We start from the raw sequence: 57,671 nt of genomic DNA on the forward strand, positions 1-57,671 counted from the left end.
ACAACCATTGATCGTGAAACGCCTGTGTTTATTAAAGACAACGTTGCCATGGTATCGGCGGGCAATGCATCCAACGCCTCGCATACATTGGCACTTACACTTGACGGACAACTTTGGGCGTGGGGTGGTAACGAAGCCGGGCAGTTGGGTGTCGGCATTTTATTGCAATCGGTACACGCGCCGGTTCGTGTGTCTGCGCCGTTGGTGCGTGATGACAATGACGGGGTTGAAGTAACGCGGGCTGCTGCACTGACAGCTTACCGCGATTTCCTACTCGAAGTCATTGAACATTTCGGCCACATACATAATGATTTGGCACAACACGGCGTTCGTCATGCGGAATTGCTTGATTTTGGCGACGATGGCATTCCGTCATTGGCGTTGATTTTCAATGCGCATGACCGCTCGCGCACGCCTGTGATTGTGGTGCATTATAATGGTGGGCAGGTTGACGTGGTGTATCGCCATTATATCGTTCATGTTTGCGAGCTTGGCAGAAACCCCAAAGGTGATAGACCAATCTCTGTTTTTGAAATCGCCGAAAGCGCAAAGCGGGCTTATCTTGTGTATGTTGAGGGCGAGAGCCGAGCACGACGACGTTATTCTGCGCGAGATGGCGACAGATTTATGACAGTATTAAGCAGAAGCGCATTTCGTCCACATAATCAAGGCGTGGTGTGCTACAAATCTGAGTTAAATTTCTCTGTGGACTTTGAAAGCGTAACGCGAACCGAACACGACAGCGCGCCGCGAGAATTGCTGGGCATTACACGCACTCGTCCGTTTGATTTGACGTTGTACACGTATCTGCCGAATCTGATTGCGGAGATTGAGCGGATGCTGTAACCTCAATTTCAGTTACTTGCCGTTTACATTTGTAATAAATCTTTACAGCCACCACAATAATCACAATTAGCGCAATAACAAGCAGCCTGTGCAGCACATCCAGCGCTGCTGCATAGCCGATTTCAAGGCGCACGTTTACGTAGTCGAGAGCAAGTGGTCTAATTGTGAGCGTGTTGCGGCTGGTGGAAAAGAAACCGGGTAAAAGCATTCCGCGGATGTTGTGTTCAAAAAGAAAAGACATAATTATCGGGATTAAGAATGCTAAAATCGGGCGCAATGATTTGCTCATGCGTTCAAGCGGGATTGTCAGTAATGCGGCGGTAATTCCGAGTGTGGCAATGACGAAGTAGAGCAGCAGTAATCCAAGTGTGCGATGAGTATCTATCCATCCGAGGTAAGCAAATAAAAGAAAGTTTGAATTTACCCAAAAATAGACAAGCGACAAAAACAACAGCGCAGAAACGCACCAGTAATACGCAACCTTACTGCGTTTGCGCACTATTTCGTAGAGAAATAACAAAATAGTTCCAACAATCGCGGAGGTTAGTGCGTATAAGAACAAGGTGTTGCCTAGTGCTGTGGTGAATAAAGTATCGCTGAAAGCTCTGATGTAATTATCCAACCAAATAAAATTTGGGTAGACAAACAAATGAAAATCAGTAAAGCTGCGGATAACCAACCCGATAAATTGCAGCATAAATACAAGAATAAACGGCATGATAAAAAATAATGCGTATTTCTTTTTCACTGGATGCCTCCATTGTATATTATGTTGTTATATTAACACGAAATCGGCGCGATGTCCAATTCTTGCGTCATCGCAATTTAATTTCACGTCAAACAGCTGTCTTTTTTACAAGGCGGCTGTTGTTTTTGTGCGTTTGTCCTTGCAAAATCTGTCGAAAACAGCGATTGCGCGTGCAAAAATCGAATTTTTTTGAACAATGCCCTCACAGCAACATACAATGATGCGAAGGCAAAAAATATAGGAGGACTGCTATCTATGGAAAAAGTCAATCCCGGCCCCTTGGCCGAAGAAATCAAGCTCGATACCGCCAAATCATTCAAAGAAGCCGTTTGCGTCCACACACAGAAAATCTATGACGCTTGCAGAGATAAAGACTGTTTGGAGGACATGCGCGTATTCCTCACGCGGAGCAGTCAGCAAATCGTTGATCGTGCCATCAGCGTCAAGGCACGCCGCGCCGAACTGCTTTGGGTTTTTATCGACGTCGAGCCGGTACCATTCAACCGTGGATTTTATACTTGTGATATTCGTTACTTTTATCGCATTACCGCCGATGCCTTTTGCGGCGTTGGACGTCCCCAAGAGGTCAGTGGATTGACCACATTTGATAAGCGCGTGATTCTATTCGGCAGTGAGGGAAACGCTAAAATCTTCAAAAGCAACACCAGCATCAACGGGCTGGATGCGCAATCAGTACGCAGCACGAGTATGCCCAATTGCGTAGTCGAAGTTGTCGATCCGATTATTCTCAACATCAAGATGGTCGATACTTGTGAATGCCGCCCCACTGACGATATGTGCGAAGTTCCGCCATTTATCATGCATAGCTTTGACGATGAGTTAGTGTTACACGGCGATGAAAAACGCTTATACTGTACACTCGGGCAATTCTCCATCGTGCGCCTCGAACGTGACACGCAGTTGATTATTCCTGCCTACGACTTCTGCTTGCCGGACAAAGAATGCGTTGGTAGCTCGGAAGACAATCCGCGCAATTTGTTCCAAAAGATTAAATTCCCCGTCGATGAGTTTTTTCCGCCCAATATGCTCGACAGCGATTGTGATCAGTTGAAAGAACTTCGCCACCAATGCGAAGGCACTTTGTAAAGCATAACAGCCAAAGATTACAAAGCGGCGCCGCCATGCAATGCGGTGCTGCTTTTGTGCGTAGGTTAATTGAATTCGTCAACCCTAAGTCAAGATAGAACTGTACAGCCTATATCCTCCGCCAATATTATACGCATCAAATCCATTCTGTATGAGAATACGAGCAGCAATATAGCTGCGCATACCGCTATGACAGTGCACGTAGATTGGCTTTACTTTATCAAGACTACCCAACTGTCCGCGCAAGTCATCCAGTGGTATATTGTTAAAACCTGCGATTCCTCCTTGTGCGGCTTCCCATTTTGAGCGGACATCCAGCAATGTCGCGCTACCATCACGAGGCAGATTGTCTACATCATGCCAATGGATTTGCTTTACTTTACCTGTCAACAGATTTTCAATGGCAAAGCCTGCCATATTTATCGGGTCTTTGGCTGAAGAGTAAGGCGGCGCATAGCAAAGCTCCAATTGCGTGAGGTCAAACGCTGTCATGTTGGCGCGAAGGGCGGTTGCCAATACATCGCAACGTTTATCCACGCCGTAAAAGCCTACCATTTGTGCACCCAATATTTTACCTGTCTCTTTTTCGAAAATTACTTTTGTAGAAGTCGATTTTGCGCCGGGGTAATATCCCGCATGGCCGGGCAGCCATACAAATGCCTTGTCATAATTCAAGTTAAGACGTTTGGCAGTTTTTTCATTGATGCCGGTGGCAGCCACTGTCATATCAAACACTTTCAGTATCGACGAACCTTGTGTACCAACGTATACTGAGGGAATGCCACAAATGTTGTCAGCGGCTATGCGCCCTTGCTTATTAGCCGGGCCGGCCAACGGTATCATGGCCTTTTTGCCGGTGATAAAGTCGGTTACTTCAACTGCGTCGCCCACAGCGTAGATGTGCTTATCTGAGGTGCGCATGTGCTTGTCCACAATAATGCCGCCTCGCTCGCCGGTGGCAAGACTGGCATCTTTCGCCAAATTGCTTTCGGGATGCACGCCAATTGCCAAAATGACTAAGTCAGTATGAATGGCGCGGTCAGTCAGTTGGACAGTTAAACCACCTGCGTCTTCTGTGATGGCCTGAACTTTATTGCTTAGATATAGTGAAACGCCCGATTGTCGTAAATAGTGATGAACATCGCAGGCCATATCAATATCTAGCGGTGCGATGACTTGGTCGGACATTTCGACGATGTTGACATCCAATCCCGCTTCTTTTAAGTTTTCAGCCATTTCCACGCCGATGTAACCGCCGCCAACTACAACCGCGCGCTGTGGCTTGTTTTGCTGAATATATGTCTTGATGTGGTCGGTATCGGGAATAGTACGCAGGGTGAATACGCATGGTAGATCAGTGCCGGGAAAAGGCGGCTTGATGGGCTCTGCGCCGGGTGCGAGAATGAGCTTGTCATAGGACTCACGGTACGTTTCGCTCGTAGTTATATCTTTAACTGTGACGGTTTGAGTCGCCGGGTCAATTGCGGCAACCTCGCTCAACGTCCGTACATCAATATTGAAACGGCGGCGGAAACTTTCCGGCGTTTGCAGCAAAAGCGCGCCTCTATCAACAATTGTGCCGCCGATATAATATGGCAGACCACAATTGGCAAATGAAATATGCTCGCCTCGTTCAAACATTACAATTTCCGCATGCTCGTCTAATCGACGCAGCCGTGCCGCCGCTGAAGCACCGCCGGCCACGCCGCCGACAATCAAGATTTTACGCATCGTAACATCCTCCTCGCCGTAATTTTCATTTTTTAGCAAGCATAGTTTAGATATTTCTAATATGGCATACAAAAAACAATCTGTCAATATGACAGTAGAAGATTTATCGCTGTGCGAAGGGTGCGGGAGAATGATAGCTGTTATTCTTCGCCGTAAAAAGAAACTTTGTTTATAAGCCTGTAGCAGCGAGCTTTTTGCCCATCCGCCAAGCCTCGACAAATCACACCACTCGCCTCGAAATCATACAATGATATAGAACAGGAGAGTGATGATATGGCCGAATGCTTAATTGCGTGTCGATCAATGACTTACGCGCAACGCGCTGACCGAGTGTTGAGCCGTGCAGGGCTGCATGGAGTGAATGTGACGAAAATAAAGAATGGGTTCGATAAAGAAGGTTGCGTTTATGGTGTTAAGCTGCAACAAAAAATGCTGTCCGAAGCGTTGGAGGTGTTGGCAGAACAAGGGCTTACGCCGCGCGGCGTGTATGCCATTACGACTGAGGGCGAGTATAAGGAGTTGCCGATATGATTTATTTTGACAATGCCGCCACAACATTGCAAAAACCGCCGCGTGTTGCCGATGCCATGCGGCGCACTGTTGGTATAGCAGCCGGGCCGGGCCGCGGTGCGCATAAAAACGCCATGGCTGCTGCCGACATTTTATTCAACACGCGTGAGACGTTGGCGGAATTCTTTTGCACCGACAGCCCCGAGTCAGTGATTTTTACATCTAACGCTACCCATTCGCTGAATATTGCCCTTCAGTCACTGCTGCCCAAACGCGGCGTTGTGCTGCACTCATCGCATGAGCATAATGCTGTCATGCGTCAATTATACGTCGCCGAACAAGTAACGTTGCGGCAAGTTGATTGCCCGCTGTTCAATGCCAACGCCACGCTGGAAAATTGGCGCAAGGCCTTGGATGGCGACGTAAAATTGGCAGTGCTTTGTCACGCATCTAACGTCTTCGGTTCGCTCACGCCTGTGGAAGGAATTGCGGCATTATGTGCCGCACGTGGCGTACCGCTTGTGCTGGACGCGGCGCAATCGTGCGGGCATGTGCCGATTATTGCCGAAAATTTACCCAATACCGTTATCTGTGTGCCGGGACATAAAGGACTATATGGCCCACAAGGCACAGGCATATTGATTGTGCCGCAACGTATGAAGTTGGAACCATTCATGCGCGGCGGCACGGGAAGTTTGTCCTTGCGGCGTGAAATGCCTGACGACTACCCCGACAGGCTCGAAGCCGGTACACAAAACATGCCCGGCATCGCGGGGCTACATGAAGGCGTCAAATTCGTCATGCAGAAGGGTTTTGATGCTGTCTTGACACATGAGCACAAGTTGATGGCGCTGCTGATTGTCGAGTTATCTAAGCTATCAAGCGTAACGCTTTATCATGGCGACTCGCGACAACAACTCGGCGTGCTGTCATTCAGCGTTGCCGACAAGGATTCCGAAGACATTGCCAATGAGTTATCGCGCTACGGTATTGCCGTACGGGCAGGCTTGCACTGCGCACCGCTAGCGCACCGCAATGTTGGTACATTGGCACACGGCACGGTACGCGTGAGTTTTTCAATATTCAACACCGAGCGGGAGGTAAGGGAGTTTGCGAGGCGGTTGAAGGCGATTTTGTAGTGTGTATGTAATAATAAGGAACCCCTTGATTCGGTTGACATCAAGGGGTTGCCTGTTTCCGATAATGTTTATAATGTGACTTCCATATGTATGTCCTCAGGTTCTTTATCGAACAATTCCTTGATAGGCTCATCAGTCGCTTTGAACCCAATGCCTGTGTAGAAATGGACAGTATTTTTTGAAGGCGTAGCTGAAACATACATCTTTTTTCCACCCAACCGTTTGGCTCTTTCTTTTGACATATTAACCAGTTTAGTGGCGATACCTTGTTTTCTATAATTTTTACTTACAAAGCAACTGGTTAATTGAATGATGTCGTTGTTTTTTCCAACAAGCTGCCCTCCCACACCAACTAAACCGACAAGCATTTCCCGGTGGAATGCCCCATACATTGTTCCACCCTCATCATAGATGTTTATGAGTTCTGCGATTCGTTTTTCAATGTTATCCAATCCTTGAATCTCATAATACTCCTTCTCTAAAGCCAAATTGCCATCTCTAAAATAATAAATATCTTCCACAATTTCATATCTATCTATTTCTCTAAATTTTTGGCACTCATCTCTTAATAAAAGCCGATACATAATATCCATGATAATACTCTCCTTGCAAAATTAATAAGCACCTTCAAAACGGAAAGTGCTTACATTTATCACACACATGGAAATATCGGTGCTATATTCCATAGGTGAGCAACACACTTTGCATTATGACATAAACTTTATTCATAATTGCTCACCTCCTTTTTATTACATTAATTGTAGCACACAGCTATGCAATTGTCAAATAATTTACAAGGGTTCCAATTTTGTCAGCCGCCTACTCGGCTGCTCTTGGCTCAATACGCCGCAAACGGCTTAAATCCTTTGCCCAGCACTTCTTGTACGTTGGCTAAAATCAAGAACGCCTCGGCATCCGCCGCTGTGACAGCCTTCTTGACGGCTGTAATCTCATAGCGGCGCACGGCGCAGAGAAAGACAGTTTTATTATCGCCCGAGAACATGCCTTTGGCATCAATGGCTGTTGCCCCGCGCTTGACTTGCGCCAGCAACACATCACGCACTTGCTCGGGCTGACTGGTGACAATCAGTATTGATGTCGCACTGTCTAGGCCATTGAGGTATGAGTCCAGCACCATGCCGCTGATGAATTGCACCACCAATGCGTATAAGATTGCTTCGGGGCTGTGGAAGAGGAATGCTGCCGCGATAAAAATAACTACGTTGATATACAGCGCGATGCGGCCTAATGATAAATCGCCCCGCTTGCGCTGGACGAGTTTGCCGATGATGTCGATGCCGCCGCCGGTGGCGCCGCGCGATAGAACCAAGCCAAAGCCCAGTCCTGCTAAAATTCCGCCGCATAGGGCGGCCATCAATATTTCTTCGATGTGGAAGTAGGGCAAGATATGCGGCAGAAAATCAAGCAAAAATGAACCGGCCGCGACCGAAAAGATAGTGCGCACCAAAAACTTTACACCCATGGAGCGGAAGCCGATGAAAAAAAGCGGCAGGTTCATCAACAGCACCATCGAGCCGATGGGCCACCCGAGCTGCACATATAGAATCAGCGCGATGCCGGACAGTCCGCCGAGCGGGATTTGGTGCGGAAGAATAAAGTAAATGACGGCAACGGCGAACAGCAAGTTGCCGAATAAGATGACAGTATAATCAAACGTTTGAGCTGCGACTCTCTTAATCATCTAGTTTTCCAAACCTCCGATAATATCCATCAAGGCGTTGAGGCGCGCCGTGTTGCCTGTGAGGTACAGATGGCCGAAGACAGCTTCGAGCGCTGTGGCGAGCTTGTAGTCTTCGGGGGCGATGTTTTTAGGCATGGTGGGTGATTTGGCATTGCGGCCGCGGCGGAAAACGTCGATTTCCTCTTGCGTGAAATGTTGCTGCAATGCGCGGGCGGCAACGGCTTGACGGGTGGCGTTGACCTGTTTGACGGTGGCGGTGTGGAGCAGCTTGGCCGTCGGTGTGCCGTTGAGGCAGAGCCGTGTACGTACCATGAGCTCATATACGCCGTCGCCGATGTGCGCGAGGGCCAGAATGCTGATGCCATGCAGTTTGTTGATGGGAATTCCGGGTTGGAGTAGATTCGTCATAGGCTTGACGGCGGGTCGGTTTCGACCGACAGGGCAGTTTTTGGGGTGTTTTGCAGGGGTGGAGGTGTTGCTTCGGACGGCGAGACAATCGTTTTGGGGGGCATCGTTGCTGTTTCGTGAGGTAGACCCGCATTTTGATCGGACAGTGTCGCTTTTTCTTGCGACAGGCCTGCATTTTGAGCGGGTGATGCTGCATTTTGGTCGGGGGCGGGGGTAGACTCTGCGGGTTGAGTTGTTATTTTGGCAGGCGTGTCAGTGAGGGATGGTGTATGGGGTTCATCGTATATGCCTACGACTTCGTGCCCGTCGGCGGACAGGATTTTTTTGCGCGTCGGGCGTGTTAGCAGCGTCAGCAAGCCTGTGCCGATTAAGATGAGTAGAGCGTTGGCGGGGTAAGGGTAGCGTGCATTTGTTTCCATCAGAAGCAAGAAAAAGAACAAGCCCCAGAAAGCGATGGACAACGGCAATATCGGTGACAGCCGCCGCCGCGCTTTTTTGACGAACAGCAATAGCGACATTGACAGCAGTGCCGCCGCCAGCACAATATAATAATACCCATTTGCCGCAAAACTTAACAGTCGCTGCCAAGCTGCGACGCTGATGTGCCCGACAGGTTGGCCGTATTCGTTGACTGTTTCGTTGTTGGCCTGCCAGTTGACGACCCAGTCGTCGCGTCCCCACAGGTTGATGGTTTTGCGCGCCAACAACGGCAGCATGGTGCCGTCACGCAAGTTTTGGTGCGCCGAATACACAGCCTGCTCCATAAAGTCGCGCTGCACTTCGATGGCAGAGCGCGATGTGTCGTGGAGCGCGGGCAGGAAGTAGTTGATTTGCAGATATTCATTGAGTATGCCGTTGCTCGGCGCGTGCATGCCGACGAGCAAGTTCCAGCCGCCGCTCATGGCCGGCCGTGAATTGGGGAAATCAGAGAATGGAATAGGAGGTACGTCGCGGTCAAGGAAAAACTCGCTGAGATCGGTGTCGTAAGAGCGTTGCAATGTTGGTGCGAGGTAGGCGTGTTCGTACAGAGACAGCGCGCCGAAGTAGAACAGCGGCAACAGCAGGCACAGAATTAGGCCGCGTTTGAGGAAGTTTTTGCCGAAGACGACCAAATAACCTTGTACACGCACGAAAGCGTGCGACAGTATCAAGTGAAAGACAAGGGCAATTAAGATAACCAAACTGATGGGGCGGATGATCGATGAAAACCCCAGCACAATGCCGCATGCACAGACGAAAAACAGCCGCGATCTCCATATCTCGGCGCGGTGTATGCGCAGATAAAGGCTGATGGCGGCGAGCATGAGCGTGAGGTGCAGCATTTCGGCGCAGATGAGCGACACAAACATGACTTGACCGGGCATAAACGCCCAAATGAGTGCCGCAATGCCGCCGATCCAGGGCGCAAATAACTTGGCGCCGATGTCGTACATGAGCGCGGCGATGGCGAGGCAGAGCGCGAGATTGAAGCCGAATGCCACGCTGTATGATACACCGAACAGACTGTACATCCACGACAGCACCAGCGTATAGCCCCAGGTGTGTGGAAAAATGGCGGTGTACCGTCCCCACAGAATGGTGCCGTGGTTGGCGTAGTGCGCCGCCAGCTCGTGGTAGCGCGCGAAGTCGCTCACCGGCTCATTGGCGGTCAACAGTATCCACGCGAGGCGGGCGGCCAGCGTTATCAACAGCGCAAGCAGCAGCCATACCCATGGCTTTACGCGGGAGAGCCTGTCGGTGATGGTGTAGATTTTTTGCATGACAATTCCTCCGTTGTTTTTGGCGGTTTTATAAGATGCGTTAAAAGGCTTGCGCCGACTAAAATGAGAAGTGTATTGGCCGGGAAAGTGTATCGCGGATGGGTTTCGACAAGCAAGCTGAGGAAAAACAGGCCTGTGAGGATAATCATCAGCGGCAATGCGGGTGACAGCAATTTGCGTGACTTTTTTCGCAACAGCCAGAGGGCAGCGGCAGCTAAGGCAAGTGTTAGGATGATGCGGTAGTAGGCGTTTGCGGCAAACCGCAGGGGTCGTTCAAAACTTGTCACACTGACGAGGCCGGACGTGTCATGTCGTGCGGCCCAACCGACGGCCCAATCGTCACTGCCCCACATATGCCGCGCTTTTTCACGCAAGAGTTGCGGGAGCGCGCCGTTTTGAATGGCACGTCCGGTCAGTCTGGCAGCTTGCCGCATAAATATTCGCTGTGCTTGCTGCGCTGTGATGGAATGGTCATCGGCAACAGGGTAGAAGAAAGTATCGCCAATGTGATGTGTCAAAAAGCCGTTGGTGGGTGCGTGCATACCAACCAGCAAATTCCAACCGGGACCGTTCATAGCGGGATGCCTGTTTGGGATTTCTTCGTGCAAATGGTGCGGCGGATCGAGCATGCCAATGATGAATTGCCATTCAGGCGTATCCATTGCGGGCCGCCAATCGCGTGTTTCGTCGGCAAGGCGTTCCGAGCGTTGCAGGGCGGGTGCCAGATAGGCGTGTTCATACACTGCCATAACGCCAAAGTATGTCATGGGAATCAGCAGACAGAGCAGTAAGCCTTGACGGCAAAATCGCCTGATGTTGATGAGTAAAATAAATCGATTTGTACGCGTGGCATGGACTATGACAAGGTGGAGCATAAAGGCGAGTAACAGGACCAATCCAATCGGGCGGACGATGGCGGAGAAAGCCGTTGCCAAGCCGCAAACGCAAGCTAAAATCAGTCGCATTTTCAGTGTTTCGGCCCTATTCATGCGTACATATAAATTGATAGCCGCCAGCATAATCGCAAGATGGAGCAATTCAGCGGCGATAAAATTTGAAAATAAAATTTGACCGGGCATAAGCGCCCAAATCAATGCCGCAACGCCGCCAATCCAAGGTGTAAATAATTTTGCGCCGATGTCATAAATCAAGGATACAATAGCAAGGCAAAGCACAATGTTAAATCCGTACGCCGTGGCATGTGATGCTCCAAAAATGTTGTACACCCACGACAGTACCATAGTGTAGCCCCAAGTGTGCGGGAAAATCGAGGTAAATCGCCGCATTAAAATGATATTGTGTTCGGCGTAATGCGCGGCGAGTTCGTGGTAGCGCAGAAAATCGTTGGCCGGTATATTGCGCGTCAGCAGCACCCACGCCAGGCGCGTGAACAGCGTTACCAACAGCGCAAGCAGCAGCCATACCCATGGCTTTACGCGGGAGAGCCTGTCGGTGATGGTGTAGATTTTTTGCATGAGTTGGCCTCCCTGCGTAAATTTGGAATGCGAAATTATCGCGCGGCGGCGCGGGCGAACACTGTTCGTCCCTTATGCTAATAATTCTTTCAGTTCGTCGGCTCTGTGTGTTTTTTCCCAGGGCAAGTCCAAGTCGTGGCGGCCGAAGTGGCCGTAAGCGGCGGTTTGGGCGTAGATGGGGCGGCGCAGATCAAGGTATTCGATGATTTTGGCCGGGCGGAGATCGAAAAGTTGGTTGATGGCGGCGGTGATTTTGTCGTCGCTGACGATGCCTGTGCCAAATGTGTCGACCAGCACGCTGACGGGGGTGCTGACGCCGATGGCGTAGGCGACTTCCAACTCGCAACGGCGCGCCAGCCCCGCAGCAACGATGTTTTTGGCAATGTGGCGCATCATATACGCTGCGCTGCGGTCGACTTTGGTGGGATCTTTGCCCGAGAATGCGCCGCCGCCGTGCCGCGCCGCGCCGCCGTAGGTGTCGACGATGAGCTTGCGGCCGGTCAGTCCCGAGTCGCCCTGTGGGCCGCCGACGACGAAACGGCCGGTCGGGTTGATGTAGAATTTGGTGTCGTTGTCGAGCCACCCGACGGGTATGACGGGGTCTATGACGGCCTCGCGCAAGGCTTTGCGCAAAGCGTCGGTGCTGATATTTTCGGTATGGTGTGCCGACAGCACGATGGCGGGGCAGCGTGTAATGTTGCCGTTCTTGTCGTATTGGACGGTGACTTGGGCTTTGCCGTCGGGGCGCAGCCAGCCGAATGTACCGTCTTTGCGTACTTGGGTGAGTTGGCGAGTGAGTTTATGCGAATAGACCAGCGCGGCCGGCATGAGTTCCGGCGTTTCGTCGCAAGCATAACCAAACATCATGCCTTGGTCGCCAGCACCCGTCATGTCGGCGGCGTCGCCGGCATATTCGAAGGCTTGGTTGACGCCTTGGGCGATGTCGGCGCTCTGCTCGTCAATAGAGGTCAAAATGGCGCAGGTGCGGTAATCCATGCCGCCGACAGCGTCGTCATAGCCAATGCGTTGCAACGTATCGCGCACGATTTTTGGAATATCGGCGTATGCGTTGGTTGAAATTTCGCCCATGACAAGTGCCATGCCTGTGGTAACAATGGACTCGCAGGCAACACGCGCGTGCGGGTCTTGCGCTAAAATGGCGTCAAGCACACCGTCGGAAATTTGGTCGCACACCTTGTCGGAATGTCCCTCGGTGACGGATTCGGATGTGAATAGTTTCATGGGATAGGGCTCTCCTTTGTTTTTATAGGGACAGTAGAGCACTGCCCCTACGCGCAGTATACCACCATTTACTGTAAAATTCAATAGATGCATTGACAACAAGGGCTGTATCGCGTACAATAAAAGGAACGAAGGCTTAGGAGAATATATTTATGAAAACAAAACGCGCGTTATCGCTGGCGGTGAGTTTGTTGATGCTGTTGTCTATGACGAACGGCGTTGCGTTTGCAGCCGATTCCCCGCTGTCTGCTGATTCGCCCAACAGCTGGGCTGTGCCGTATGTGCTGCGGGCTGTGGAGTTGGAGATTATTGACAGTCAGGATTTGCCCGAAGGGGTGCTGTTTCGGGAGGGTGCGCCGCGTTGGTACATAGCTGAATTACTGGCCAATTATATGGTTGTTTACAGCGGCGCGGCAGACCTTGATGAAGTTGTTTCCAACTGGTTGGCGGTGCCGGGCAATGAGCCGGGCGATATAGATTTCCCTGATGTGCCGGATACGCACCCGCAGTATGCGCAGATCATGGCGATGGCGACGATGGGTGTTGTGACAGGCGGTGAGTTCGGCGGTGTGTTTGGCTTTGGGCCGAACCATACGCTGACGCGCGCTGAAGCGGCTGTCGGCTTGACGCGCATGATGGAGGCCTTGGGGTATACTGTGGTAGGTTTCCCGGCCGCGACTGATTTTGCCGACTGGCTGCCGCCGGGGCAAGGCGGTATTCAGTCTTGGGCGCGCGGGGCGGTTGCCTTTATGTATTACCATGAGGTGATGCTCAGCACGGCGACAACCGGTACGCCGCCGGGCGACCCGCTTTTCATCTTTAATCCAAATTTTGCGTTTCAGACACAGCAGTTGATCGCCGGTATGGTGCGTATGCTGGATGAAGTGGAGTGGCGCGATCCGCCGCAATGCCAATGCATGATGTCACAGGTTCACTTTGATATTTTTGATTTGGTGCCGGGCGGCTGGGTGAGCGAGCCGAGCGCGCCGGGGGCTGACAACAGCGTGATTGTTGAAGTTGACGACGATGCGTACCGACTTATCAATGTCGGCGGCTCTTGGCCGCATACGACGTATACGATGGAGACGCCCATTCCGCTGCTTGCGGCAGATTGGGATGACATGGTGCTGCGCTATAATATCAGGGTGGCAGGCGCGGCAAATATCTTGTTTGCCCATGGTGATGCTACACAGGACAATCTCTATTCGTTGAGTTATATTCTCTCTGAGCGCACGATAGGCACTGCCGATGACGACTTGCCTGCCGGCTGGTACAGCGGAGAGATACCGTTGCGCGAATTGCTTGCTTATATGCGCCAAGGGCAGCAGATAACGCCGTTTGCCGGCGAGTTGTTCAGTTTGGCGGCGATGCGTGTCTTTGCCGTCAACGGCACGGTCACATTCTACAGCTTCAGCATTGAAACGGTGTTTGAGTGCATCGGCGAAGGGTGTACGGCGGGTACGCCTGACCCAAACCGCCCGCCTGAAATCGAATGGCTATGGCGCGGTCAATATGCCGGCAGCGGATTTGCCGGCAGCGGCTTCTTCCCCAACGGCGTCAACATTGTCGATTACGCTTACTATCACAACCGAGAACGTGTTGACACCATCCCCGGACCTGTCGGCAACAACGATGTCAAGTATGTTTTTTATAGCCAGACAGAGGCGCGTGTCGTCAATGTCAACGATGGTTGGGCCATCACCTTGCCGACGCATGACTATACTGCCGACTTTCGGCTCAGCGGCATTCGCTCGCAATTTCATTACGGCGCGTATGATGGCGCCGACTCGGTACTTACGGTAACGCGCGAAGACCAAAGTCCGTATTCTAACACGCGCGAGGGATGGAATATATTTTTTGGCGAGTGGATCAACCGCTTTATTGGCAGTGATACTTTCTTGAGTAACAATGATATCGGTACGGTTCGCGCGCAGTCGACGCGGGTTCATATATTGCCGGGCTTTGAAGTTGTCACGTATAACTTACGCGTTGAAGGGCGCGGAAACATTGAACGTCCCTATTACGATATTGCTGTCATTCGCCGCACCGGTGAGTACCGGGTGCATTATATGCTCGTGCGCCGCTCGGCACGTGAAGATGTCATTGGCTTTGACAGGTTGATTGCCGGATTTGCCGTGTTCTCGCGCAACGGCCGGGCGCAAAATGACCAAACGCCATTTGAGCCGAATATTCCTGACTATTGGAGCGCCGAGACGCGTGCATACTATGAGAAACTGCTCAATCAGGAGACGGTTGACTGGGGTTTCTTTACTCGCTCGATGGCGGGCGACCAGCAGCCAAACTGGTCTTGGGGCAATATAGCGTTAGACCGCTACCATCTCAATAGGACACAAAATTTCCTGGCCGAGCACATGGGGCTGGACAGCCGATTTGACTTCCCCATTCTGCCCACGTATACGCATTTGCGCGGCACCGGCACTGCAGCAAACGGGTGGCGCGGCGTTCACATCGGCATGCCGTTGACGTTGGCGCGTGAGTTCGCGGGCGGCAACGGGTTTAACGGCCGTCCCGTATTGCAAATCAGCTATCAATTCACCACGACGAACAACGGTAGCTTGGACGTTGCGCGGTCGCCGATGTTTGACATTCTCAACGGCGATTATGACGACCAGTTCCGCTTTGAAGCGCAACAGCTTATCGCCTACGGCTATCCCGTCCTCTTCCGGCTCAACAACGAAATGAACACCGACTGGGTGAGTTATTGCGGTATGATTACGCTGATGGATCCTGACATTTTTGTCAAGACGTGGGAGCATATGTACAACATTTTCCGCGAAGAGGGTGCTGACAATCTGATATGGATTTTCAATCCCCATACGCCGACAATTCCGTTTGGCAGCTGGGGCGAATGGCAGGCGTATTTGCCCAGCATGGACACGGTGCATATGCTTGGCATTACCTATTACGAGATGGGAAACCATCCGGAGTTCCGGTCGTTTAGAAGCATGTATACGACGATTTATAACAAGTATATACCCTACTTCGATAACTTTCCGTGGTCGATTTCGGAATTTGCTGCCGGTTCGGGCGGTGAGCGGCAGTGGCGCGACGGCGGCTGGCAGCCTACCACGCGATTCCGCCATGTTGCGCAGCAGACGGCGTGGGTCAATGCCATGTTTAACGATTTTAGAAATCGTCAAAATCACCGCTATCTGCAAAACATCAGGATTGCCGTGTGGTTTTCGGTCAACGACGTGGTAGGCCTTGGTTGGGGTCAAAATCGTCATTACTACTCGGTCAATCAGCTGGACATTGCTACGCATGAAACCATGCCGACCATTCACGCGTTTAGGGATTGGTTCGCTGAGCAGAGCTAGGAGAAATTTACGGCACAAGGGCGGCATTATGCCGCCCTTGTATTATATATTATGCCTTGACAGTTGGGTACAAACGTTGTACAATAAATGCATTGAAGCCTTAAAAATAAAGGAGTGGTGATATGCGCACGCCTGAACAGATGAAAGAGTTGATTATAAAAGTTGCCGAGAAGGATAAACGCATTCGTGCCGTGATGCTTGGCGGGTCGCGGGCTAATGCTGATGCGCCGCGTGACGATTGGATGGATTACGATGTCGGATATGTTATCGATTGCGAAAAGTCGATTAAGGCAATGACCAAAGACTTAACGTGGATGGATGTACTCGGCGATGAAGTTTCCGTGCGTATTACGAGCGCAGAAAAGCCCGATTGGTCGGACGGGGAAAGCTATTTTATTTTGACCCAATATGCCGATGGCACGCGCATTGACTTGACATTTGCGACAGTTGATGCCTATCACAAAACGCTCGAATCCGGCGATCACGGTCCTGCTGAAATTTGGTTGGACAAAGATGGTGTATTTAACCTTGGGCATGACAACGGATTGAAATATTATGTTGAAGCACCCGACGAAAAAACATATCTCGTGTGTTGCAACGAGTTTTGGTGGATAATGCCGTATGTTGCCAAAGGCTTGTGTCGTCAGGAAATGAGCTTTGCGCAAACCTTTTTGACCCATATACGGGAAGAGTTAGTTAAAGCATTGGGTTGGTATGTTGGCATGAAGAACGAAACGCCGGTTACAATCGGGAAGTTTGGAAAGTATCTGCAAAAACTTCTGCCGCCGGAGATTTGGCGTGAATTTGCTGCGACGTATGCCGGGGGTGAGTATCCGCAGATGTGGAGTGCTTTGTTTATGGCAGGCGAGCTGTTTGGCAAGGTGGCGCAGCAAGTGGCCGACCACTATGGGTTTGCCTATCCGTATAAGGACGAGCAGCGCGTGACGGCGTTGCTGAAAAGCATGCAAAGCGACGCCACCAAGCGCATTCGCGCTACGACCTGCGCGTTTACGGGGCGGCGGCCGCAGGCTTTGCCGTGGGGCTACGACGACGGTCATCCCGACGCGCGGGCGTTTGCCAAACGCATCAGCGCCGAGATTGAGAGAAGCTATGACGCGGGGTATCGCAATTTTATTTGTGGCATGGCACAGGGCGTGGACTTGCTGGCGTGCGAACAGGCAATTTTGCTCAAAAAGACAACCTGCCCTGAGCTGGTGCTGGTGGCCGCCATTCCCGGCAAAGACCAAACGCGCAACTGGCCGTCGGAGCAAATCGAACGGTATAATGCCTGCTTAAAACATTGCGATGTGCGCCGTATTTTGTCGCAGTTTTGCAATGTGGAGACGTACCATTACCGCAATCGCTGGATGGTTGACAATGCCAGCCGTTTGATTGCCGTGTGGGAAGGCGACCCGTCGGGCGGAACGGGGCGGACGGTAGCGTATGCCGAGAGCAAGGGCGTTGATGTGGTTAAGATTTGGTGGGATGAGAAATAAGTCTATTGCTTTGTGTGTATTTTCTCTTTGTTTGGCCGGGCGGGTACTGATTTTGTCTTCACATCGGTATGGCGCATAAGACAACCCTTGCACCTCATAGGTTATCCATGAGGTGACGCTTATGAGATGTCCGATTCACAATAAAGAGGGCTGTGACTGCCATCAGAGCCGTATTGCCGATATTCGCTGCAAGGAAGTTATCAACGTTTGCGATGGTTGCCGTTTGGGATTTCCGTGCGATGTGCTGCTTGATTTGCAGTGCGCGCGTCTGCTTGCCATCGTTGTGCCGGGTCCGAGCTCGTTTTTCGGGCTGTTCGGGCGCAAGGAAGATTTTGTTATTCCGTGGGAATGCATCCGCACCATCGGACGTGACGCGATCTTGGTGGAGTTTGATGAGCATAAGCACAGGCACAGACGGCATCGGAGAAAGTTTTTTGATATGTAAGGGACGATGGCATGAGTCCTTATGTATATATTTCGACAAAAGGGATTGACAATATATATATATATACTATGTGTGCAAGGATTCTATCCTAAATTATTAAGGAGGTCTTTGCAAATGAAAAATCAAGCAAGACGAATCATCGCCGTACTCATTTTCTGCACGATGGCAGTAGGTATGTTTACTGCAAGCGGCAACTACTATGGTTCGGGGGTGGCCTATCAGCGGGTTCTAATTGAGTATTATGATGAGTTGACCATTTACGAGATGCTCGAAATCATTGATGCCGATTGCGAAGAATATCTTGAAGAAAACGGAATAACAGCATTTGAACAAACTGTTGAAGAAACGACAGACTACATCATAACAACAACCGAAGTGACACAATTGCTTTCGAGCGTAGAGTATGCGTCGGGTAATGTTGTTGAAACGTATGCGAATACGGTTTCAATAGAAGCACTTCCTATTGAGTATGCTGAGGAAAGTAGTCTTGACACCCCAACAATTACTAACTTAACAGGCCTTGCGATAATGCCGTTGAGTACAAGTAACCATTCGCGCTCATCATCGCGGATGGATGGTTCGCTGTCTGCGCGAGTAACTCTTAGGGTTGATTATCGTCGTACTGCCGGAACCGGTGTAAATCGCGGTGTAAATATGTTGAGCATTATAAGAACAGTTTCCACGGTGTCGCCGCCGTCTCCCGTTAGAATTCGGGTAGAAGCGGTGAGAGTGGAGATGAATCAAAGCGGAAGGACTGCCGAGGGGCGACATCGAGGACAATTCGTCGCGCATAATGCCTTTGTCGTGGGCGGGATACGCAGTAACGGCGGAACTTTTAGCATATCGACATCCTCAGGCTGGTTGCCCGTTGAAGATGTTGGCTCTAGTGGTGTTGGGGCAGGCCTTGCCGTGACATTTAGCAATAACGGGGCGACTTCCGGTAGATGGAGCACGTCCATTGCTATCCAAATTCGGTAGTCTTTAAGAAAGGGAGGGGTTTGTGATGACAAAGAAACACATAGTTCAAATTACTCAAATTGTCTTAATTGCGCTTTTGGTTTGCGTTAAGCTGTTTGTCTTCCCGCAAATAGAGGCGCATATCAGCCGAACATTTGATCCGGCGCCGCGAATTTATGCAGGTACAGTGTTTTGGTTTTTGATGGGGCTTGCTCTTGCCATGCCGAAATGGTTTACGGGAAGAAAATTCAAGCTGAACTTAATTTACTTGACAATAGAATTGGCGGCGATTGGGTATATCGCACTTTTTTGGATTTGGCGGTTTGGCGGGATAGTTATGTTTCGGATACGTATAGAGGAGTTGTTTTTGTTTAGCCTTATTGCCGGATATTTTCTGGCCGACTGCTTTAAGTCACATAACCTTACCTTTGCCGAGAAGGCTGACGGGGACTAGTACACTAAATAAAGGGTTCGGCATTGCGCTGAACCCTTGTTTTTTGCGCTGCGGCGTGTTATACTGGAAGCAGATTACATATAGAGGTGGACACTATGAATGTTATTATCGAATCGTCGGCGCGTCATATCCATTTGAGTCAAGCCGATTTAGACACATTGTTCGGCAAAGGGCATATGCTCACCAACAAGCGTGAATTGTCGCAGCCGGGGCAATTTTTGACTGAGGAAAAGGTGCGGCTGGAAGGGCCGCGCGGTGTCATTGACAGGGTCAGCATTCTCGGTCCTGTGCGTCCGGCCACGCAAGTTGAGGTTTCGTTTACCGATGCGCGGGTGCTTGGCGTTGTGCCGCCGGTGAAACAGAGCGGCGATATCGAGGGTGCGGCAAGCGTGAAAATCATTGGCCCGCAGGGTGAAGTGACGCGTGAAGCCTGCATTATCGCCATGCGGCACATTCATATGATACCTGAAACGGCGGAAAAATGGGGCTTGCAGGATGGGCAGCTTGTCAGCATAAAAGTGCCGGGCGAGCGTGGCTTGACCTTCCATCAAACGCCGGTGCGGGTGAGCGAGAAGTTTGCCGATCGTATGCACGTTGATTACGACGAAGCCAACGCCGCAGGGCTGGCCGGTGAGGTTGTTGGCGAGATTGTTGTATAGTTAGCAATGAGGAATAACGTAGGGGCGGCATTCTGCCGCCTGTAGTAGTAAAAAAGACCGCAACGCCATGGTTTTGTGCGCACGGGCGGCAGAATGCCGCCCCTACAATATGGGAGGTACACATCATGCCAACCAAAAAACAACTCGAATCGCTGGACAATCACCTGTATATGTTCCATGAAGGCAATGATATTCGTGCTTACGATTTTTTAGGCGCGCACTTTGGTACGGAGAAGCGTAAAAAAGGTGTTCGATTCCGCGTATGGGCGCCCGAGGCGCAGGCTGTGTCTGTCATCGGTGATTTTAACGAGTGGAGTCATGACACAACGCCCATGACCAAGATTTCGGTCGGCGTGTGGGAGGCGTTTGTGCCGGGCCTGCAAGTGTATGACAACTACAAGTATGCTGTGCAAACGCAGACGGGGGAATGGAGGCGCAAGGCTGACCCCTATGCGTTTCATGCCGAGACGCGCCCCGATACGGCATCGAAAATTTACGACCTAGGCGGCTATACCTGGGGCGACGCGGCGTGGCAAAAAGCTAAAACGGCGTGTTACAACGCGCCGATGAATATTTATGAAATGAATCCGGGCTCGTGGCGTTACCATGAGGACGGCAATTTGATGTCGTACCGTGATATGATCGATGTGCTTGTGCCATATGTGAAAGAGATGGGGTATACGCATGTTGAATTGATGCCGGTGACCGAGTATCCTTACGATGGTTCATGGGGGTACCAAGTGACAGGTTATTTTGCCGCGACGAGCCGCTTTGGTACGCCGCACGATTTTATGGCGCTGGTGGACGCGTTCCATCAGGCGGGCATCGGCGTGATTTTGGACTGGGTACCGGCGCATTTTCCGAAAGACGCGCACGGTTTGGCTGAGTTTGACGGCAGCTATTGTTATGAATACAGCGACCCGCTCAAGCGCGAGCATGAGGATTGGGGTACGTTGGTGTTTGACTACGGGCGCAATGAGGTGCGGTCGTTCCTGTTGTCATCGGCATTGTTTTGGTTGGAAAAATTTCATATTGACGGTCTGCGTGTCGATGCTGTGGCGAGTATGCTCTATCTTGACTATTCGCGCTCTAACAAGGCGTGGCGGCGCAACATTTACGGCGGCAATGAGAACTTAGAGGCCATCGATTTTATCAAGAAGCTCAACGAGCAGATTTTTGCCAATTTTCCCCACGCGCTGATGATTGCCGAGGAGTCGACGGCGTTTCCGATGGTGACAAAGCCGGTTCACATGGGCGGTTTGGGCTTTAACTATAAGTGGAACATGGGCTGGATGCACGACAGTTTGGAATATTTCGGGCTGAACCCGTTTTTCCGCCAGCATCACCACAACAACTTGACGTTTGCCATGCTGTACGCGTTCAGCGAGAACTTTATCTTGCCGTTGAGCCATGATGAAGTGGTGCACGGAAAAGGCTCGATGATTGGGCGTATGCCGGGTGCGTATGAAGAGAAATTTGCCGGCTTGCGAGCCTATTACGCCTTTATGCTGGCGCATCCGGGCAAGAAATTGACTTTCATGGGGCATGAGATCGCGCAATTTGACGAGTGGGATGAAAATAAGCAGATTCAATGGCAGTTGCTCGATTATCCCGCCCATGCAGCGCATCACGCCTATGTTCGCGCGATGAACAATTTTTATCTCAGCCGTCCAGAAATGTGGGAGATCGACACCGATTGGGAGGGCTTTGAGTGGCTGTGCAACGACGATGCACACGGCAATACTTTGGCATTTCTACGCCGCGATGAGGACGGAAAAGAGCTGATTTGCGTCTTTAATTTCAACGGCGAGCATAAGAGTAAATATAAGGTCGGCGTACCGCGTGAGGGTGAGTACGCCGAGCTGTTTAACAGCGACGCAGCGGCCTATGGCGGCGGCGGTGTTGTCAATGGTACCGTGACGAGCAAGGACGAGCCTTGGCAGGGACGGAATCAGTCGATGGAAATTGAGCTGCCGGCGTATGGGGCGGTGTTTTTGGCGCGAAAATGAAAGAGAAAACAACAAGATATCGTATATTTCTTGCAATAGTCCCACCGATGATAGCAGGTGTTATTGTTGTGTTACTCGCTCTCGCTTTTTTTCGCTCTATTGCTGATATATCCACATACCGATTTGATTTTGACAATCCAAGAGGTGTCAGCATGCGCATCCTTGATTTCGATACACAAGGCCAGCGGCATACGATAACGCTTAGCATTTCTAACAATACATCTAACGAGAAATCTCTTGACAGGGCATTTCGAGTTCAGGTGTTGTCTATAATGGGTTGGGAAACCGTACATCGCCGCCGCAATGGATTGTTCGGCAGAGCGACGGTGATACCGCCTCGCAGTTCGCATATCGTAGAGATTAGTTTTAGGCGGCAGTTGTGTCATCGGCGGATTAGGTTTATTAAGTATGTTGACGGCGAAGCTGTTACTACGCAATCGCTCTATCATTAAAGGAGGTCACCCTACCCATGAAAAAGCGCGTTTTTGCACTGTGTATGCTTGGTGTATTGCTTTGCGCCAATGTGGTTGTCGTGCGCGCCGACAGTTGGATTGCGCCCGAGCCATTTGATGTTTGGAGCACTGATGGCAACTATGTGTTTCGATTTGACCCGCATGGGCGAACTGCGCTGTATCGCGCTGATGGTGAGCTTATCTACACGGTAGAGGGCCTGCGCTCCCATGCGTATGAAAACGACTTTTTCTTCTCAAACGATATGCGCCGCTTTATCTTTATTCCGCAGGCTGACCATGAGATTGCGTTAGAAAAGTTCAATTATGGAGAACGTGTGTCAACGGCGTATATTGCAGACTTAGTTGACGATATGAGCGCGGTAACGCACAGTGTATCCATTGCATTTTGGCGGAATTGGGAGCCGGAGTGGGACGCGGCAACCGAAACGCTGACAGTGACGACAATTGACGGCCTGACCTATCATTTTGGATTGCAACAAACCGATGTCGGCGAGCCAACGCAACCGCCACCCCTAACGCCCGATTTGCCAACTGTTGGCGCATTTGTTGAGCCGCAAGAAGAGTCAACCAATCCACGGTGGTGGGTGCTGTTCGTTCCATATTTGATGGGTGTAGTCGCTTTAGCGGCTGTGGTGTTTTTGATTGCAGTTTTTGCTGTAAAGCGAAAGTAGGGGCGGAGCTGCCTGCCCATTATATAAACACAGGAGGACACCCCATGAAAAAAGAATGCGTAGCCATGCTCCTCGCAGGCGGACAAGGCAGCCGTCTGTACGTGCTGACCACCAACATTGCCAAGCCGGCGGTGCCGTTTGGCGGCAAGTATCGCATCATCGACTTTCCGCTGAGTAACTGCATCAACTCAGATATTGACACCGTCGGGGTGTTGACGCAGTACCAGCCGCATGAGCTCAACGCCTACATCGGGTCGGGGCAGCCGTGGGATTTGGACAGGCTTGACGGCGGGGTACATATCTTGCCGCCGTATCAGAAAAACAAGGGCGCAACATGGTACAAAGGCTCGGCAAACGCCGTGTATCAGAATATCACTTTCGTTGACCACTATGACCCCGATCTCGTGCTGGTGATTTGCGGCGACCATATTTACAAGATGGACTATTCGGTGATGATTGACTGCCACAAGCGCTCGGGCGCGGCGTGTACGATTGCGGCGATGGAAGTCGATTTGGAAGAGGCGTCGCGCTACGGTGTGATGAATGTCAACGCCGACGATACCATCTGGGAGTTTGAGGAAAAGCCCAAAAAGCCCAAGTCAAACTTGATTTCAATGGGCATTTACGTTTTCGACTGGGCAAAGTTGCGACAATATCTTATTGATGATGACGAGGATGCCAAGAGCAAGAACGATTTTGGACAAAATATTCTTCCCAATATGCTTGCCGCAGGCGAAAAGATGAAAGCCTACCGTTTCAATGGCTACTGGAAAGACGTTGGCACAATTGACAGTTTGTGGGAAGCCAACATGGATATGTTGGCAACCTCTGACCGCAATGTTTTTGACTCCAACATGAAAGTTTACGGCCGCAATCCGACCGCGCCGCCGCATTATATCGGGCCTGATGCGAAAGTCAGCCATTCACTGGTGACGGAGGGCTGTAATGTATATGGCACGGTGGAAAACTCGGTGCTGTTCCATGGCGTGACGGTTGAACCGGGTGCGGAAATAAAGTATTCGATTTTAATGCCGGGTACGGTGGTCAAGAAAAATGCCAAGGTGTCGTATGCCATTGTTGCCGAGCGGGCGGTCATTTGTGAGCATGCGCAAGTGGGGGCCGAGCCGTCTGAATGCGCAGAGGACGAAGAGTGGGGCATTGCCGTGGTGGCGTCAGGGGTGGCGATTGGGCCGCATAAAACGCTTGGGCCAAAGGAGATGGCGGATGCTGATTTGATGTAGGGAGTTTATATTATCTACACCGCCATGTTTATAATAATTTGATTGTCAAGGTGCTTATATGAAAGAATTGCCGGTCAGAAAAGGCATTCGCCTGAAAGGATATAATTATTCAAGTTCAGGGTACTATTTTGTGACAGTTTGCGTTAAAGACAAACATGAAATGCTGGGCAAAGTTGTTGTAGGGGACGCTGTCCACAGCGTCACGCCTCATACAAAACTATCTGAGTACGGCCTTGTTGTGAAACGGATTTTGGAAATGGGTGGTGACGCTCGAATTCAATTAGACCGATACATTGTTATGCCAAATCACATCCATATGATTTTGATTGTTTCGCACGATGAGAAACGGGACGTCCGAATGGCAAGCCCCACCCGTGAGAAACGGGACGCTGTGGACAGCGTCCCCTACACCAAATCGTTGGTTTCAACATTTGTGCGCTCATTCAAAACTATGACAACAAAGCAAATCGGCTTTTCATTATGGCAACGCTCATTCCACGACCGCATCATTCGAAACGAGGATGAATATCAACGGATTTGGCAATATATCGACGAAAACCCGTTACATTGGGCGGAGGATGATTATTTTGTATAAAATAAATCTATTTTTACACGCAAAGGAGAATTTCATGTTCAAAAACATTAAAAGTCAATTAAATGACCCGAAAGTACGCCAACTTTTTAGTGTACTTGGCGTAGAATATACCGAAGCTATTATCGACATGAAGCTCGCTCAATGTCGTGATGATGCAACACATTTAATGCACGGTTGGCTCGATGATGGCGTAATACAGGGCATTTGTGGTTTTGAATTGCGTGATAATCATATCTATCTTAAAGACCTTGCCGTAGATGAAGATATGCGCGAGTGCGGTATCGGCAGCTCAATGCTTGTTGCACTGCAAGAAGAATTTAACTTGCCGATTAAAGCGGAAACCGACGATGACGCAGTTGAGTTTTACCGCAAAATCGGATTTGAAATATCAGACGCACCACCAAGACATGGCACACGACGATATGCGTTGTATCGCAATGTAATGTAGGAAATAAACACACTCCAAACAAGCTAAAAAAACCGCATAAAGGAGGCTTGCATGAAAGATTTACACGGAATCATCTTCGCGTACACCAACAATACAAGGCTCAAAGAACTCACCGAACACCGCACGGTATCATCGCTGCCGTTTGGCGGGCGTTACCGCGTGATTGACTTTATGTTGAGCAACATGGTCAATGCCGGTGTGTATGATGTGGGCGTTGTTATGCGTGATAATTACCAGTCGCTGCTCGACCATTTGGGCTCGGGCAAGGCATGGGATTTGGCACGTAAGCGCGGCGGGTTACGTTTACTGCCGCCATTCGGGCGTACGGGGGCGGGTAGTCCGACGTATTTTCGCGGTAAGATGGAAGCGCTTGCGTCGGTTGCCGAATACGTCGACTACATACGACAGGAATACGTCGTTATTGCCGACGGTGATATTATTGTCAACTTGCCTCTCGAAGCTATGTTTGACCAGCACGTGCGTAGCGGTGCCGATGTGACGTGTATCTGCACGCCGCGCCAAGTCAGCGAATCCGAGCTGGCGACTTATGTGATGCTCGGCGATAATCATTTTGTCAAGGATGTCATCAATGGACGCGCTGAAACGGGCAGCTATGAGGCGTTGGGCGTGTATATGATGAGTAAGAAATTTTTGAAAAAAATTATCGCCGAATGCAGAAGCCACAGTCTATACGACTTCGAGCGTGATGTACTGCAACGCAAAGCGATTGCTTTGGGGGCGTTTCCCTTTGAAGGTTATGCGGCACGGGTGCAATCGACAGCGCAATATTTTCGCCACAGCATGGAGTTATTGACGCCCGAAGTGCGTAATAGTTTATTTCTGCGCAGCCGTCCTATCAAGACCAAAGTGCGTGATGAAACCTCGGCGTATTATGGGCCTGACAGTTGCGTGAAAAACAGCTTGCTGGCCGATGGTTGCATTATTGAGGGTCATGTCGAAAGCAGTGTGCTGTTCCGCGGCGTACACGTTAAAAAAGGTGCGGTGGTGCGTAATTCGATTTTGATGCAAGATGTTTGTGTATATACGGGCGCGGATTTGCGCTATGTGATTTGCGACAAAGAGGTTGTAATTAACCAGGGGCGGCTGCTTGTCGGGCATGAGTCGTACCCGATTGCGATTTCTAAGGGGGCGTTGGTGTAAGCGATATGGAATGGTCAGATTATATTGTGCAGGCAGCACAGCATTCAAAAAATAGTGCCGGCCATTGGTTTCGGTATTTGCGTAAAGATATTGATAAATGCGGCACATTGTTTTCGGAACGCGAAATTGAAGCGTTGTACCATAATGAAGCCTTAACACCTTTCCAGCGTGTGTCGCTGAAAGCGGCATTTGAAGATGGCTCGCCAACACGCCAGCATATTATTAACTTAAACCGTAAAGTTGATTTGGACAAAATAGCAAAATTGAGGGCGAAATATGAAAGTATTGACGCATGATAATGGTAACGGCGCAATAGATTTTGAAATTGTATTCAGACAGTTAAATGCCGAACTAATAAAAATAGATGCGACGCTTGAACTGGTCTGTGCGGGTGGATATGTGTTGCAATTACACGGATACAGAGCAACCGCTGACATTGACGCATTTTTTATAAACAATAAGATGACTGAGGATGCTATACGAAAAGTGGGCGATGAATTTAATATTAACAAAGCCGATGAATTATGGTTGAACAACTCTATATCGAACCTGAATCCAAAGCCACCGGCTGAATACCTTGAAACTGTACATCAATTTTCTAATCTTATTGTTAAAGCCGTTGATATTCGGTATTTAATCGGCATGAAATTGGTAAGTGCGCGGGAGCAAGATTTGAAAGATGTAGCCGAGATACTAAAACGGGATAAAAATAAGCTCCCACTTGAATTATTATCTAAGTTAGGTAACATGGGGTTTGAGATTGATATATCCGTATTGCTGGATGGTTTTGAAAAAGCATATGGTATCCAATGGCTCGAAGAATTTTATAAAAATAACGAAGCCGAGTTGCGCAACTATTATTGACGAGACGGACAAGGAATATGGGAGGATATGCAATGAAACTACTCTACGTAACCAGTGAAGCCACGCCGTTTGTCAAGACCGGTGGACTCGGCGATGTGGGCGGGGCGTTGCCCAAAGCGTTGGCGAAGCAAGGCATCGACGTGCGGGTTGTGATGCCGCTGTACGCCTCTATGTCGCCCGAGTGGCGCGAGAAATTGACCTTTGTTAAATTCTTTTACTTCTCTTTGGCGTGGCGCAACTCGTATTGCGGGTTGTTTATGTTGGAAAAAGATGGCGTGACGTATTATTTTATTGACAACGAACAATATTTTAAGCGTCAAGAGCTTTACGGCTCTTACGACGATGGCGAGCGGTTTGCCTATTTCTCCAAAGCCGTTGTTGAAATGCTGCCGCATTTGGGCTGGAGGCCTGACATTATTCACTGTAACGACTGGCAGACGGCGGTTGTGCCGCTATTTGTCAAGGCATATGGGCTTGACATTAAAACGCTCTTTACCATCCACAACATAGAATACCAAGGACGGTTTGATTTCTTTTTTGCCGATGATGTGCTGTCATTGCCGCCGCATTTGCGCGAGATGTTGGAGTACTATGGTGGTATATCGCTGATGAAAGGTGCGATTGTCGGGGCTGACGCTGTGACGACGGTAAGTCCCACTTATGCGGGCGAGCTGACACACGCATACTATGCCCACGGCATGGAAACGCTGTTGTGCGCCGAGGCAGATAAATTCAGTGGTATTCTCAATGGTATTGATGTTGAGGTTTTCCACCCGTCCAAGGATAATAGCTTGTTTAAGAAATATAGCAGCAAGACGTTAAACGATAAAGTTGACAATAAGACGGCACTGCAAGAATTGCTGGGGCTGGATGTGGATGCCGGTGTGCCGATGGTTGGGATGGTGTCACGGCTGGTGGCACACAAGGGGCTGGATCTGGTTGCCGCACGGCTGGACGACATCATGGCGCAGGGCGTGCAATTTGTAGTGCTGGGCAGTGGTGAATGGGCGTATGAGCAGTTGTTTACCGAGGCGCAACGCCATTATCCCGGGCGATTCTCTTCCAACATTCTCTATAATGCCGCGCTTGCCAATCAGATCTACGCCGGTGCGGATATTTTCTTGATGCCGTCAAAGAGCGAACCGTGCGGGCTGTCACAGATGATTGCCATGCAGTACGGCACGTTGCCTGTGGTGCGTGAAACAGGCGGCTTGCGCGATACCGTGAAGCCGTATAATGCTGAAACAGGCGAGGGCAATGGTTTTACTTTTGCCAATTACAATGCCGACGAGATGCTGCAGGCCGTACAACGCGCCATTGCATTGTACCGTGACGATCCCAAGGCGTGGCGTAAGTTACAAACGCGGGACATGACAACCGATTGGAGTTGGAGCAAGTCGGCGGGAGAGCATATCGTGTTGTATGAAAAGTTATTGCATGGTGACCAGTTGACGATGATTGAATAGAATGTTGCCTTTTGCGACTATTTTGAGTATAATGGAAAGGGCGGCAGATTGCCGCCTCTACTTATGTATCAAAAATTTCAGCTTGCAAGGAGAATGAAAATAACCATGTCTAAACTAAAGCAAACCATCAAACAACAACTGACGGATAAAATATATCTCCACTTTGGGCGGCGACTCGAAGAGGCCACCAAAGGGCAAATCTGGCAAGCCTGCGCACTGGTTATTCGTGATGAAATGAGTGCTAAGAAAGTGAAAGCGAAACGCACAGGCGGGCGCGAGGTGCATTATTTATCGATGGAGTTTTTGCTTGGGCGCTCAATGACGAAAAACGCTTACAATCTCGGATTGCTTGACGATTTGACGGCAACGCTCAAAGACTTGGGCTACGATGCTGCCGATATTTTTGAAGTTGAACCCGACGCTGCGTTGGGTAATGGCGGCTTGGGTCGCCTGGCGGCTTGCTATTTAGACTCGATGACGACGACGGGGCTGAATGCCACCGGCTATTCGTTGTGCTATGAGTACGGCGTTTTTGCACAAAAAATTGTGAATGGTGAACAGGTTGAAACGCCCGATGTATGGCTGGACAAAGGTGAAATGTGGTTGCTGTCGCCTGCCGATGAGGTGCAGGAAGTACAGTTTGGCGGGCATGTTGTTGAGACGCGGCTCAATGGACGCACAAAATTTACTGTCGAGGGTGCGACGACGGTGCTTGCTGTACCGCGCGATATGTTGATTGGCGGTTACAAGACCGACAATGTCAATACCTTGCGGCTATGGGCGGCGAAAAGTCCTGTGTCTATTGATATGCCGCGATTTTTTGGTGGTGAATACGTCAAGTCACAGGAGCAAGAGGCGGCGGCAGCGGCGATTACTAAGCTGCTTTACCCCGAAGATAATCACTTTGAGGGCAAGAGCTTGCGACTGCGGCAGCAATATTTCTTTGTCAGCGCGACAATGCAGAGCATTTGCAAGCGGCATAAAGCCAAGCACGGCACATTGGAAAACCTCCACAAAATGCACGTTTTCCATATCAACGACACGCATCCGGCGCTGGCCATTCCTGAGTTATTGAGAATTCTCATTGACGGCGAGGGAATGTGCTGGGATGATGCATGGGAGATTACATCACAGTGCTTTGCTTACACAAACCACACCATACTGTCAGAGGCGTTGGAGTGCTGGCCGCAGTCGTTGATTGAGCATGTAATGCCCCGTATTTGGCAGATTTTGCGCGAGATTAACAAGCGGTATTTGCATCAAATCGGTGGGAAGGTTGACGAAAATGACCGCCGCGATATGGCCATTGTGTGGGACGGTGTGGTGCGCATGGCGAACTTGTGTGTCTTTGCGGCGTACTCGGTCAACGGTGTCAGTGCGTTACACAGTGACATTTTGAAAGAGGACATTTTTCGTCGCGAATACGCCATGACGCCAAAGAAATTTACAAACGTGACCAACGGCGTAGATCATCGCCGCTGGTTGGCGCAGGTCAATCCAAAGCTGGACGGCTTTATTCAAAAGCATCTGCATAGTGATGATTATCTGCTGAAATGCAATGATCTGGAAAAGTTGGTAAAATTGCCAAATTCGGTATTGCAAGAGTTGGCTGATATCAAACGTGAGGATAAAATTGCGTTGGCGAACCACCTAAATCGTACACAGGGTGCTTTAATCGATGAAAATATGCTCTTTGACGTGCAGGTCAAGCGGTTGCACGAGTATAAGCGGCAGTTACTCAATGTGCTGCACATTTTAACGCTGTACCAGTCTTTACGCGACAATTCGGAGCAGGATTTTGTGCCGCGGGCGTTCTTTTTCGGTGCCAAGGCGGCGAGCGGGTATTATGCGGCAAAGCGTATCATCGCACTCATCAATTCGGTGGCGAAGTTAATTGACAACGACCCGGTAGTGCGCGGGCGGTTAAAAGTTGTTTTCGTTGAAAATTATCGCGTCAGTTTGGCGGAATTGATTATGCCTGCCACTGAATTGTCGGAGCAAATTTCGCTGGCCGGCAAAGAGGCCAGCGGCACGGGCAATATGAAGTTTATGTTCAACGGTGCGTTGACCATCGGCACAATGGACGGTGCCAATGTTGAGATGTGTGAAGCCGCCGGCGAAGAGAATATGTTTATCTTCGGCTTGCGGGAGCATGAAGTCGAAGCCATTTGGCGCGAGGGACGGCATGACCCCGGCGCGATTTATCGCGAGAATAAGCGGTTGGCAAGCGTTATGGATATGATTGCCACGGGGCTGGACGTGCCGTATGAGGACATCGCCGGCGGCTTGATTCACAACGACCCGTATATGCTGCTGACCGACTACGACAGCTATGTCGCGGAGCAGGCGAAAGTTAGCGAGACGTATTGTGACGCGGCGAAATGGAACGCCATGTCGCTGGCAAATATCGCAGCGGCCGGGCGGTTTGCGTCGGATAGAAGTATTAAAGAATATGCCAAGGGCATTTGGCGGGTGTAGTTGAGATTATGATGCATAAACCGGAAATAGTTGCGCCGGCGGGTGATTTTGAGAAATTACAAATGGCCATTGCGTACGGGGCGGACGCCGTATATGTCGGCGGCAAGCAATTTAGTTTGCGTGCCAATGCTAAGAATTTTGATGTCGGTGAGCTGGCAGAGGCTGTACGGTACGCGCATGAGCGCAATGTCAAAGTATACGTGAGCGCCAATATTTTTGCGCACAATGCCGATTTTGCGGTACTGGAAGGCTATTTGCGGGCGGTGAAAGATGCGGGTGTGGACGCTGTGATTGTTGCCGACACAGGTGCTTTTGATGTTGCGCGGCAGATCGAGGGACTAAGTGTGCATATCAGCACACAGGCCAACGTCACCAATTATCAAAGCGCGACATTTTACAAGAAACTTGGCGCGCGGCGGGCGGTGTTGGCGCGGGAGCTGTCGTTGGCGGAGATCGCTGAGATTAACCAAGTGTGCCAATCGCCGGTGTTTGACACCGAGGTCTTTGTGCATGGCGCGATGTGCATGTCTTATTCGGGGCGGTGCTTGTTGAGCAACTATATGACGGGACGGGACGCCAATCGGGGCGATTGCGCGCAGGCTTGTCGTTGGCAGTATCATTTGATGGAAGAGCAGCGGCCGGGTGAATATATGCCGGTCTATGAGGACGAGCGCGGCACACATATTTTTAATTCCAAGGATTTGTGTATGATTGAACATATTCCCGCGTTAGTCGGCGCGGGAATATCGGCCTTGAAGATTGAAGGGCGTGCTAAGTCGGCGTATTACGTGGCGATGGTGACGCGCGTGTATCGGGAGGCACTTGATGACTTATTTGTGTCTGAGAGCCTGTACGAGTCGAAGAAGGCATACTATCTCAGCGAGCTCAAAAAGACGGGGACACGGGATTTTTATACGGGATTTTATCTTGGACATCAAACGGTGGGGCAAACGCTGACTTGCGATTCTTATGTCGCAACGCAAGAATTTGCTGGTGTTGTTGTTGATTATGATGCCGAAAGCCAGCACGCTGTCGTTGAGCAGCGGAACAAATTTTCGATTGGCGATGAGGTGGAGTTCTTGACGAGGACGCGCAGCGTCGGGGGCAATGCTTCCTTTACGCAAACCGTCACAGAGATGCACAACGAGGATGGTTGGCCGGTTACGTCCGCGCCGCATGCCAAGCAGGTGTTGCGCGTTAAAACAGAGCGGCCGGTAAGGAAGTTTGACATTATGCGCAGAAGAGTATAGCTGTTATTTGTAGGTGTTTGTAAACTTTTTGATAACTTTGATGGGCGATGTCGGACAAAGTGTTGACATCGCATTGTTTGTTGTGCTATGATGACGATATCAAGCGATTTTAGAGAAAGGGTGATCGTATGAGACTACAAATTTCTACTGACTATGCCATTCGGATTTTGCGGCATTTATACAGGAATGATAACGAGTTACATACTGCATCGAGCATTGCCGAGTCGATCGATGTGACCTATTATTTCTTTGCTCAAATTGCCAACCAGTTGAAGAGAAAAGGCTTGCTTAAATCGACGCAAGGTAGAAAAGGCGGCTATCAGCTGGGCAGAGAAGCACATGAAATTAGCTTATACGATGTGTATGAGTGCATTGAAGGCGAGTTGCTTATCAACCGCTGTCTGATAGAAGGCAAACTTTGCAGCCACGGAGAAACACAAGAGTGTAAAATGCATAAACTCCTCTATGGTGTACAAGACACGATGATTGCAGCCATGGCCGGAGTGACGCTTGCTGACTTGGCGGCGTAAGGTTTAGTGTTGTGCTTGAAAAAATCCCCCGCCGTACGGCGGGGATTTTTTGTGATATGTGATATGTGATAGATCATTTTGAATGGGTTACAACCTTCCAATCCGCAATTCGCGCACAGTTGCTGTGTTGTTATTTGATGATACTTGTACCCAAATGCCGTGTACCTCAAAGACGGCGTTGGGTGCGGTCACATCGCTGAGTATCGTTGATAGCGGGATGGCACCGGTGTGACGGCCAGTGCCCAAATTGCTTGCCCCGGCAATATTATGACGGATGTTTACTCCGCCCATGTTGATGGTGCCGAGATTGGTTGCCAATAGGATGCTGACGACATTGGGGCCCGAGACATCCATATCAAAGATGAGGCCGGTGTTTGTCCAGTTGGCACGAGGAACGGATACCCCTTGCGCTCGAATATCCAGCGTGGCGCTGGGCCAGCCGCCGCCTGCGTTGGCAAAGATGGTGTTGTTGCCGGCGCGTGAAGTGTTCACAACGCCGCCGCCAACGGCTTGACCTGCGGGATTGTGGGCCCACGACGCTGCCGGCACGCCCAAGAAATTAAAGACATCAGACGGCACAGGGTTGCTTGACCCGGAACGGTCAACGATGCGGAACTCACGGAACGTGACATTGCCGCCGACAGCAAAGACACGCATGGCAGATAAGTTAAAGGTATTGATGCTGCCGGGAACCGGCATATTTATTGCGCCACGCATAGCGTTTGCAAACAGCTCGGCCAGCGTAATTGAGCCGCGGTAAGTGCCGGCGCGCCCGTCACCGCTGCCGGGGTCGATGTTGCCGCCGGATAGTGCTCGCCCGAAGGCAAAGGAGTTGGTGGCTTGCAAATCATTATGGAAGAAGACGATGTTGAATGCACTTGCCGCTGTGAAATCATAGTAAAGCATTAAGTCATTCCAATCGGCGCGGGGCAGAGGTGTGACGGGTGAAATGCTGTGCGTAGCTTGAGGCCAGCCGCCGCCAATGTTGGGGAACGTATAGACGCCGCCGGCATTGGTAATCGTGCCCATCGTGCCGCTGCCGCCAGCAGCGCGTGTCCAGGCAGTCGGTGCCACATTAAAGAGATCGAAGCGGGGCTCACTTATGCGGGTGCTGACGCGGAAGTCGTGGATGGTAAAGCTGGTGCCGGCCGGTGCAGTTGTCCAAAAACGCAGCTCGGTAAGCTCGACATTGGAGAGGTCGTCCACGCGCCCGACTAAGTGGTCGCGTATATTGACACTGGCGCCCATAGGTGCGCGGCCGTGTCCGAAAGTGTTGTTGGAGTGGACAAAGCTGGGTGCGCCGGCGGCATCAAGTGCCCAAATAAGGTCGATGTCGCTGCCGGTGATATTGAAGTCAAGATAGGGGTTGGCATTCAAGTCAAATCGGAGATCCTTGAATGCCGATGCGGGAAGACGGATGAGTCGCCCGCCGCCTTGCAGGATATTCACGCGGTAGCCGCCTCCGGGCAGTGCGTTGACACTGACTGTGCCGGCTGCAAAGCCATCGGCTGTCGTGTCCCAGTCGATTAAGTCAAGCAGGTCGGTATTGGCACGGTGTGGTATTTCAGGCACTTCTACTCTGGGACTGACCAATACAAGCCCGTTGGCAACTGGGCGCTGGAAGGTTGAGTTACGCCCATCGGCATACGTTTGGAGCGTGTGGCCAATGGTCATGGTTGAACTGCCGCCGCCGTCGAGATTCCAAGCGTAGCGCAATCCCATGCTGTGCAGATAGTTTTGGAACTGCGGCATTGTCATGCCGGTGGTTGCACCGCCGCTGACTACGACCCAGACCATCGTGCCGTCAGCGCGCACACCAAGGGCGGTGCGTGCACGGGCGCTGTTTTGGCTGGGCAATGGATGGGTCGTTACTGCGCCGGCTTGCCCGGGCAGGGGTCGCCGCACACCGCCGCTGATGAGCTGATAATGTGTTGCAAAGGCTTGGTCAACTTGTGTCCAATCAACGGTTGTGCCTTGCCGATTGGTCAGTGAATGGTTAATGGTGATGGTGTCGCCGACCCTGAGTGTATTTAAGAATGCCATATCGGCGGCATTGCTGGCCGTAAGGCGGGCTTGTCCGCGACCGATGGGGGCGTTGGCCACCACCGCGTGCGCTGCTTGTGTTACGCGCAGTGTTATTTCTTCACCAAACGCCATGCGCCCGGATAAGACCTCTAAACGCACATCGCGACCGTGCCGCCGGCTTGCTTCGGCTGTTACGGTGGGGGCAAAGCGGTCGGTCAGCAGCGTCAAATCCCGCCATCCCGGATTGCCGACCGAGCGCGGACTGTTGAGCGCGGGCAACACTTGAGCTGCGCCGCCGTTGACGCGCATATTCATCACATGAGTTGGATTGTGTCCGTGGACAAAGTCGCCGTCGGCTGTCCAACCGAGCAGATAGTGCTCTTGGCCATGGTACTCGTTTGAGCCACCGGGGTTCCAGTGGCGGAGCAGCTCACCGTGTTGGATAAAGGCGCCTTGCCCCGGCACTTGCCCGCCGGTGGCCTGTGTCACCATACCGAAGAAACCGCCGTTCATTGCGGCGATGACATCATAGCCCTGCGCGGTATGATTTTGCGCCAGTTGTCCAACCGTTCTGAAGTCTTGAACATAGTGATAGCGCGGTACGCCGGCCAACACTTGTGCGTCGGCGTTAGGCGCGACTTGCAGCACGGCGACAGTTTCGGCTGTTGAGAACCCTGTGCCGCTGACGCCATTGACGTGTCGCGTGTATGTAACGCCATGGATGTTGTTTACGTTGGCCGGTGTAAAGGGCGTACCCGCAGATGATGCTTGCGCCGGCACTGAGAAAATGGGGACGAGCGAGAGCACCATGGCCAGTGCCAAGAACAGGGTCAAACCTCTTTTTGTCTTGTGATGTTTCATGTTTTGTGCCTCCTGTTTTTGTTTGTGGAATTTTCGATGCCTTTATGATATCAAAAAACCTCCTCTCAACAAAGACATCTCGACATAGTTATACACAGTATAACACAATTAGATGTCGAAGTTTAGCGAAAAATGATGAAAAAATAAAAATAGTAAAAAAAGCTAAAAAGGCTTGCAGTCTGAACTGCAAGCCTTTGGTACGTGGTGGAGATATGCGGGATCGAACCGCAGACCTCGTGAATGCCATTCACGCGCTCTCCCAGCTGAGCTATACCCCCATGTAATTAATGTGAAACACAATGTCGAATTGTGGCGCATATGATGATACGAAGAGAGGTGAAAATATATGCATTGTAGCCAAGGACAAGAACTTGTTGCCCTGGCGTCGGCAACCGCGATTGCCATCGCGCAAGGCAAAGACTCTGACGAGCTTAGCTTGCTTGGCAATTTGTTCAATTTGATCGGTGACGCGCTGGCTGTGATGGGTGATCGACAGAATATGCTGCAAAGCGGCGCGCAAATCGAACAAGGAGAAGTATAGCATAAGTTTGGGAGCTTGTCAACAGTTAATTTAAGGGCGTGGATTGTTTGTTGCCCCGCAAGATAATTTAGACTTACACCGTAATGCTGAGCAAGTAATATGGCAACATTAAAGGGAAGTTCACGCTCGCCGAACCTATCAACGAGCAAAAAAACGAGACATCAGAATGCCCGTCTGCAAGCATTACACTGAAAAAGAATAGGCGCAGAAAACGCCGCGCAAACTACGCCCATGGATAATAAATATAAAGCCGCCGTTATTGGCGCGGCGGCGGGGATTGTCAACGGGACATTCGGTGCGGGCGGGGGGATGCTGCTTGTGCCGTTGCTTATCGGTTGGCTAAAACTTGATGAGAAAAAGGCGTTGGCGACCAGTGTTGCCATTATTTTGCCGTTGAGCGCGCTGTCGGCACTTGTGCATTTGCGCACTGGCGCACCGGGCGATATATCGGTTTGGCCGTTTTTAATCGGCGGGTTGTTTGGCGGCGTGATTGCAGGGCTGACGTTTGGCAAAATAAAAAGCGCGTGGTTGAGGCGCGCTTTTGCCTTGTTTGTGTTGTATGGCGGGGTGAGGGCGCTGTTGGTATGATATGGGATGGCTTTGCCGCGCTGGCAACGGGCGTGTTGAGCGGCTGGGGTATTGGCGGCGGCAGTTTGCTGATGGTGTACATGACTGCCATTGCCGGCAACGCGCGTTTGACGGCGGCGACAGTGAATTTGCTCTATTTCATCCCTACGGCGGGCAGTTCGTTGGTATTTCACGCCCGTGAAAAGCAGGTGGTTTGGACTGTTTTTGTGCCTGCCGTAATTGCGGGATTGATTACTGCAGCCATTGCCGCGACGTGGTCGAATCACGCTGACGGGTTGTGGTTGCAGAAGCTGTTTGGAGCGTTACTGTGTTATATTGGGGTGACGGAGCTGTTGCGGAAGGAGAAGTGAAGAAGCTTAGTTTTGCGGGCAGGCATGGAAGCCTGCCTCTACAAAGGCCTATTCAAGAAATCCAAGTAATCCTGCAAAATCAAGCTGGCGGCGACGGCGTCGACGACAGCCTTGCGCTTGTCGCCGCGTTTGTTGTGTGTGTTGAGGATGTTGTGGGCGCTGACGGTGGTCAAGCGTTCATCGCGCAACACAATATTGAGACCGCGGGTGCGTAACTTCTCGACGAATTCCTGTGTGATTTCGGCACGAAATCCGTAGCTGCCATCCATGTTGCGCGGTAAGCCGACGACAACGGTTTCAACTTGATTGCGCTCTGCCATATCGACAATGGCGGCAATTAAGTTTTTGCCTTGCAGTGTCAGTGTTTGTGCTTGGCCGGCGAGCGTGCCTGTCGGGTCGGATAAGCACACACCTGTGCGCTTGTCGCCGTAGTCTATTGCTAAGATGCGGGGCATGGGATTTCCTCCTAAATTAAGTTGTCTTTTAATTTGATGGGCAGATACAAATTCATCTGATGATAGCCGAGCCCTTTTTTGATTTCTTCATCCACATAAATCATGTGACCCATTTTTCGGCGGCTTCCGTCTTCGATAAAGTTTGTTGTCGCCAGCCATCTGTCCATTTGAAGCCAAACCCGATGTGACAGTTCGAAATGCTGGTATTCTAACAACCATTACGTCGGGCACTTTCTTATCAAGCTTTTTGGTAACTTCCAGCAGCCGATGTATGTTAGAGGGGTTGCCGTTGTAATCGACATTGACAAGTCGGCGTTCGAGGTCTTTTGCCTTGTCGTAAAGCAGCTTAATATCGGTATTCTTGCTGAAGTCAATTTGTTCGATATAAAGCCTCCATTTTTTATTGAGATATGCTTATCATAAACGCTTCCCCAACGGCAGAGTCAAGGGGTATTTATAAAAGCAACAACTCTTTCGGCAGGGTGCTTAAATTATCATATCCGTTGTCAGTGACAACAAGAAGATCTTCAATGCGGATGCCGAATTTGCCGGGGAGGTAGATGCCGGGTTCGGCTGTCAGCGTTGAGCCGGCGGGCAGGGTGTCTTCTACGCCTGCGCCGGCACTGATACTCTCATGAATTTCCAATCCTATGCCGTGGCCGAAGCCATGACCGAAATATTCGCCGTAGCCGGCATTCTCGATGACTTTGCGAGCGGCTTGGTCGATGTCGCCGCCTTTTACGTTGGCGCAGACGGTATTGATGCCTGCGAACTGCGCGGACAGAACGGTGTTATAGACGCCGCGCATTTCGTCTGTCACACTGCCGACAGCAACCGTTCGCGTAAAGTCGCTGTGATAGCCGTTAACGACAGCACCCATGTCGATGGTGACGAAGTCGCCGTGCTCAATGACACGATCGCCCGGTTCGCCGTGCGGTTGGCTGCCGTTTTCGCCTGCCACTACGATGATGTCGAAAGCGCTCTTTTCCGCGCCGTTACGAAGCATATGACAGGTGAGTTCGGTGGCGACTTGCCGCTCGGTGGGGCGCTGTGTGAGCAAAGGCAGCGTTGCTGTAAATGCATTCTCGGCAATGCGCAGGGCTTGCGTGATATATTTGATTTCGTCGGCGTCTTTGATTTGCCGTGCTTTATCGGTAATTGTTTGCGCCGCTTTCATTTCGCAGGGCAGTAACGCTGACCAGCGCGTATGTTCATCAACGGTCATTCTGTCAGATTCAAAGCCCAGTGTTTTGGCGTTGGACAGCAGCTCGGGCAGCCATTCTTTGTATGACTTCTCGCGTGAGATCTCGATGACTTTAATATCGGCGGAGCAGTGCGCTTTGGCCGCTTCGCTATATCGGAAGTCAGTTAGGAAATAGGCGGTATCGGCCAGGATGAGCACAACACCGGCTGAGGCTTGGAATCTCGTGATATAGCGGCGATTGATAGGGGAGGTGAGCATGAGCGCGTCGAGGTTTTGGGCGCTCATGCCGGTGCGTATGGTTTGTAAGCGGTCGTTCATGATAGGTTCTCCTCATATAAGGTTTTCATTGTGATGGCATCTTCGGCTTGTGTGCCGGCGCTTTCACAGATGACCGTCGGCGTGTAGCCGCGTTGGGCGAAAAGCTTGGCGAGCGGAGTGAAGTCGGGGCCGAATTCGCCGTTGCCGAAAGTGAGGTGCTTGTATTCGCCGCCGGTTGTGTATTGGATTTGAGAGAAGTGGCAGTGCAGCAGTCTTGCCTTGTCAAGGCCAATGGCGGATTCGATTTCGCTCAGAATGGCGGCGAATTGCGTTTCCGTAGTCAAGTTGCCCAGCGTGCGGGCATATAGATGCCCGAAATCTACACAGGGCGCGAGTTGCGGCAAGCGCACGCATAAATCAAGTACTTCGGTCAGCGTGCCGAGTTGATTGATTTTGCCCATGGTTTCAGGACAGAGCGTGATGTGTGATAGATTTAGTTCATCAAGCATGGCAAGTGCGGTGGTCAATGTTTCGGCGGCGTTGTCAAGAGCTTGCTCACGGGTCATGCCTTTGGTTGCGCCGGTATGTACGATGACTTTGCTCGCGCCCATCCAATCGGCGGCGCCAGCGCTTTGCTTGATGTATTGCAGGTTTTTTTCCTTGGCGTCAAGGTTGGAGAGTGAAATATAATAAGGTGAGTGCACTGACAGCGCGATATCGTATGCCGCGGCGTGTTCGCCCAGCAGTTTGGCAGTTTTTTCGCCCATGCTGACGCCGCGCCCGAACTGTACTTCGAGGGCGTTTAGTCCACGAGCATGCAACCAAGCGGGTGCGTCAACAGTGGCGTGTTTTTTCTCGGAAAGAAAGCTGTCGCTGCCGCCGGCGGGGCCGAACTTTGCTGTCATGGGGTGTCCTCCGTATTGTAGTGGGATGTAGAAGATGCTTATTTTCCGGCATAATTATCAGCTGATAATTCGTATCGTATATTTTCTTTTAATACGCCATTATAAGCTTTGGGCTTGGGTTGTTTTGCCGATTTATACATATTGCATTTTATCATAACCTTTTCGCTTTGCTTATTTTCTATGTGACATTGTGCAAAGATTTTTATGATAGTATTGTTCTCAAAAGCTAGCGATATTACTTTTCGTAAAGCTTCGGTCATATAACCCTTGCGCCAATGCTCTTTTAATAAGTAATACTCCAACTCCATCGCTGAGCCGCCAGTGCCATTTATATTTATGTTTTCCACAAACGAATATCCGATTATGCCTACGAAGTCGAGAGTTGCTTGGGTTTTAATAACAAAATAGTAATGTGTTCTGTTTAAAGATTGGGCGTTTTCTAAATGGAATTTTATATACTTGTCAACATCGGAAATATTATCCATTTGCAAATGAGCTTCGTATGTTGATACAAACTCTTCTGAAAATAATTTGTAAAGATTATGATTGTCATCTTTGGCATATTCACGAAGGATAAGTCTCTCTGTTTTCATGTTTTCCTCACAAAATATAAGCTGTTTGCAGCTATAAGCGGCATTCTTTATCTTATTTTTTTCGCAGAAACGGTTTTTCCACCCAAGCCCTTGCCCGATGAAACGGATTGCTCAAATCAATTGGTGCAACGCGGATGGCGTAGAAGCCGCTGCGTTTGGCGCCGTGTACGTCAGTAAAAATTTGATCGCCGACCATGGCGATATGCTTGGGCGGTAATTGCAGCATTTCGGCGGCGCGGCGGTAATTGGCGGGGTGTGGCTTGCCGGCGTTGGCAATATACTGCAAACCCAGCGGTGCGCAGAATGCCGATACGCGCGGTTCTCCGGCATTAGACAGTACCATGAGTTTTATGCCGCTGTCACGCATGGCAGCGAGCCATGTGGCGACAGCTGTTGTGGCTCGGGTTTGTTTGTACGGCGCCAGTACGTTGTCAAGGTCGAGTGTCAAGCCTTGGATATCATGCTTACACAGGAAGTCAACGGTGATGTCGGTGATGGCGTTGACACAGCGGTCGGGGTTGAATTTAGACATATTGCACCTCATTTCTTTCATATATATGGACTGTTTGGGGGGGGAATCATGCAATCAATTTATCTTGCTGTTTCGCCTGCGGATACGGTTGCGGCGGCGGCATTAGGATTGCCACTGGCGCATATGGCGTATGCGGTGGGGACGGGATTGACATTGCGGCGTGGGGCGATCGGTACGGCTATGCGCGGCGGGTTGATGGTTATCCACGACCGGCATTACGACCGCACAGGCGGTGATGTGGAAACGCTGCGCGCGGAAATCGTACGCGAGTGCGGCATGCACCAATTTTCAGGTGTGATTTGTGATTTTGAGCAGCCGGTACGCCGCTCGTTGGAGCAGTTGGTATTAGAATTGTCCGACACGTTGCCGCGCAAGGGGTTATCGTTGACGGTTACAGAGCGCTATGCTCATATCGGGCAAGCGACATTGCTGGTTAACTCCGCCGTAACAACGGGAACGCTGCGCAAGCAATGGGAATCAAAAGCCGAGCGATACAACCGACAGCTTGCCATTGAAATTGACCCGTTGCGGCGTGATTTTATTTTATCACAGTCAGGTGAGCAAGGCAAAGCCTTGGATGTGTCTGTGCTGCAAGTGTTGCTGGCCGAGCGCAACCCGTCAGTGTTTTTCTCGGCGGAACTGTGCGCCTATTACTTTACCTACAAAGATGAGATGAAGCAAACACATTTTGTATTGTTTGATGATGCGGCAAGTTTGGGGCGCAAGATTTCATTGGGGTTGCGGATGAAAGCCGCGCCGATTTTGTTGTTATACCCTGATGTGAAGTTTATTTTGCCTGAGATATTGGCAAATGTGGAGAGATAAAGATAGTTTATCATATGTGTCGTGTGTTGGCAACACTATACTTGCCATGAATTGACATATTATGCTATACTGTCTGTATGAGAAATGCTCCCACAGACTGGCTGCGGCTGGATAATGCCGCCAAAATTTATCCCGCGACGCACACCGAAGAATGGAGTGCGGTGTTTCGCGTGTCTGTTACGCTGACGCATGAGATCGACCCACTTATCCTTGATCAATCTATTGCGGCATCGTTGCGGCGATTCCCGTCGCTGTATGTGCAAATGCGGCGCGGGCTGTTTTGGTACTTTTTGGACAAGCCGCCACAAAGCCTGCAAGTTCGAGCCATGCGGGAGAGTGAGCCGCCGTGCCGTCCGCTGCGTGACGCCGAGGGTGTTGTTTTTCGCGTATTGTATTATGGCAAACGCATCTCAGTGGAATTTTTCCATGTGCTGACTGATGGGCTTGGTGCGTTGACGTACCTGAAAGCCTTGACGGCTGATTATTTGACACGCATGGGATTGTTGGACAAGCCGCAGGAGGGCATTTTATCCCTCAACGAAGACCCCATGCCGCGGGAGTGGGAAGACAGTTTTTTGCGCTATGCCGACCCACATGCTAAGGGAAGCTGGGCAGAAACACCGGCATGGCAAGCGCCGGGGCAGCCGTTGTGTGACGGGGCGTTGACGCAATGTTTGATGTCTGTTGCCGAACTCAAAATGGCGGCAAAGGCAAACGGTGTGACGATTACCGAATATTTGGGCGGATTGATTTTATATGCCTTGCATAGCCACTGTACGGACAATCGCCCGGTAAAGTTGTCCGTTCCCGTCAATCTGCGCAAGTTCTTTCCGTCGAAAACATTGCGCAATTTTTCGTCTTATGTTAACGTAATGTTGAATGAAAATGCTGAAAACATGGCGGATGTTTGTGCAGAAGTCCGCCGCCAGTTGCGCGAGCAAGCAACCAAAGAGACGCTGCGGCATCGCATGAGCTTGAATGTCAACAGCGAGCGAAATGTGTTGATACGGCTTGCGCCGTTGACGGTTAAAAACATGGCACTTAGGGCGGCATTTGTGCTGTACGGTGAGCGGTTGTTTACCAGCACGTTGTCGAACTTGGGCGGTGTGGTGCTGCCCGACGATATGGCGGCACATGTGGAGTATTTCGATATGGTGATAGGCATGCCTCACCAGAACGCGCATACATTCGGCGCGGTGAGTTTTAGAGATACGTTTGTGTTGTCTGTTACGCGGCGTATAGCCGAGTCGTGGCTGGAGCGTGATATTGTCGGATTGTTGCGGCATGATGGTGTAGGGGTTCAGTTGATTAGCAATGGATCGTGAGGTGTTAGTGATGAGGTGTTGTAAGCGTTGTGATGTAAATATTCTATCGGAGCAAAAGGCCTGCCCGTTGTGCCATGACCCGATTGATGGGTGTAGTGCGCTGCGGCGCGCTGACGAGGGCAACGCACCTTACTATCCTAAATATACTAAGCCTAAACGTCGGTTGATGTCGTTGTTGCGTCGGAGTTTTGCTTTTGCGTCGTTGGCGGTGGGGCTGATTTGTACAATGCTTGATTTGCTGACGGGACTGCATGGATGGTCGATGATTGTGGCAGCAGGCTTGGCGGCAGCTTGGCTGACAGCGGATTTTGATGCGTTTCGGCGCAGCTGGCTGATGGCTGTGGTGCGGACGAGTTTGGTCGGGATGTTTATGGCGTTTATTGTCGATATGCTCGACTTTTATCCCGGTTGGTCGCTGAGTTGGGTTATGCCGTGGACATTGATCGGGCTGGCGACATTGTTGGTGGTATTTATTTGTATCAATCCTACACGGCTGTACGACAGTGCGATGTACTTACTCCTAATGACGGCAATTGCCTTGGGATTGATGGCTTGTGGCTTGGTTGGGGTGTTTGCGCCTGTTTGGCCGGCGTACATTGCGGCGGTGTATTTGGTGCTGGTGATGGCATGGTTTGCGTTGTTCGGAAAGCGGTCGATGCGGGGGGAGATTGTCAAGCGGCTGCATATATGAGGCCGTTTGACAACACATGCTGTCCGGTGTTATAATAATTCCATACATTGAGGGGACGGCACCCATCACAGCAAACAGAGAATGTATTTTATACAAAGACGTAACCTGTCTTTGTCGTATTGCGCGGCAGGCACAGGGTTTTATAGAAATTGGATAGCTTTTGTGCCCTGCCGTTATTAATATAACGGAGGTTTTATTGTTATGGATAAAGTTACAAAATTTGATAACATCGTCAATGTAATTGATGTTGACGATCAACCCAAAAATCACACTTATTTGCGTCGCGCCAGAGGGCTTGTTAAGGATGGGCGCGCCGAGTGGGTGGGCGAGAAGACGATACGGATGCTCGCGCCAACATTGCAAAGCAACCCGCAGACGTTTGCTGAATACCTGGCCGAGAAAAAGAAACCACAGACTTATATCGACAAGCAAGTGGGTTTGTTTGATACGTTTAACGCTATGAATGTGTCAATCGCCGAATTTCTCAACCACATCGAGCGTAATGGCATTAAAGGTGACGGTGTTGGCCGGGGTAGCGGTGCGCTCAAAGCAGGGCGTCGAATGCCATTGCCGTGCTGAAATCATTCCGCAAGACACGGCGCAGGGAATGCTGCAAGTGTCACAGAAACGACGCTTATCCTTGTATGGACGATTGCCCACAGTCGTACGTGTCTAACCATTTTCTGTTCGGTTTGGCTTCGTACCGTTATGTTCAAGCGTTTTCGTCCGAAAAGCATGATACCGAAATATTTTTCAAAGCATTCACAGACGGTGCGCCGGAGGAGCTGCGGAAAATCTTGTTTTATTTACACGGTGAAGCCGGCAATCACGGTTATCGTATAAAGCCATGGACGACTTGTCACGGCGGAAGTTTGCGGTATTTTAATTATGACGATAATTGGGGTAGCAAGACTTGGCTGCCTGTGGGGCGCGGCACGTATTGGGGTGATGCTTACTACACAATGCAAAGCGGCAAATGGGCGATAAAAGCTATGCCGCTTTTCAAGCGTATATTTGAGAAACATCCCGACAAGGCGACCGAATTGCGGCAACGATTTTCCGAGGCGTTTTGCGGCAATGAAATCTGCTTTAACAACCCGAGTCTTGATGATGTGACGTTTATTTTGGAGTGCTATAAATTAGAGCATAATATTGAGTCTTTGTAACGTGAGAAACTTCTTGACAAACAACAAATGTTCTGATATAGTGAGGGGAGATTCTCGTAAAGGAGACCTCCCCTCATGCCTGATTTCAAAGTAGTCAGTGAGTTTTCCCCCGCCGGCGACCAGCCAAAGGCCATTGAGGCATTGGCAAACGGTGTTACCAACGGCTTGCAGGAGCAAGCGCTCCTCGGTGTGACCGGCTCGGGCAAGACATATACCATGGCGAAGGTCATTGAGGCCGTGCGGCGTCCAACGCTGATACTGGCGCACAATAAGACCTTGGCGGCGCAGTTGTGTGCGGAGTTTAGGGAGTTTTTCCCCGAAAACTCCGTTGAATATTATGTCAGCTATTATGACCACTATAAGCCTGAGGCGTATATTCCGCAGATTGATTTTTATAAAGAGAAGGATGTCAAATCTAACGATGAGTTGGAGCGCCTGCGGCACTCGGCGACAAGTGCGTTGTTTGAACGGCGCGATGTGGTGATTGTGGCGTCGGTGTCCTGCATTTACGGTTTGGGCGACCCGACCGATTACAGCAACATGATGTTGTCGCTGCGGACGGGCGCGACAGTCAAACGCGATGATTTGCTGCGAAAGCTCATTGATATGCGGTATGAGCGCAACGACGTGGCGTTTGAGCGCAACATGTTCCGCGTGCGGGGTGATACGATTGAGATCTTTCCTGCTTATGCCTATGACAAGGCGATTCGCGTTGAGTTATTCGGCGATGAAGTTGAGCGGCTTTGTGAAATCCATCTTGTTACCGGTGGCGTGTTGAATACGGTTGAACACATTTCGGTTTATCCTGCCAGCCACTACATTGCCTCGGCGGACGCGGTACAAATTGCTGTCAAAGAAATTGAAGATGAAATGTGGGAACGTGTTAAATTTTTTGAGGCAAACGATAAGCACATTGAAGCCCAGCGCATTCGCGAACGCACGATGAACGACATTGAGATGATGCTGCAGCTTGGCTATTGCAGCGGCATTGAAAACTATTCGCGCATTATGTCGGGGCGTGAGACGGGCAGTACGCCGTACACGCTGTTTGATTACTTCCCCAAAGATTTTTTGATGTTTATCGACGAGAGCCATGCGTCTATCCCGCAAGTGCGCGGTATGTACGCCGGCGATCGTGCGCGCAAGACGACATTGGTCGATTATGGATTTCGTTTGCCGTCGGCGCTTGATAACAGGCCGTTGAATTTCGAAGAATTTCAACAGCGTGTCAACCAAGTTGTCTATGTTTCAGCAACACCGGGTGAATATGAGCGCAGTCGCTCGGGGCAAATTGTTGAGCAGATTATTCGCCCGACAGGCTTGCTTGACCCGGTCGTTGATGTGCGCCCCATTCAAGGGCAGGTGGATGATTTGGTCGGCGAAATCAACGAGCGTGCCGAGCGAAGAGAGCGTGTACTGGTGACGACATTGACAAAAAAAATGGCGGAAGATTTATGTGATTATTTCCGCACGTTGCAAATTCGCGTACGGTATATGCACCACGAAGTCGACGCTGTTGAGCGCATGGAGCTGATTCGCGACTTGCGGTTGGGTGAGTATGACGTGTTGATTGGCATTAACCTGCTGCGTGAGGGCTTGGACTTGCCCGAGGTGTCGATGGTGGCGGTGCTGGACGCCGATAAAGAGGGCTTTTTGCGCAACGAAACGTCGTTGATTCAGACCATCGGTCGTGCGGCGCGTAACGAGAACGGCAAAGTTGTGCTCTACGCCGACAAGATAACCAAATCCATGCGGGTTGCCATGGACGAAACGGCACGGCGCCGCGGCATTCAAGAGGCGCACAATACCGAGCATGGCATTACGCCGAAGACGGTCGTTAAGAGTGTACGCAAGTTGCTGGAAATTTCAAAACCCGCCGGCACAGAACAAGTGCGCACCGATAACGACATGACACGCGAAGAAAAGTTGACAATGATTGCGCAACTGGAAAAAGACATGAAAGCGGCGGCGAAGATGATGGAATTCGAGTATGCGGCGGTGTTGCGAGATAGGATTGTGGAATTGAGCGGCGGGAAATAGGATATGATGCTATTTACAGAGCAAATCAACCATTGGGATGATTGGTGGAATACATTTCAATCTATTTCAGCATTTACACCGCTGATAACGCACATTATGCAAAAAGAAAATTTGCCCATTGCAAAAATCGAAAACGTGACGCCCGGCACGAATGCGGTGTTCAAGGTTGGCGACTATATTGCCAAGATTTTTGCGCCACCGGAGCTGTACGAAGATATAAGTGACGGGTATGGCACAGAGTTCAACGTCGAATTATTCGGCATGAAATGGGCGAATGCACATGGTGTGCCGTCGCCAAAGCTGATTGCCGACGGGGTGGTAGTGGATAAATATCACTTCCGCTACATGATTATGGAATATGTCCGCGGCAAGGAGCTTAGTAAAATTGAGGGTGACTTGAGTTATGAGAATAAAGTGACAATTGGGCGAAACATGCGCAAAATTACCAACCAACTGAACTTGCCGTGTGAAAACTTTACACCCATTGACGTAATAGAGTATGCTATCAACAACGATGAGTGGGAAGATGAGGGTTTCCCAGAATCGTTTCGGGCGGAGTTGTTGACGTACCTTAAAGGTTTTCATATGGGGCAGAAAGTATATTGTCACGGGGATTTGCATGGTGATAATATCTTGGTTGACGAGAATATGAACGTGTCGATTGTTGACTTTGCCGATGCAATGTATGCGCCGGTGGAGTATGAGCAGGTCTATATTGTAAGCGGGTTGTTCGAGTTTCAGCGGCCGTATATGGAAGGCTATTTCGGCGGGGACTATGCTGTTGAGGAGATTTTAGATTTGTGTATGACTTGGTTGCCGATTCACGCTTGGGCGCATAGTATCTTAGCGCACAACATCGGGCCGGCGACGGAGGTTACGTCGTTTGCTGTGATGCGAGAGCGGTTAAGTGATTTGATAACGCGAGGAAAGGCAGGAGAAAACCACCCATGAATATACTAGCCATCGGTTGCCATCCCGACGACTTAGAAGTTGGTTGCGGTGGCACAATCGCCCGTTACGCGCGAGAAGGGCATAAAGTTTTTATGTGCCATGTGGCGAACGGCAATATGGGGCATAAAGTCATTATGCCGGAAGAGTTGGCGGCAATGCGCAAAAAAGAGGCGCAAGAGTCGGCAAAAATGCTGGGCGCGGAGGCGATTGCATTGGACGTGGGCGATTTATTGGTCAATAACTTTAATGAAGATGACGTGCGCAAGCTTGTTCAGGTCATACGTTATGCAAAACCCGACCTAATTATCACCCATGACCCCGACGATTATATGCGCGACCATATTCAGACAAGTGAGATGGCGTTTAATGCCAGCTTTGCCGCGACCATCGCCCACTACCACACACAGCATGGTTGTTTAGATGCCGTTCCGCCTATCATATACATGGACACGCTGGCGGGTATGGGATTTATACCAACAGAATATGTGGATATTACCGATGCCATTGAGTTGAAATTGCAGGCGTTGCAATGCCACGACACGCAAATTCGCTGGTTGCGTGACCATGATGGCATTGATTTTCTGGATTTCGTGCGTACCTGCTCAAAATATCGCGGCTTGCAAAGCGGTGTGGCGTATGCTGAAGGATTCCGCCCTTGTACGCGCTGGCCGCGGATGGCGGCGAAACGGTTGTTGCCGGGGTAGGGGGAAAGCGAAATGAGTTTGACGTTCGAGTTGTTGCAGCAAAAGGATATTGCGGCAATCAAGGGGATTGTTGAGTGGTTTGAGGAGTTTGATGTAGTGCAGATTGAGAAGTTTTTGTCGGAGAAGCAGAATATTGCGTTGGCGGCGAAGTTGGGTGGGGAAATTATTGGCTTGATGTACGGCTATTTGTTGACTCGCATGGACGGGAAAGCACCGCAGTTTTTTATCTATTCGGTGGATATTCATACGGCGCATCAAGGCAAAGGGTATGGTACGCAGTTTATGAAATTTGTCGTTGATTGGGCGCGGGGTAATGGGTTTAGTGAGAGTTTTGTGCTGACGAACAAGGATAGTGCGCGGGCTTGCCGTGTGTATGAAAAGGCGGGAATGGCGCATAGTGAGAGCGATTGCGAGAGAATGTATGAGATTGAATATTGACGGTGTATCATAATTGTGATACACTAGGGGTAAGATAGTCTTTGGAGGGTGATACTATGTACAAAACTCATGTTAGGCCGGTGCGGGATATTCGAAACAATTATGCTGAGTTAAACGAACTTGCGAACAATGACGGCCATGTGATTATTACGCACAATGGGCGCGGAACGGCTGCGTTGATTGGGATTGAGGAATTTGCTAAGTATGAGGCGTATTTATATGAGCGGTATGTCAATCGTAAACTTGACGAGGCTGAAATGAGCGCGAAAGATCCAAATACGAAATGGCTGGACGAAGAAGAGTTTTGGAAGCCGTTTGAGGATTTGTTTGCATGATGTATGCAATAGAATTTTTGCCGGAATCACAGAGTGATTTAATGGATATACGCCGGTGCTTATTGCAGTACTATCCAAGTACGTCGGGTAATTTTTTCGTGCTTTTACGAAAGAAATTAGACCTCTTAAAGAACAGCCCATATGCGGCACAAATATACATAAAACGTCCGTCATATCGACGGCTTGTTGTTGGCGATTACGCAGTGTTTTACAAGGTGAATGAGGATAAGGCATTGATACAAATTTATCGTATGATACACGGTAGTCGGGATATTGAGCGACAGCTAAAAAATTAATTTTAGAACGAGGAACATCATGCACACACACATCATTGTCAAAGGCGCGCGGGAGCATAACCTGAAAAATGTCGACGTATCCATACCGCGTGACAAATTGGTCGTCATTACCGGACTGAGCGGCTCGGGAAAATCGTCGCTGGCGTTTGATACCATTTACGCCGAAGGACAGCGACGGTACGTTGAGTCATTGTCGGCGTATGCGCGGCAATTTTTGGGGCAGATGGACAAGCCCGATGTTGACTTGATTGACGGGCTGTCACCCGCGATTTCGATTGACCAAAAAACGACATCACGCAACCCGCGCTCGACGGTGGGTACAGTCACTGAGATTCATGACTACCTGCGTCTGCTTTGGGCGCGAGTGGGTACGCCGCATTGCCCGAAGTGCAGTAAGGCGATTGCACAGCAGACCATCGACCAGATTGTCGATAGTCTCATGCAACTGCCGGCCGGCACGCGCTTGATGATTTTGTCGCCCGTTGTGCGAGCGAGGAAGGGCGAATACCAAAAGATTTTTGACGATGCACGCAATAGCGGCTATGCCCGTGTACGCGTTGACGGCAAGACGTATTTGCTGGACGAAGAGATTAAATTGACCAAGACCAAGAAACACACCATTGACATTGTGGTCGATCGCATCGCCATTGATGCCGAGGGACGCCGGCGGCTGGCTGACAGTGTGGAAACGGCGAGCAATTTATCGGGTGGGCTTGTGCTTTCCGTAACAGTTGACAATGAGAAGAATGAAGTTGAAACGCTGTACAGCCAAAAATATGCCTGTGTGGATTGTAACATCAGCTTGGAAGAACTTACACCGCGTATGTTCAGCTTTAACAATCCGTATGGTGCGTGCCCGACTTGTACGGGCTTGGGCTCACAGTTGAAAATCGATCCATCGTTGCTGTTGGACTACAGTCTCAGCTATAACGAGGGTGCGGTGTTGGCATCGGGTTGGCAGAGTGCCGATAACTCGATCTCATCAATGTATTTTACGGCGCTGGCCAAGCATTTTGACTTTTCGCTTGACACGCCGATGGGTGAGTTGCCTGAAAATGTCATGGACGCAATTCTGTATGGTACAAAAGAAAAATTGGAGATGTTCTACCAGCGCAACAACGGTGTATCAAAGTACAAACAAGCTTTTGAGGGGCTGGTCAAAAACTTAGAGCGCCGCTACCGTGACACACAAAGTGAGGCCATGCGGCAGGACATTGAAAATTATATGGCGGCCGTACCTTGTCCCGATTGCAGTGGGCAGCGCTTGAAACCGGAATCGCTGGCTGTGACTGTCGACGGCATGAGTATTGCCGAATTTAGTGAGCTGTCGGTCGAGGCAGCGCTTGAACGCGCCAAGGGCATTAAATTGGGCAAGAGCGAGATGATGATTGCCGAGCGGATTTTGAAAGAAATCAATGAGCGATTGGGCTTTTTGACAAGCGTTGGGCTTACCTACCTCACATTATCCCGTGCGAGTGGCACGCTCTCCGGTGGAGAGAGTCAACGTATTCGGCTGGCGACACAAATCGGTTCGTCACTGATGGGTGTGCTGTATATTCTCGACGAGCCGTCTATCGGGCTGCATCAACGAGATAACGACAAACTGCTTGATACATTGCGCCGCTTGCGTGATTTGGGCAATACTGTGATGGTTGTGGAACATGACGACGATACTGTGCGTGCCGCGGATCATATCATTGATATCGGGCCGGGTGCCGGCATTCATGGCGGGCAGATTGTGGCAAGCGGCGGCCTGGATGATATTATGAAATGCAAGAAGTCGATGACGGGGCAATATCTGTCTGGCAAGCGCACTATTCCCGTGCCGGCCAAGCGGCGCAAGGGCAATGGTAAGAAACTGACTGTCCATGGTGCACGACAGAATAACCTTAAAAACGTGACGGTGGACATTCCGTTGGGTGTGCTGACGTGTGTGACCGGGGTCAGCGGGTCGGGCAAATCGTCGCTGGTCAATGAGGTGTTATTCAAGCGTTTGGCGTCTGAACTCAACCGTGCACGCAAGCACGCCGGAAAGCACGACAAGATTACCGGCATGGAGTACCTCAACAAGGTTATTGACATCGATCAATCGCCCATCGGGCGCACACCGCGCTCAAACCCGGCAACATATACGCAGCTGTTTAACGAAATTCGCGACTTGTTTGCCACCACGACTGAGGCCAAGATGCGCGGCTACGGGCCGGGTCGGTTTAGCTTTAACGTCAAGGGTGGGCGTTGTGAGGCTTGTAAAGGCGATGGTTTGCTAAAAGTGGAAATGCACTTTTTACCTGATATTTATGTGCCGTGTGAGGTGTGTAAGGGCAAGCGTTACAATCGCGAGACGCTGGAAGTGCGGTACAAGGGCAAGAATATTTACGAAGTGTTGGAAATGACGATTGAGGAAGCGGCGGCCTTCTTCGAAAATTTGCCGCGGATTGCGCGGCGGCTAAATGTGTTGTGCGAAGTGGGCTTGGGCTACGTTAAGCTGGGGCAGCCTGCCACGACACTTTCGGGCGGCGAAGCGCAACGCGTGAAATTGGCGACTGAGCTTGCCAAACGCAGTACCGGCGCCACCATCTATATTTTGGATGAGCCGACAACGGGACTGCATACCGCTGATGTGCATAAGTTGGTCGAGTTGTTACAACGCTTAGTTGAAGGCGGCAATACCGTGCTGGTTATTGAGCACAACTTGGACGTCATTAAAAGTGCCGACCATGTGATTGATTTAGGGCCCGAGGGCGGCGACAAGGGCGGTGAGATTGTGGCATGCGGTACGCCGGAGGCGATTGCTAAGTGCAAAAAAAGCTATACGGGACAGTATTTGAAGGGTGTGTTGTAAGTGAGAGCATGGGGCGGGGGATATCCCGCCCTTGTTTTTTTCGAGCGTGACTGATATAATATGGCATAATGACTAATTTTGGAGGCTTACCCCCATGCGAAAGCTACTTGTCTTTGCGGTGTCATTGTTTTTCATTGCCGGTTGCGCGGCCCATGACGCAGGTATATTGCTGCAAACGTCGCCGCCAACACCGGTGTACGGTTATGAAGAGACACCTATGTTGGGTGCGGTCATGCCAGACGAAGTGAAATGGGTTGTTTTGAACGGCATAACGTATGGTGCGTATGTTGATGACACATGGGTGCAGGGTGGCGACGAGTCGGTAGATTGGACGCAAAGCGGCAGCGCGGCGAACTTCTCTCAGCCGCGCTCGGTATCAATGTATGCTGTGGTTGAGTCGCCGGAAGTTGTGACGCGTGATATGGTCAACGCTGTGCGTGATTTGCTTGATGAGCGCGGGTTGACCGTTGCTTCGGCTAATATTGACCAAGTGGCAATGGTTGATCTACTTGGGAATGGTCGCGTACAGACGATTATAGCCGCCAACACGCCGCAGGATGAAGATGGCGCAGTGGTTACCGATGATGAAATCCGTAGCGGGGATGCCGGCGTATACTCGTTTTTAATGATTGTTGATGGAGAAAATGTGACATTATTGTACGAGCGTTATCGGCAAGTTGATTCCCGTGAAGCCGAGGTGTTGGAGCAAGCGTATCTTATCGTGTTGGACGGTGTTTATGATGTCAACCGTGACGGTGTTTTTGAGATTTTCTTTACTGTTGCGAGTGCCGGCGCTATGGGGCATGTAGATAATATGCACTTTATGCATGCTTATCAAGGCAGTGCATGGCGGCAGGTATTGCAAGCAGCAGGAATTCAGGCGGAATAATATAGGAAAGAGGGGGACATATAATATGTTTATCAATTCACAAAAGGCCGAAGAACAGGCAGTATTAAATCTCGCATATGCTGTCTGTGCGGCAGTGCGAACAGCCCCGAAAGCCTGTGGGATTGACCATATGGATACAGCCATTGTCACCGGTGAGGAAAAAAAGAAAATCACCGACAAAATGCGCCGACTGAGTGAGACCATTCCCGCACCCTTTTTCAGCCGTGATGCCGATAACACCGACGCAAGCGGTGCCGTGGTATTGGTAGGCATAAAGTATCAACCGCGTGGGTTGAATGAACGTTGCGGGCTTTGTCGATTTGCAAACTGCGCCTCTTGCAATGACGCGGGTGCCGTTTGCGTATTTATCGGTATTGATTTGGGCATTGCACTTGGCTCGGCAGCGGCATTGGCGGCCGATAGCCGCATTGACTAATCGCATTATGTTTACCATCGGTAAAGCTGCGGCGTCGTTGGGATTGATGGGTGAGCATGAACTGGTGATGGGCATTCCGCTGTCGGTGTCGGGGAAATCGCCATTTTTTGATAGGAAATGAGGAACTTCCAACCTCAGGTTGGAAGCCAATCAACCAATACGTCATTGCATTTTTGTTTTTGTAGGGATATAATTATTTCATCACAAAAATAAAAGGAGAATGCCATATGTCTGCCGTTGCAATCAATGTAAAAATCGCCGAGCTTCGCAGAGCAAAGAGAATCACGCAAGAAGATTTAGCCAACCATCTCGGTGTAACTAACCAAACTGTCTCCAAGTGGGAGTTGGGCGCATGTTGCCCCGATATTCAGTTGTTGCCGAACATTGCCGATTATTTTGCCGTTTCAATTGATGCGCTTTTCGGAAGAAGCGGCGGGCATGAAAGTCAAACGCCGCACATTGGATCTGTGCCGTGGGACGACGACGATACTATCCGTGGCGTTGTGTATCTTGGCAAGAAAATGGTGAAAGAGACTGATAATTTATCGAAATTTACCTTCACCTTTGAAGGTGAGGCGAAAAATGTTGTGTGTGAATGCAATTTGAACTGCGACAATATTCATGGTAGTGCGAATGTGGGAAATAATGTTGACTGCGATAAAATCTACGGAGGCGTCAACGTAGGGAATAATTTGGATTGCGGCAATATTAGCGGCGGTGTTATTGCGGGCAATAACGTCGATTGTGCAGGAATTAGCGGTGATGCCAGCGCGGGACATAGTATTCATTGCGGTGATATTGGCGGCAACGCCAGTGCCGGGTTTGAAGTAAAGTGTAATAGTTGTAATTGCAAGTAGAATTTGTTATGTTTTTAGTGTTTATTATGCATCCAGAACCCGCAGGGCAACGGCATTTGCAGAAAATTTGCCCAGTTTACGCCAATCGCGTGCCTTGAGCGTAATCGTCTGTGTTGCGCCATCGCGGATATACCACTGTGATTCGATATCATGGGGCAACGGGTCGCGGTTTTTGGCAGGCTGCCAGGACATGAATTTGCGTGCCTCCATGTGTTTGACAGCATCGATGACATCGGCGACAACAGCACTGGCAGTTGGCATGGCGCCCGCACCGCGGCCGTAGAACATGACATGCCCGATAGCGTCGCCGGTGACGGTGATGCCGTTGTATACGTCATTAACATTGGCAAGGGGCGAGGCATTGGGTACAAAATGCGGCGCCACCCACGCATAGATTTTGCCGCTGTCAGTGCAGTGGGCGCGGGCAAGTAATTTCACGGCATAGCCGTTTTCTGACGCATATTGCATATCTTGCGGGGTAATGGCTTCAATGCCTTGTACATTAAGTTGTTCGGGATAGACATGCGCACCGAACGCCAGCGATGCCAAAATGCAAATCTTGCGGCAAGCATCATGGCCTTGTACGTCATCGGCAGGGTCGGCCTCGGCATATCCTTTATCCTGCGCTTCTTGGAGTGCTGTTTCAAAGGTCAAGCCGCGGTCTTTCATGTTGGTGAGCATATAGTTTGTCGTGCCGTTGAGGATGCCGCAAATATCGGAAATGCGGTTGGCGGCGAGGCATTGGTCAATTGGCCGGATGATGGGGATGCCGCCGCCGACGCTTGCTTCGAAGAGATAGTTGACGCCATTTTCTTTGCCCAATGCGAGCAGTTCATCGCCATATTCGGCGACAAGTTCTTTGTTAGACGTGACAACATGCTTGCCAGCTTGCAAGGCCCTGCGCGTAAAGTCCAGTGAAACGGTTGCGCCGCCGATGGCTTCGACGACGACTTTGACGGCGGGGTCGTTGGCGATGGTGTCAAAATCCTTGATGGCGTAAGGTGCGTAGGGGGTGTTTGACAAGTCGCGAATGTCGAGGATATATTTGAGCGAGACATGCTCCTTGGCGCGCGCCGAGATGGGCGCAGCGTTCTGGGTCAATAAATCGGCAACGCCGGCACCGACGATGCCGCAACCTAAAATGGCAACTGAAACCATAATGCAATGCTCCTAACCTTGTAAAATCTTCATCATTGTACCAAAGTTGCAGTAGGTTGTCAAGATTGACGCTCTTTTCTCAATTTATGTCATTCTGAAAATTCTGCGGGGTGCAAGTATTGGTAATGACGCGCATTTCGGCGTCCAGCTCGTCCAATATAACGGGCAATACGCGGCGCAGGAGTTGCGGCGTCCAGCCATATTCGTGGATGAGGACGTTGGCCGGACGGCTCCAGTTGTGATTGCGCAGCGGGCCGATGATATTTTGTGCTACAGCTTCGACCTGGTTGGCGTCATACCGCCAGTCGTTGGAGTCGATGTTCCAATCCCAAAAGCGGAAGCCGTTGTCGTTTAACGCATTGCGCAAGCCGGAGCGATAGCCGGTTGCGGCCGGTGAAAACCACGGATGCGACCCAAAGGGTACGCGAATTAGGCGGCTGCGTGCAAAGACGAGGCCGCGCAGCATATCATTTGTGCGGTCGATTTCTTCCATAAAGCCGCCGGGGCCTCGGTTGTAAAATTGTGCTACGGTATGCGACCAACTGTGATGGTGTACGCCATGTCCTGTGGCAATGGCACGGCGCATGACACCGGCGTTGGCACGGTAATTTTGTCCCAGAAAAAAGAATGTCGCCGGTACGCCAAATTCGTCGAGCACATCTAAAATAGCGTGTGTGTGTCCGCCCGGGCCGTCGTCGATAGTCAGAAAGACGATACGCTGCGATGGTGTGAGTGCCGCCGTTTCGTCATCCGGCGCTTCGGCTTGCGGCGGCGGGGTGACACCATATGTCGTGCCGGCAGACATTACGAACAGGCAGAGGGCGAGCAAGGTGGCAATTTTGCGTTTCATGGGGTTTCTCCTTTGGCGTATTTAGCATTGCGCTCTAATAACTCGGGACGGCGCACATTGGGCATTTTCATGGGTTGAAACTCAGGATAGGGCGATTCTTTGGGATTGGTGTTGTACGGACAGTTGATTTGACATAAGTCGCAGCCGTACAGACTGGATGAGAGTTCTAAAAGTTGCAATTGCTCTTGAGTGGAATGTCGGCTTTGGCTGATGAATGACAGGCACTTTTCGTGATCTAACTTCGTGCCTTTGACTGGGTCAAACTGCAATGCCCCAGTCGGACAACCGCAAGATTCAATATCGCAATCATGGCAAAACCCTGCCGATCGGGGTTGTATGTTGAGCGGCATATT

Annotated in this window: 58 protein-coding genes, 1 tRNA gene and 1 pseudogene (1 of these 60 running past the window's edge); 41 read left to right on the forward strand and 19 right to left on the reverse strand. The window is 50.5% G+C overall.

The features are described 5' to 3' along the window. On the forward strand, positions 1-846 hold an 846-nt coding region (locus tag FWE06_04230; protein MCL2546386.1), incomplete at its 5' end, for a hypothetical protein. Here FWE06_04230 and FWE06_04235 read toward each other — a convergent pair. Next, a complete protein-coding gene (locus FWE06_04235; protein MCL2546387.1) occupies positions 767-1,594 on the reverse strand; it encodes a hypothetical protein in 828 nt (275 codons plus the stop codon). The two genes, FWE06_04230 and FWE06_04235, sit on opposite strands and share 80 nt — an antisense overlap. A gap of 255 nt (positions 1,595-1,849) precedes the next feature. Here FWE06_04235 and FWE06_04240 point away from each other — a divergent pair, with 255 nt between their 5' ends. After that, entirely contained in the window at positions 1,850-2,701 is an 852-nt protein-coding gene (locus FWE06_04240; protein ID MCL2546388.1) for a hypothetical protein, read from the forward strand. 84 nt (positions 2,702-2,785) lie between these two features. Here the strand turns inward: FWE06_04240 and FWE06_04245 are convergent, their stop codons facing one another. Then, the gene (locus tag FWE06_04245; protein ID MCL2546389.1) at positions 2,786-4,432 is read right to left on the reverse strand and encodes an FAD-dependent oxidoreductase; all 1,647 of its coding nucleotides are present in this window, start codon (positions 4,430-4,432) and stop codon (positions 2,786-2,788) included. A 273-nt stretch (positions 4,433-4,705) separates the two neighbouring features. Between FWE06_04245 and FWE06_04250 the strand changes: the two genes are divergently transcribed. Both FWE06_04250 and FWE06_04255 read left to right on the forward strand, forming a co-directional pair. Continuing rightward, the gene (locus FWE06_04250) at positions 4,706-4,963 is read left to right on the forward strand and encodes a DUF3343 domain-containing protein (protein ID MCL2546390.1); all 258 of its coding nucleotides are present in this window, start codon (positions 4,706-4,708) and stop codon (positions 4,961-4,963) included. After that, positions 4,960-6,081 carry an aminotransferase class V-fold PLP-dependent enzyme gene (locus tag FWE06_04255; GenBank protein ID MCL2546391.1) on the forward strand — a complete coding sequence of 374 codons (1,122 nt, stop codon included), beginning with the start codon at positions 4,960-4,962 and terminating at the stop codon, positions 6,079-6,081. Before FWE06_04250 ends, FWE06_04255 begins: the two co-directional genes overlap by 4 nt. Positions 6,082-6,149: 68 nt before the next feature. Here FWE06_04255 and FWE06_04260 read toward each other — a convergent pair whose 3' ends face one another. The 6 genes from FWE06_04260 to metK all read right to left on the reverse strand — a co-directional run bounded on the left by FWE06_04260 (position 6,150) and on the right by metK (position 12,668). Further along, positions 6,150-6,674 carry a GNAT family N-acetyltransferase gene (locus FWE06_04260; GenBank protein MCL2546392.1) on the reverse strand — a complete coding sequence of 175 codons (525 nt, stop codon included), beginning with the start codon at positions 6,672-6,674 and terminating at the stop codon, positions 6,150-6,152. Between the two features lie 245 nt (positions 6,675-6,919). Further along, positions 6,920-7,783: a YitT family protein gene (locus FWE06_04265; protein MCL2546393.1), complete on the reverse strand. Its 864-nt coding sequence runs from the start codon at positions 7,781-7,783 to the stop codon at positions 6,920-6,922. Then, positions 7,784-8,191, reverse strand: coding sequence for a ribonuclease III (locus tag FWE06_04270; protein MCL2546394.1), 408 nt, complete (start codon positions 8,189-8,191; stop codon positions 7,784-7,786). Continuing rightward, entirely contained in the window at positions 8,188-9,951 is a 1,764-nt protein-coding gene (locus tag FWE06_04275; GenBank protein MCL2546395.1) for a hypothetical protein, read from the reverse strand. The genes FWE06_04270 and FWE06_04275 overlap by 4 nt, the downstream gene beginning before the upstream one ends. Then, positions 9,909-11,426 (reverse strand): hypothetical protein, encoded by a 1,518-nt coding sequence (locus FWE06_04280; GenBank protein ID MCL2546396.1) that lies wholly within the window; start codon positions 11,424-11,426, stop codon positions 9,909-9,911. Before FWE06_04280 ends, FWE06_04275 begins: the two co-directional genes overlap by 43 nt. A 72-nt stretch (positions 11,427-11,498) precedes the next feature. Then, positions 11,499-12,668: a methionine adenosyltransferase gene (metK, locus tag FWE06_04285; protein MCL2546397.1), complete on the reverse strand. Its 1,170-nt coding sequence runs from the start codon at positions 12,666-12,668 to the stop codon at positions 11,499-11,501. A gap of 152 nt (positions 12,669-12,820) precedes the next feature. Here metK and FWE06_04290 point away from each other — a divergent pair, with 152 nt between their 5' ends. The 19 genes from FWE06_04290 (at position 12,821) to FWE06_04380 (ending at position 33,203) form a co-directional block, all read left to right on the forward strand. Next, positions 12,821-16,006, forward strand: a complete 3,186-nt coding sequence (locus FWE06_04290; protein MCL2546398.1) for a glycoside hydrolase family 26 protein — start codon at positions 12,821-12,823, stop codon at positions 16,004-16,006. 122 nt (positions 16,007-16,128) lie between these two features. Beyond that, the gene (locus FWE06_04295) at positions 16,129-17,502 is read left to right on the forward strand and encodes an SLOG family protein (protein MCL2546399.1); all 1,374 of its coding nucleotides are present in this window, start codon (positions 16,129-16,131) and stop codon (positions 17,500-17,502) included. Positions 17,503-17,623: 121 nt separating this feature from the next. Continuing rightward, complete coding sequence (locus tag FWE06_04300; GenBank protein ID MCL2546400.1) at positions 17,624-17,947, forward strand: YlmC/YmxH family sporulation protein; 324 nt, start codon at positions 17,624-17,626, stop codon at positions 17,945-17,947. A gap of 114 nt (positions 17,948-18,061) precedes the next feature. Next, entirely contained in the window at positions 18,062-18,925 is an 864-nt protein-coding gene (locus FWE06_04305; protein ID MCL2546401.1) for a hypothetical protein, read from the forward strand. Between the two features lie 25 nt (positions 18,926-18,950). Further along, entirely contained in the window at positions 18,951-19,358 is a 408-nt protein-coding gene (locus FWE06_04310) for a hypothetical protein (GenBank protein MCL2546402.1), read from the forward strand. Between the two features lie 95 nt (positions 19,359-19,453). Continuing rightward, a complete protein-coding gene (gene pduL / locus FWE06_04315; GenBank protein MCL2546403.1) occupies positions 19,454-20,017 on the forward strand; it encodes a phosphate propanoyltransferase in 564 nt (187 codons plus the stop codon). 125 nt (positions 20,018-20,142) lie between these two features. Continuing rightward, the gene (gene glgB, locus FWE06_04320) at positions 20,143-22,026 is read left to right on the forward strand and encodes a 1,4-alpha-glucan branching protein GlgB (GenBank protein MCL2546404.1); all 1,884 of its coding nucleotides are present in this window, start codon (positions 20,143-20,145) and stop codon (positions 22,024-22,026) included. Positions 22,027-22,178: 152 nt separating this feature from the next. Further along, entirely contained in the window at positions 22,179-22,478 is a 300-nt protein-coding gene (locus FWE06_04325; protein ID MCL2546405.1) for a hypothetical protein, read from the forward strand. Between the two features lie 17 nt (positions 22,479-22,495). Then, a complete protein-coding gene (locus FWE06_04330) occupies positions 22,496-23,170 on the forward strand; it encodes a hypothetical protein (protein ID MCL2546406.1) in 675 nt (224 codons plus the stop codon). 44 nt (positions 23,171-23,214) lie between these two features. Further along, positions 23,215-24,411: a glucose-1-phosphate adenylyltransferase gene (locus tag FWE06_04335; protein ID MCL2546407.1), complete on the forward strand. Its 1,197-nt coding sequence runs from the start codon at positions 23,215-23,217 to the stop codon at positions 24,409-24,411. Positions 24,412-24,469: 58 nt separating this feature from the next. Further along, on the forward strand, positions 24,470-25,006 hold the full coding sequence (locus FWE06_04340) for a hypothetical protein (GenBank protein MCL2546408.1): 537 nt from the start codon (positions 24,470-24,472) through the stop codon (positions 25,004-25,006). 34 nt (positions 25,007-25,040) lie between these two features. Continuing rightward, a complete protein-coding gene (locus tag FWE06_04345) occupies positions 25,041-25,454 on the forward strand; it encodes a GNAT family N-acetyltransferase (GenBank protein ID MCL2546409.1) in 414 nt (137 codons plus the stop codon). Positions 25,455-25,505: 51 nt separating this feature from the next. Continuing rightward, positions 25,506-26,615, forward strand: a complete 1,110-nt coding sequence (glgD, locus tag FWE06_04350; GenBank protein MCL2546410.1) for a glucose-1-phosphate adenylyltransferase subunit GlgD — start codon at positions 25,506-25,508, stop codon at positions 26,613-26,615. A gap of 5 nt (positions 26,616-26,620) precedes the next feature. Further along, complete coding sequence (locus FWE06_04355) at positions 26,621-26,911, forward strand: hypothetical protein (GenBank protein ID MCL2546411.1); 291 nt, start codon at positions 26,621-26,623, stop codon at positions 26,909-26,911. Beyond that, entirely contained in the window at positions 26,892-27,479 is a 588-nt protein-coding gene (locus FWE06_04360) for a DUF6036 family nucleotidyltransferase (GenBank protein MCL2546412.1), read from the forward strand. Before FWE06_04355 ends, FWE06_04360 begins: the two co-directional genes overlap by 20 nt. Before the next feature lie 32 nt (positions 27,480-27,511). Beyond that, on the forward strand, positions 27,512-28,945 hold the full coding sequence (gene glgA, locus FWE06_04365) for a glycogen synthase GlgA (GenBank protein MCL2546413.1): 1,434 nt from the start codon (positions 27,512-27,514) through the stop codon (positions 28,943-28,945). A gap of 105 nt (positions 28,946-29,050) precedes the next feature. Continuing rightward, the gene (locus tag FWE06_04370) at positions 29,051-31,423 is read left to right on the forward strand and encodes a glycogen/starch/alpha-glucan phosphorylase (protein ID MCL2546414.1); all 2,373 of its coding nucleotides are present in this window, start codon (positions 29,051-29,053) and stop codon (positions 31,421-31,423) included. Positions 31,424-31,434: 11 nt separating this feature from the next. After that, the gene (locus tag FWE06_04375) at positions 31,435-32,673 is read left to right on the forward strand and encodes a U32 family peptidase (GenBank protein MCL2546415.1); all 1,239 of its coding nucleotides are present in this window, start codon (positions 31,435-31,437) and stop codon (positions 32,671-32,673) included. 128 nt (positions 32,674-32,801) lie between these two features. Then, positions 32,802-33,203: an Rrf2 family transcriptional regulator gene (locus FWE06_04380; GenBank protein ID MCL2546416.1), complete on the forward strand. Its 402-nt coding sequence runs from the start codon at positions 32,802-32,804 to the stop codon at positions 33,201-33,203. A gap of 87 nt (positions 33,204-33,290) precedes the next feature. On the opposite strand, the gene FWE06_04385 is transcribed toward FWE06_04380, so the two are convergent. Beyond that, a complete protein-coding gene (locus tag FWE06_04385) occupies positions 33,291-36,089 on the reverse strand; it encodes a phosphodiester glycosidase family protein (GenBank protein ID MCL2546417.1) in 2,799 nt (932 codons plus the stop codon). Positions 36,090-36,291: 202 nt separating this feature from the next. After that, a tRNA-Ala gene (locus FWE06_04390) sits at positions 36,292-36,367 on the reverse strand. Positions 36,368-36,435: 68 nt separating this feature from the next. Here FWE06_04390 and FWE06_04395 point away from each other — a divergent pair. The 3 genes from FWE06_04395 (at position 36,436) to FWE06_04405 (ending at position 37,568) form a co-directional block, all read left to right on the forward strand. Beyond that, the gene (locus FWE06_04395) at positions 36,436-36,630 is read left to right on the forward strand and encodes a hypothetical protein (protein MCL2546418.1); all 195 of its coding nucleotides are present in this window, start codon (positions 36,436-36,438) and stop codon (positions 36,628-36,630) included. A 231-nt stretch (positions 36,631-36,861) separates the two neighbouring features. Then, on the forward strand, positions 36,862-37,218 hold the full coding sequence (locus FWE06_04400) for a sulfite exporter TauE/SafE family protein (protein ID MCL2546419.1): 357 nt from the start codon (positions 36,862-36,864) through the stop codon (positions 37,216-37,218). Then, positions 37,215-37,568, forward strand: a complete 354-nt coding sequence (locus FWE06_04405) for a sulfite exporter TauE/SafE family protein (GenBank protein ID MCL2546420.1) — start codon at positions 37,215-37,217, stop codon at positions 37,566-37,568. Before FWE06_04400 ends, FWE06_04405 begins: the two co-directional genes overlap by 4 nt. A gap of 38 nt (positions 37,569-37,606) precedes the next feature. Here the strand turns inward: FWE06_04405 and ruvX are convergent, their stop codons facing one another. The 6 genes from ruvX to FWE06_04435 form a co-directional block, all read right to left on the reverse strand. Next, the gene (gene ruvX / locus FWE06_04410) at positions 37,607-38,023 is read right to left on the reverse strand and encodes a Holliday junction resolvase RuvX (GenBank protein MCL2546421.1); all 417 of its coding nucleotides are present in this window, start codon (positions 38,021-38,023) and stop codon (positions 37,607-37,609) included. Between the two features lie 11 nt (positions 38,024-38,034). Continuing rightward, on the reverse strand, positions 38,035-38,190 hold the full coding sequence (locus tag FWE06_04415; protein ID MCL2546422.1) for a hypothetical protein: 156 nt from the start codon (positions 38,188-38,190) through the stop codon (positions 38,035-38,037). A 287-nt stretch (positions 38,191-38,477) separates the two neighbouring features. Next, positions 38,478-39,545 (reverse strand): Xaa-Pro peptidase family protein, encoded by a 1,068-nt coding sequence (locus FWE06_04420; GenBank protein ID MCL2546423.1) that lies wholly within the window; start codon positions 39,543-39,545, stop codon positions 38,478-38,480. Continuing rightward, positions 39,542-40,390 carry a TIM barrel protein gene (locus FWE06_04425; GenBank protein MCL2546424.1) on the reverse strand — a complete coding sequence of 283 codons (849 nt, stop codon included), beginning with the start codon at positions 40,388-40,390 and terminating at the stop codon, positions 39,542-39,544. Before FWE06_04425 ends, FWE06_04420 begins: the two co-directional genes overlap by 4 nt. 38 nt (positions 40,391-40,428) lie before the next feature. Continuing rightward, positions 40,429-40,983 (reverse strand): GNAT family N-acetyltransferase, encoded by a 555-nt coding sequence (locus FWE06_04430; protein ID MCL2546425.1) that lies wholly within the window; start codon positions 40,981-40,983, stop codon positions 40,429-40,431. Positions 40,984-41,035: 52 nt separating this feature from the next. Continuing rightward, positions 41,036-41,515, reverse strand: coding sequence for a YqeG family HAD IIIA-type phosphatase (locus FWE06_04435; GenBank protein ID MCL2546426.1), 480 nt, complete (start codon positions 41,513-41,515; stop codon positions 41,036-41,038). Positions 41,516-41,563: 48 nt separating this feature from the next. Here FWE06_04435 and FWE06_04440 point away from each other — a divergent pair, with 48 nt between their 5' ends. From FWE06_04440 to FWE06_04510, 15 genes and pseudogenes are all read left to right on the forward strand, one after another. Further along, complete coding sequence (locus FWE06_04440; protein ID MCL2546427.1) at positions 41,564-42,340, forward strand: hypothetical protein; 777 nt, start codon at positions 41,564-41,566, stop codon at positions 42,338-42,340. A 77-nt stretch (positions 42,341-42,417) separates the two neighbouring features. Then, entirely contained in the window at positions 42,418-43,665 is a 1,248-nt protein-coding gene (locus FWE06_04445; protein ID MCL2546428.1) for a hypothetical protein, read from the forward strand. A 10-nt stretch (positions 43,666-43,675) separates the two neighbouring features. Then, positions 43,676-44,356: a DUF6320 domain-containing protein gene (locus tag FWE06_04450; GenBank protein MCL2546429.1), complete on the forward strand. Its 681-nt coding sequence runs from the start codon at positions 43,676-43,678 to the stop codon at positions 44,354-44,356. A 201-nt stretch (positions 44,357-44,557) separates the two neighbouring features. Then, complete coding sequence (locus FWE06_04455; protein ID MCL2546430.1) at positions 44,558-44,935, forward strand: hypothetical protein; 378 nt, start codon at positions 44,558-44,560, stop codon at positions 44,933-44,935. Positions 44,936-45,000: 65 nt separating this feature from the next. Further along, positions 45,001-45,522, forward strand: a complete 522-nt coding sequence (locus tag FWE06_04460) for a hypothetical protein (protein ID MCL2546431.1) — start codon at positions 45,001-45,003, stop codon at positions 45,520-45,522. A 75-nt stretch (positions 45,523-45,597) separates the two neighbouring features. Continuing rightward, a complete protein-coding gene (gene uvrB, locus FWE06_04465; GenBank protein ID MCL2546432.1) occupies positions 45,598-47,562 on the forward strand; it encodes an excinuclease ABC subunit UvrB in 1,965 nt (654 codons plus the stop codon). A 3-nt stretch (positions 47,563-47,565) separates the two neighbouring features. Next, entirely contained in the window at positions 47,566-48,513 is a 948-nt protein-coding gene (locus tag FWE06_04470; GenBank protein MCL2546433.1) for an aminoglycoside phosphotransferase family protein, read from the forward strand. Further along, positions 48,510-49,217 (forward strand): PIG-L family deacetylase, encoded by a 708-nt coding sequence (locus FWE06_04475; GenBank protein ID MCL2546434.1) that lies wholly within the window; start codon positions 48,510-48,512, stop codon positions 49,215-49,217. The genes FWE06_04470 and FWE06_04475 overlap by 4 nt, the downstream gene beginning before the upstream one ends. Positions 49,218-49,229: 12 nt before the next feature. Further along, positions 49,230-49,655: a GNAT family N-acetyltransferase gene (locus FWE06_04480; protein MCL2546435.1), complete on the forward strand. Its 426-nt coding sequence runs from the start codon at positions 49,230-49,232 to the stop codon at positions 49,653-49,655. Positions 49,656-49,711: 56 nt separating this feature from the next. Continuing rightward, positions 49,712-49,990, forward strand: a complete 279-nt coding sequence (locus FWE06_04485; protein ID MCL2546436.1) for a type II toxin-antitoxin system prevent-host-death family antitoxin — start codon at positions 49,712-49,714, stop codon at positions 49,988-49,990. Then, the gene (locus FWE06_04490) at positions 49,987-50,286 is read left to right on the forward strand and encodes a type II toxin-antitoxin system RelE/ParE family toxin (protein MCL2546437.1); all 300 of its coding nucleotides are present in this window, start codon (positions 49,987-49,989) and stop codon (positions 50,284-50,286) included. Before FWE06_04485 ends, FWE06_04490 begins: the two co-directional genes overlap by 4 nt. Positions 50,287-50,305: 19 nt before the next feature. Next, positions 50,306-53,128 carry an excinuclease ABC subunit UvrA gene (gene uvrA, locus FWE06_04495; protein ID MCL2546438.1) on the forward strand — a complete coding sequence of 941 codons (2,823 nt, stop codon included), beginning with the start codon at positions 50,306-50,308 and terminating at the stop codon, positions 53,126-53,128. A gap of 94 nt (positions 53,129-53,222) precedes the next feature. Further along, positions 53,223-54,017, forward strand: a complete 795-nt coding sequence (locus tag FWE06_04500) for a hypothetical protein (GenBank protein MCL2546439.1) — start codon at positions 53,223-53,225, stop codon at positions 54,015-54,017. 181 nt (positions 54,018-54,198) lie between these two features. Next, a pseudogene (locus tag FWE06_04505) lies at positions 54,199-54,574 on the forward strand (DUF2148 domain-containing protein). A gap of 106 nt (positions 54,575-54,680) precedes the next feature. Beyond that, positions 54,681-55,310 carry a helix-turn-helix domain-containing protein gene (locus FWE06_04510; GenBank protein MCL2546440.1) on the forward strand — a complete coding sequence of 210 codons (630 nt, stop codon included), beginning with the start codon at positions 54,681-54,683 and terminating at the stop codon, positions 55,308-55,310. A 24-nt stretch (positions 55,311-55,334) separates the two neighbouring features. On the opposite strand, the gene FWE06_04515 is transcribed toward FWE06_04510, so the two are convergent. From FWE06_04515 to FWE06_04525, 3 genes are all read right to left on the reverse strand, one after another. Beyond that, a complete protein-coding gene (locus tag FWE06_04515; GenBank protein MCL2546441.1) occupies positions 55,335-56,468 on the reverse strand; it encodes a homoserine dehydrogenase in 1,134 nt (377 codons plus the stop codon). Positions 56,469-56,547: 79 nt separating this feature from the next. Further along, positions 56,548-57,318, reverse strand: coding sequence for a polysaccharide deacetylase family protein (locus FWE06_04520; protein ID MCL2546442.1), 771 nt, complete (start codon positions 57,316-57,318; stop codon positions 56,548-56,550). Continuing rightward, positions 57,315-57,671 carry the final stretch of a hypothetical protein gene (locus FWE06_04525; GenBank protein MCL2546443.1) on the reverse strand. The gene runs 426 nt beyond the window's last position, so only the last 357 of its 783 coding nucleotides appear in the window; its start codon lies off the right edge, out of view — the gene reads right to left on this strand; its stop codon occupies positions 57,315-57,317. The genes FWE06_04520 and FWE06_04525 overlap by 4 nt, the downstream gene beginning before the upstream one ends.

The sequence above is a fragment of the Oscillospiraceae bacterium genome, from assembly GCA_009780275.1.
Lineage (GTDB): Bacteria > Bacillota > Clostridia > Oscillospirales > UBA929 > WRAI01.

Excerpts from the sequence above, each read along its gene's own strand:
- FWE06_04265 (MCL2546393.1), bottom strand. The coding sequence starts at position 7,783 with ATGATTAAGAGAGTCGCAGCTCAAACGTTTGATTATACTGTCATCTTA.
- FWE06_04300 (MCL2546400.1), top strand. The coding sequence starts at position 17,624 with ATGAGATGTCCGATTCACAATAAAGAGGGCTGTGACTGCCATCAGAGC.
- uvrB (MCL2546432.1), top strand. The coding sequence starts at position 45,598 with ATGCCTGATTTCAAAGTAGTCAGTGAGTTTTCCCCCGCCGGCGACCAG.
- FWE06_04400 (MCL2546419.1), top strand. The coding sequence starts at position 36,862 with ATGGATAATAAATATAAAGCCGCCGTTATTGGCGCGGCGGCGGGGATT.
- FWE06_04485 (MCL2546436.1), top strand. The coding sequence starts at position 49,712 with ATGTACAAAACTCATGTTAGGCCGGTGCGGGATATTCGAAACAATTAT.
- FWE06_04375 (MCL2546415.1), top strand. The coding sequence starts at position 31,435 with ATGCATAAACCGGAAATAGTTGCGCCGGCGGGTGATTTTGAGAAATTA.
- FWE06_04335 (MCL2546407.1), top strand. The coding sequence starts at position 23,215 with ATGAAAAAAGAATGCGTAGCCATGCTCCTCGCAGGCGGACAAGGCAGC.
- FWE06_04395 (MCL2546418.1), top strand. The coding sequence starts at position 36,436 with ATGCATTGTAGCCAAGGACAAGAACTTGTTGCCCTGGCGTCGGCAACC.
- FWE06_04270 (MCL2546394.1), bottom strand. The coding sequence starts at position 8,191 with ATGACGAATCTACTCCAACCCGGAATTCCCATCAACAAACTGCATGGC.
- FWE06_04415 (MCL2546422.1), bottom strand. The coding sequence starts at position 38,190 with ATGGACAGATGGCTGGCGACAACAAACTTTATCGAAGACGGAAGCCGC.
- glgA (MCL2546413.1), top strand. The coding sequence starts at position 27,512 with ATGAAACTACTCTACGTAACCAGTGAAGCCACGCCGTTTGTCAAGACC.
- FWE06_04290 (MCL2546398.1), top strand. The coding sequence starts at position 12,821 with ATGAAAACAAAACGCGCGTTATCGCTGGCGGTGAGTTTGTTGATGCTG.
- FWE06_04435 (MCL2546426.1), bottom strand. The coding sequence starts at position 41,515 with ATGTCTAAATTCAACCCCGACCGCTGTGTCAACGCCATCACCGACATC.
- FWE06_04510 (MCL2546440.1), top strand. The coding sequence starts at position 54,681 with ATGTCTGCCGTTGCAATCAATGTAAAAATCGCCGAGCTTCGCAGAGCA.
- FWE06_04500 (MCL2546439.1), top strand. The coding sequence starts at position 53,223 with ATGCGAAAGCTACTTGTCTTTGCGGTGTCATTGTTTTTCATTGCCGGT.
- FWE06_04450 (MCL2546429.1), top strand. The coding sequence starts at position 43,676 with ATGAGGTGTTGTAAGCGTTGTGATGTAAATATTCTATCGGAGCAAAAG.
- FWE06_04240 (MCL2546388.1), top strand. The coding sequence starts at position 1,850 with ATGGAAAAAGTCAATCCCGGCCCCTTGGCCGAAGAAATCAAGCTCGAT.
- FWE06_04245 (MCL2546389.1), bottom strand. The coding sequence starts at position 4,432 with ATGCGTAAAATCTTGATTGTCGGCGGCGTGGCCGGCGGTGCTTCAGCG.
- FWE06_04460 (MCL2546431.1), top strand. The coding sequence starts at position 45,001 with ATGGACGATTGCCCACAGTCGTACGTGTCTAACCATTTTCTGTTCGGT.
- FWE06_04345 (MCL2546409.1), top strand. The coding sequence starts at position 25,041 with ATGTTCAAAAACATTAAAAGTCAATTAAATGACCCGAAAGTACGCCAA.
- FWE06_04295 (MCL2546399.1), top strand. The coding sequence starts at position 16,129 with ATGCGCACGCCTGAACAGATGAAAGAGTTGATTATAAAAGTTGCCGAG.
- FWE06_04475 (MCL2546434.1), top strand. The coding sequence starts at position 48,510 with ATGAATATACTAGCCATCGGTTGCCATCCCGACGACTTAGAAGTTGGT.
- FWE06_04330 (MCL2546406.1), top strand. The coding sequence starts at position 22,496 with ATGAAAAAGCGCGTTTTTGCACTGTGTATGCTTGGTGTATTGCTTTGC.
- FWE06_04340 (MCL2546408.1), top strand. The coding sequence starts at position 24,470 with ATGAAAGAATTGCCGGTCAGAAAAGGCATTCGCCTGAAAGGATATAAT.
- FWE06_04250 (MCL2546390.1), top strand. The coding sequence starts at position 4,706 with ATGGCCGAATGCTTAATTGCGTGTCGATCAATGACTTACGCGCAACGC.
- FWE06_04455 (MCL2546430.1), top strand. The coding sequence starts at position 44,558 with ATGGATAAAGTTACAAAATTTGATAACATCGTCAATGTAATTGATGTT.
- FWE06_04325 (MCL2546405.1), top strand. The coding sequence starts at position 22,179 with ATGCGCATCCTTGATTTCGATACACAAGGCCAGCGGCATACGATAACG.
- FWE06_04275 (MCL2546395.1), bottom strand. The coding sequence starts at position 9,951 with ATGCAAAAAATCTACACCATCACCGACAGGCTCTCCCGCGTAAAGCCA.
- FWE06_04280 (MCL2546396.1), bottom strand. The coding sequence starts at position 11,426 with ATGCAAAAAATCTACACCATCACCGACAGGCTCTCCCGCGTAAAGCCA.
- FWE06_04420 (MCL2546423.1), bottom strand. The coding sequence starts at position 39,545 with ATGAACGACCGCTTACAAACCATACGCACCGGCATGAGCGCCCAAAAC.
- FWE06_04380 (MCL2546416.1), top strand. The coding sequence starts at position 32,802 with ATGAGACTACAAATTTCTACTGACTATGCCATTCGGATTTTGCGGCAT.
- FWE06_04385 (MCL2546417.1), bottom strand. The coding sequence starts at position 36,089 with ATGAAACATCACAAGACAAAAAGAGGTTTGACCCTGTTCTTGGCACTG.
- FWE06_04310 (MCL2546402.1), top strand. The coding sequence starts at position 18,951 with ATGACAAAGAAACACATAGTTCAAATTACTCAAATTGTCTTAATTGCG.
- glgD (MCL2546410.1), top strand. The coding sequence starts at position 25,506 with ATGAAAGATTTACACGGAATCATCTTCGCGTACACCAACAATACAAGG.
- FWE06_04355 (MCL2546411.1), top strand. The coding sequence starts at position 26,621 with ATGGAATGGTCAGATTATATTGTGCAGGCAGCACAGCATTCAAAAAAT.
- glgB (MCL2546404.1), top strand. The coding sequence starts at position 20,143 with ATGCCAACCAAAAAACAACTCGAATCGCTGGACAATCACCTGTATATG.
- uvrA (MCL2546438.1), top strand. The coding sequence starts at position 50,306 with ATGCACACACACATCATTGTCAAAGGCGCGCGGGAGCATAACCTGAAA.
- FWE06_04490 (MCL2546437.1), top strand. The coding sequence starts at position 49,987 with ATGATGTATGCAATAGAATTTTTGCCGGAATCACAGAGTGATTTAATG.
- pduL (MCL2546403.1), top strand. The coding sequence starts at position 19,454 with ATGAATGTTATTATCGAATCGTCGGCGCGTCATATCCATTTGAGTCAA.
- FWE06_04440 (MCL2546427.1), top strand. The coding sequence starts at position 41,564 with ATGCAATCAATTTATCTTGCTGTTTCGCCTGCGGATACGGTTGCGGCG.
- FWE06_04520 (MCL2546442.1), bottom strand. The coding sequence starts at position 57,318 with ATGAAACGCAAAATTGCCACCTTGCTCGCCCTCTGCCTGTTCGTAATG.
- FWE06_04515 (MCL2546441.1), bottom strand. The coding sequence starts at position 56,468 with ATGGTTTCAGTTGCCATTTTAGGTTGCGGCATCGTCGGTGCCGGCGTT.
- FWE06_04425 (MCL2546424.1), bottom strand. The coding sequence starts at position 40,390 with ATGACAGCAAAGTTCGGCCCCGCCGGCGGCAGCGACAGCTTTCTTTCC.
- metK (MCL2546397.1), bottom strand. The coding sequence starts at position 12,668 with ATGAAACTATTCACATCCGAATCCGTCACCGAGGGACATTCCGACAAG.
- FWE06_04305 (MCL2546401.1), top strand. The coding sequence starts at position 18,062 with ATGAAAAATCAAGCAAGACGAATCATCGCCGTACTCATTTTCTGCACG.
- FWE06_04260 (MCL2546392.1), bottom strand. The coding sequence starts at position 6,674 with ATGGATATTATGTATCGGCTTTTATTAAGAGATGAGTGCCAAAAATTT.
- ruvX (MCL2546421.1), bottom strand. The coding sequence starts at position 38,023 with ATGCCCCGCATCTTAGCAATAGACTACGGCGACAAGCGCACAGGTGTG.
- FWE06_04370 (MCL2546414.1), top strand. The coding sequence starts at position 29,051 with ATGTCTAAACTAAAGCAAACCATCAAACAACAACTGACGGATAAAATA.
- FWE06_04405 (MCL2546420.1), top strand. The coding sequence starts at position 37,215 with ATGATATGGGATGGCTTTGCCGCGCTGGCAACGGGCGTGTTGAGCGGC.
- FWE06_04445 (MCL2546428.1), top strand. The coding sequence starts at position 42,418 with ATGAGAAATGCTCCCACAGACTGGCTGCGGCTGGATAATGCCGCCAAA.
- FWE06_04255 (MCL2546391.1), top strand. The coding sequence starts at position 4,960 with ATGATTTATTTTGACAATGCCGCCACAACATTGCAAAAACCGCCGCGT.
- FWE06_04430 (MCL2546425.1), bottom strand. The coding sequence starts at position 40,983 with ATGAAAACAGAGAGACTTATCCTTCGTGAATATGCCAAAGATGACAAT.
- FWE06_04480 (MCL2546435.1), top strand. The coding sequence starts at position 49,230 with ATGAGTTTGACGTTCGAGTTGTTGCAGCAAAAGGATATTGCGGCAATC.
- FWE06_04470 (MCL2546433.1), top strand. The coding sequence starts at position 47,566 with ATGATGCTATTTACAGAGCAAATCAACCATTGGGATGATTGGTGGAAT.
- FWE06_04360 (MCL2546412.1), top strand. The coding sequence starts at position 26,892 with ATGAAAGTATTGACGCATGATAATGGTAACGGCGCAATAGATTTTGAA.